Here is a 57,671-nt window from a genome sequence, read left to right on the forward strand (position 1 = left end):
CCGACCCTGAAGTCGACCGAGGCGCTCAGCACCCTCACCATCACCAGCAAGAACTACTCGTCGTGGTCCTTGCGGGGCTGGTTGCTGGCGCGCTTCTCGGGCCTGCCCTTTGCCGAACACGTGCTGCCACCCGACGACCCCTCGGCCCGCGCCGAGATCCTCCTGCTGTCGTCCTCCATCCTGGTGCCCAGCCTCGAGCACAACGGCATCCGCGTGTGGGACACACTGGCCATCGCCGAGTACCTGAACGAAGCCTGCCCCCAGGCCCAGATGCTGCCGGCCGACGCCAAGGCCCGCGCGCACTGCCGCGCCATCAGCGGCGAAATGCATTCGGGCTTTGCCGCCCTGCGCTCGGCCCTGCCCATGAACCTGCGCGGCCACTTCCCGAAGTTCAAGGTGTGGTCGCGCGCCCAGGCCGACATCGACCGCATCACCAGCATCTGGCGCGAGTGCCTCGAGACCTACGGCGGGCCCTTCCTGTTTGGCAGCCAGCGCACCATCGCCGACGCCATGTACGCCCCGGTCTGCACCCGTTTTGCCACCTACGACGTCAAGCTCGACCCCGTCTGCGCCGCCTACCGTGACCTGATGCTGTCACAGCCCGAGATGGTCGAATGGACCAAGGCCGCCAAGCTGGAACCGCTGGACATCGACGAGCTCGACGTGGAGTTCTGAGCCGCCGCAGCCCGACCGCGCACCCACAAAAAAGCCTGCGTCATCGCAGGCTTTTTTGTGGCGGCTGTGCGCAGCACAGAGGCGAGCGCTCACTCACTTCCAGGGAGTGGGGTCGGGGATGGCGCAGACGGGCTCGACGTCCACCGTCTTGAAGTCGGCCGGGCTGACGATCTCGAGGTACTCCATGTCGGGCGAGTAATCGAACAGGTAGTGGCGCACGCCCGGGCGCTGGTGGACGCAGTCGCCCGCCTTGACCAGGGTTTCCTTGTCCTCGTACATGAAGCGGGCCCAGCCCTTGGTCATGATGACGATCTGGAAATCGGCCTCATGACGGTGCCAGCCCGTGCCTTTTTCTGGGGCACTGTTGGCCTTCACAAGGTGCGCAATCACCTTGCCGTTCGTGGCTTCGGCCACGCCCAGGTCCTTGTAGAGGAAGAAATCGCGCAGGCCCTCACCGCGCCAGGCGGTGTCGTCGGGCTTGACGTGGGAGAACTTGGTGGTGACGGTGTCCAGCATGGTGCAACCCCTTTCTGCGCTTGGTGCGCGGTCAAAAGACGCTGGCGCTGTACGCATAAAGCATTCCCGGAGCCCCCAACCCGGCACAATAGAGGTTTGATGCGCCCTGATTGCCCGATATGACCAAAAAACCCGCCCTGAGTGACGCCGAGATCAACGAGATCGACCTGCTGTTGGGGGCCGTGCCCGCACCGTACGAGACCGTGGACGCCGTCATCCTCGACGGCTACCTCGCCGGCGTGCTGGTGCAGCCCGTGATGCTCGAACCCGAGCAGTGGCTGCCTCCCATCTTCGGCACCGAAGGCATGCCCGAGGGCGAGATCGAAGGCTGGACGCAGGCCCAGCACGACAAGCTGATCAGCCTGATCACGCGCCGCAAGGACGAGATCCTGCGCGGCATCCTGGAAGAAGGCTGGTTTGACCCCATCGTGCCGCTGATCGAAGACGACGACGGCAAGGTGCTCGAAGGCAAGGACGCCATGGAAGGCCTGGGCTACTGGTGCGCCGGCTTCGAATGGGCCCTGGCCAACTTCCCGCAACTGGAAGAAGCCGCCCTGGCCGGCGTGCCCGACCTGCTCGACTCCATCTGGCGCCATCTGCCCGAGCAGGACGAAACCCAGCAGGCCATGACCAAGGCCCTGGACGAAGAGCACCCGCTGCGCAACATCGACGAGGCCATCGAGGCCCTGGTGTTCGACGTGGTCGACCTGGCCCAGATCGGCATCGCCGAGCGCCACAAGGTGGAGACCGTGGTGCGCGACACGCCCAAGATCGGCCGCAACGACCCCTGCCACTGCGGCAGCGGCAAGAAGTACAAGAACTGCCACGGCGCCAACTGAGCCCCGGCTCGGTTAAGCACCCATGCGCCTGCACGACGCGCTTGCAGCTTGAACCCAGGCCGATGCGGATCCAGCTCGCCTCCGACCTGCACCTGGAGCGCCACCCCGACTTCACCCTGGCCCCCGCGCCAGAGGTGGACGTGCTGGTGCTGGCCGGCGACATCGGCTCCTACCAGGCCGGCTCGCGCCTGAAGGGCGACGACTTCGGCCTGGCGCGCTTTTCGCCGCGCCACGGTGCGCCCTGGCCGCGCGTGGTCTATGTGCCGGGCAACCACGAGTTCGATGGCCTCGAGTACACCGAGGCCCGCACCCGGCTGCAAGCCCAGTGCGCCGAACTCGGCATCACCTGGCTGGAGCGCGAGACCACCGTGATCGACGGCGTGCGCTTCGTGGGCACCACGCTGTGGAGCGACTTCGACGCCCTGGCGCGCGACGAGTCCAGCACCACGCGCCAGATGCAGGCCCATGACAAGGCCCTGCGCGCGGCCAACTTCTACCTGCGCAAGAACACCACGCTCGTGCAGGGCCAGCCTTTGTTGGCCGATGGCATGCGGGAGATGGGCCTGGCCTGCCAGGCCTGGTTGCGCGAGGCCCTGGCCCAGCCCTTCGACGGGCCCACCGTGGCCATCACCCACTTTGCTCCCACGCTGATGAGCGCCGACCCGCGCTACGGCCTCACGCCGGGCACCGCCGGCTTCTGCAACGCACTCGACGACCTGCTGCCCCTGGCCGACGTCTGGCTGCACGGCCACCTGCACTGCGCCAACGACTTCCTGGTGCGTGGCGAGCGCGAAGGCCGCGCCTTTGCCTGCCGGGTGGTGGCCAACCCGCTGGGCTATGTGAGCAAGGGCGAGCAGGAAGCCTTTCAGCCCCAGATGGTGGTGACGGTGCCAGCCCGCCCGGCGGCTTGACAGCCATCAAGCCCGAGGGCCACGATGGGGAGGACACTGAAAGCCGTCGTCCACCCTCTCAACGAAAGGCCCTCATGAAGATCCTCCTCGCCGTCGATGGCAGCCCCTACACCAAGCGCATGCTGGCCTGGCTGGCCACCCACGAAGAGTGGCTGTCGGGCTCCCACACGTACACGGTGCTGACGGTGGTGCCCAGCATCCCGCCCCACGCGGCCAGCATGTTCCCGACCGAGCAGCTCAAGGGCTATTACGAGGACACGGCCGAAGCCGTCTTCAAGCCCATCCGCAAGTTCACCGCCAAGCACGACCTGGCCACCGACTACGTGAGCAAGGTGGGCTTTGCGGCCGAGGTCATCGCCAAGGTGGCCGACAAGGGCAAGCACGACCTCCTGATCATGGGCTCGCACGGCCACGGCAACCTGATGAACCTGGTGACCGGCTCGGTGGCCACGCAGGTGCTGGCCCGCAGCAAGGTGCCGGTGCTGCTGGTGCGCTGATGCGCTGATGCGCCTCAGGGTGCAGAGGCGGCGGAGGCCGTGGCGTCGGCCTCTGCCGCGGGTTTGTGCACCACCACGCCGGGCGACAGAGAGATGTCGTCCACCACCTTCACGGCGGTCACGAAATAACGCGTTTCACCAAAGCAGCTGGTGGGCAGGCCCACTTTTTCATCGTAGTGCAGGGCCACGCGCTTGCCCATGTGGGTGTTGATGGCCTCGGCCACGGCATCGTCGTGCACGGTGAACAGGAACTTTTCGACCGGCGCGCCGGGCTGCGAAACGAGGGCCAGTTCACCCTCCCAGGTCTTGCAGACCCAGCCCTTGTGCGAGAGCTTTTGCACCCAGCCGGCGCGCTCGCCCGATGAGTAGCTCCAGTTGAGCACGGCCACGAGGTAGAGGGCCGGCAGGCCCAGCAGCACGAGCAGGGCGATGAGGATTCGTTTGGTGGTCATGGGGCGCATCGTAAGGTGGATGCCCCCGATGTTGCCATGATGTGCGAGGGCCCTGCCCCCCCCGCGCTCAAAGGTGGAAGCGTGACACCGCATCCTGCAGGCGGCGGGCCTGGTCACTGAGGCTGGACGCCGCGGCAGACGACTCCTCCACCAGGGCCGCGTTCTGTTGCGTGGTCTGGTCGAGCTGGGTCACGGCCTGGTTGACCTGTGCGATGCCCAGGCTTTGCTGTTCGCTCGACAGCGCGATCTCCGACATCAGCGCAGTGACCTTCTGCACCTGGCCCACCAGGCGCTCGATCGACTCGCCGCTGTCGCTGGCCAGGACATAGCCCTCTTCCACGCTCTCGACGCTGCTGTGGATCAGGCTCTTGATCTCCTTGGCCGCGTTGGCAGAACGCTGCGCGAGGGTGCGGACCTCGGAAGCCACGACCGCGAAGCCACGGCCCTGCTCACCGGCGCGAGCGGCTTCCACCGCCGCGTTCAGGGCCAGGATGTTGGTCTGGAAGGCGATGCCATCGATCACGGCGTTGATGTCGGCGATCTTGCTGCTGGTCTGCTTGATCTCGCCCATCTTGGCCACGACCTTGGCGAAGGCCTCGCCACCCTGGGCCGCCTCGGCGGAGGCCTGGTTGGCCAGGGTATGGGCCTGCTGGGCGGTGCCGGCGTTCTGGTTCACCGTGGCCGACATCTCTTCCATGGACGAGGCCGTCTGCTGCAGCGAGGAAGCCTGGCTTTCGGTGCGGGCACTCAGGTCGAGGTTGCCCTGCGCGATCTGGCTGGAGGCCGTGGCCACAGAGTCGCTGGCGGCCTTGATCTCGATGATGGTGTTCTGCAGGTGGCCAATGGCAGCGCCCATGGTATCGACCATGCGGCCGATCTCGTCGCGGCTGTGGCTGCGGATGCGCTGGGTCAGGTCGCCACGGGCCAGGGCCTCGGCCACGGCCACGGCCTCCGACACGGTGCGGGTGGTGCTGCGGGTGATGGTGATGGACAACCAGGCCCCCAGGGCTCCCATCAGCAGGATCACGGTGGCCGTCAGCCCCAGGGCACGGACCTCGGCAGCCTTGCGAGCGACGAAGCGCTCTTCCAGGCGGCGCAGGCTGCTCTGGTTCAATTCGAACTGGGCGGTGATCACCTCGGTCATGGCCTTGAAGTAATCGGCGCCCTTCATGTCGGGCAGGTTCTCGTTCAGGGCCAGGCTGCTCACCAGTTCGACGCCGCGTTGCACGGCCGCTTCGGCCTTGGCGACGGCCTCCTTCTGGTAGGCGACGTCATGGCTGCCCGCGTCCAGGGCACGATCGAGGTTGCGCTGGGCGTCCTGCGCGTGGGTCTTGGCGGCCGTGAGCAGGTTGCTCAGGGTCTGACGCTCTTCCGGCGTGCTGCTGTTCTTCACCAGCATGGCCGTGCCACGGGCCCGGGCAATGCCCAGCTTTTCGGTCAGGCGGGGCACGTCACGGATGGTGGACATGATGAGAAAGTAGCTCTCGGCATCGGCGTCCAGGGCCAGGCCGCTGACGGCGGCGATGTCCTCGAGCAGCAAGAGCGTGCGGGCGATGAGCTCGGTGTGGCGCTTGACGCTGACCGGCGGGGTCAGCACGCCGCTGCCCACGTCCTTGGACAGGGCCTCCCACTCCTGGGTCACGCCCTGGATGGTCTTGTTCGTGGGCTCGCTGTCCAGCCCCAGGATGGCCTGACGGGTGTCGGCCAAGGCCGTCTGGACCTTGGCTGCACGGTCCTTCATGTCGGCGAGCTTGCTGGCATCGCCGCTGAGGAAGGCGGTGGACAGGCCTCGGTGCTCCTGCATGAGCTTGATCAGGTGCAGCGAAGCCTCGGTGGGCGGCATGCCGCCGCGCTCTTCTTCGAGGCCGCGCAAGGACGTCACCTTCTCGCTGAGGACGATGAGGGCTGGCGCCCCAGCCATGACCAGGGCCACGGCGGTCAGCAGCAGGAACTTGAAGCGCAAAGGAAGGTTGGTGATCCAGGTTGACATCGCTGATCCCGGTGGAAAGTCAAACCGCGGGGGGTGAGCCCGCGGCCAAGAAAGATAGGAGCGCGCGTCAAAGCTTGTTCACCTGACGCCTGGTGAGGCAACCCAAGGGCCGCCGGGCATGGAGCCCACAGCCCCTTTACGGCCGTTGTGACGCAAACTTGAACGGGCAGGTGCAAGGCCTTGTGACAAGGTTTGGACACAGCCCTGTCATGGCCCGGCGACAGCCTGAGGACAAATGCGCAGATCGCGACATGCCGGGCCGTTCGGTCCCTACAATGTTTGCGCCCCTTGGTCAGGCATCCTTCTGAACACCGGGGCACCGCGATACCGCATCGCGTTCAGCGCAAGGTGACCCATGTCCGATATCCGCATCCGCGGCGCCCGCCAGCACAACCTCAAGAACCTCGACCTCGACATCCACACGGGTGAGCTGACGGTCGTGACCGGGCCCAGCGGTTCGGGCAAGTCTTCGCTGGTGTTCGACACCCTGTATGCGGAGGGCCAACGGCGCTATGTGGAGACCTTCAGCGCCTACGCACGACAGTTCCTCGACCGCATGGACCGCCCCGCCGTGGACCGCGTGGAGGGCGTGCCCCCGGCCATCGCCATCGACCAGAGCAACCCCGTGCGCACCTCGCGCTCGACCGTGGGCACGATGACGGAGCTGAACGACCACCTCAAGCTGCTCTTTGCCCGCGCCGGCCAGCTGTTCGACCAGGACACCGGCCAGCTGGTGCACGAGGACTCGCCGCAATCGGTGTTCGACGAGCTGCTGGCGCGCTGCGCCGCCCTGCCCGGTGGCCGACGCGTGGTGGTGACCTTCGGCGCCGAGCTGCCCGCCCACACCAGCCCGGAACAGATGGAAGAGTGGCTCTCGGCCAGCGGCTTCTCTCGCATCCAGGCGCAGCGCGTGGTCAAGGCCAGCCTGCTGCCCTCGGCCGCCTTGACGACGACGCAAGCCTCTCTGGGCGCCGCCGATGAGGGCGAGGCCGATGCCGCATCCCCGAAGAAGAAACCGGCCGCCAAGAAGGCCGCAGCCAAAAAGACCAGCAAGGCCACCGGCAAAAAGGGCGCCGATGCCGCCCACGTGGACCTGGCCTCGGACGAGCGCCTGGTGCTCGACGTGGTGGCCGACCGCTTCCGCATCGGGGCCGACCCGACGGGTGCCGACCTCGACCGCCCCCGCATCATGGAGGCACTGGAGGTGGCCTTCAAGCGTGGCAGCGGGCACATCACGGTCTACGTCTTGCCTGAGTCCGACGAGCTGGCAGCCGATGGCTCACCGGCTGAGCCACAGCTGTGGCGCTTCTCGGCCGGCCTGCACTGCCCCGAGAGCCACCGCCGCTACAGCGCGCCCACGCCGGGCATGTTCAGCTTCAACTCGGCCGCGGGGGCCTGCCCGGCCTGCCGGGGTTTTGGCCGCGTGATCGGGGTGGACTGGGGCCTGGTCATCCCCGATGGCAAGAAGACGCTGCGTGGCGGCGCCATCAAGACCATCCAGACGCCCGCCTGGGCCGATTGCCAGCGCGAGCTGATGAAGTACGCGGGCGACGCCGGCATCCCCCGAGACACCGCCTGGAGCCAGATGAGCCCGGAACACAAGGCCTGGGTGCTGGACGGTGACCCGGACTGGAAGGGCAACTGGCAGAAGCAGTGGTACGGCATCAAGCGCTTCTTCGAGTACCTGGAGAGCAAGGCGTACAAGATGCACATCCGCGTGCTCTTGTCGAAGTACCGCAGCTACACCACCTGCCCGAGTTGCGATGGCGCGCGCCTGCAACTCGAATCGCTGCTGTGGCGACTGGGCTCGCGCGAAGACGCCGAAGCCGTGCTGCCCGCGGCCAGGCGCACCATGCCGCGCGGCGCGCAGCTGCCCCGTGCCACCCTGGAGGCGCTGCCCGGCCTGAACCTGCACGACGTGATGCTGCTGCCGATCTCGCAGCTGCAGCGCTTTTTCTCATTCGTGACGCTGCCCAGCAAGGGGCATGACGACACGCTCAAGCTGCTGCTCGACGAAATCCGCACGCGCCTGAAATACCTGGTCGACGTGGGCCTGGGCTACCTCACGCTGGACCGGCAAAGCCGCACGTTGAGCGGCGGCGAGGTGCAGCGCATCAACCTGACCACGGCCCTGGGCACCTCGCTGGTGAACACCCTGTTCGTGCTGGACGAGCCCTCCATCGGCCTGCACCCGCGCGACATGGACCGCATCAACGTGGCCATGCAGCGCCTGGTCGACGCCGGCAACACCCTGGTGGTGGTGGAGCACGATCCCGCCGTGATGCTGGCCGCCGACCGCGTGATCGACATGGGCCCCGGCCCCGGCCACCAGGGCGGCCGCATCGTGTTCGATGGCACACCCGATGACCTCAAGCGCGCCGAGACCCTGACCGGCGCCTACCTGGGCGCGCGTCGCACCATCGGCATGGGCCTGCGTCGCCCGGTGGCCGACAAGACGCCCAAGCTCATCCTGCAGGGCGCCCGCCAGCACAACCTGAAGAACCTGGAAGTGAGCTTCCCGCTGCAGCGCCTGGTGGGCGTGACGGGCGTGAGTGGCTCGGGCAAGTCGACCCTGATCCAGGACATCCTGCACCCGGCCCTGCTGCGCCACTTTGGCCAGGCCACCGATTCGCCTGGCGAGCACGACGAGCTGCTCGGCGCAGACTGGCTGAGTGCGGTCAACTTCGTCGACCAGTCGCCCATCGGCAAGACGGCGCGCTCCAACCCGGCCAGCTATGTGGGCGCCTTCGATGCGGTGCGCACGATCTTCGCGGTCACGCCCCTGGCCAAGGAACGCGGCTACACGGCCGGCACCTTCAGCTTCAACGCCGGCACGGGGCGCTGCGCCACCTGCGGCGGCTCGGGCTTCGAGCACGTGGAGATGCAGTTCCTGAGCGACGTCTACCTGCGTTGCCCCGATTGCGATGGCACGCGCTTCCGCGCCGAGGTGCGCGAGGTGCAGATCGAGCGCCTGAACAAGAAGCTCAGCATCTCCGACGTGCTGGAGCTGACCGTGGCCGAGGCCGTGCGCCTCTTTGCGCAGGACGTGGACGTGGTGCGCGCCCTGCAGCCTCTGGCCGATGTGGGCCTGGACTACGTCAAGCTGGGCCAGCCTGTGCCCACGCTCTCGGGCGGTGAGGCGCAGCGCCTGAAGCTGGCCGGCCACCTGGTCGAGACGGCGCAGCAGGCCAGCAAGAGCGGCCAGCGCAACGCGCGCAAGGGCACGCTCTTCATGTTCGACGAGCCCACCACCGGCCTGCACTTCGACGACATCGCCAAGCTGATGCGCGCCTTTGGCAAGCTGCTGGACGCGGGCCACAGCATCATCCTGATCGAGCACAACCTGGATGTGATCCGCTCCTGCGACTGGCTGATCGAGCTGGGCCCCGAAGGCGGTGACGCGGGCGGCCAGCTGGTGTTCTGTGGCTCAACCGATGAGCTTCGCACCCGGCACACGCACACGGCCCTGGCCTTGCTGGACTATGAAAAATCACTGGGCCTGAGCGTGCCGGCCCCTGCCCTGCCCGCCCCCGAGGCGGACGAGGCTGCGCCGGTCGCCAAACCGAAGCGCAAGCTGAGCGTCAAGGCCCAAGCCCAGGCTCAGGCCGCAGCCCTGGCCGCCGAGGCCATCGGGGTGGCAGAACGCGGTGCCCGCTACGAGGTGAGCCCCGACTTCACCCCGGTGGCCCACAACGGCCCCTCGCAAGACGACGGCCCCAGCCTGCAGGCCCTGATCAAGGCCCGCCGCGACAAGCGCCGCGAGGCCGCCGCCCACGCGCCAGGCCACGACAGCATCGAGGTGCTCAACGCCCACGAAAACAACCTCCAGGGCCTCAGCGTGCACATCCCGCGGGGCAAGTTCAACGTGATCACCGGGGTGTCGGGCTCTGGCAAATCCACCCTGGCCTTCGACATCCTCTTCAACGAGGGCCAGCGCCGCTACCTCGAATCCCTCAATGCCTATGCGCGCTCGCTGGTGCAACCGGCGGGCCGGCCCGAGGTGGACGCGGTCTACGGCATCCCCCCTACCGTGGCGATCGAGCAGCGCCTGTCCCGTGGCGGCCGCAAATCGACCGTGGGCACCACCACCGAGGTGCACCACTTCCTGCGCCTGCTCTACGTCAAGCTGGGCACCCAGCACTGCACCCAGTGCCGCGATGCAGAAGGCCATCCCATCCCCGTGCTGCCGCAAACGCCCGAGGCCATCGCGGCGCAGTGGGTGCGCGATTACCGCGGCCAGCACATCGGCCTGATGGCGCCGCTGGTGGTGAACCGCAAGGGCATCTACACCGAGCTGGCCAAGTGGGCCTCCAGCAAGGGCTTCACCCACCTGCGGGTGGACGGGGAGTTCCTGCCCAGCGCCGGCTGGGGCACGGCCGGTGGCCCCAAGATCGACCGCTACCGCGAGCACACCATCGAACTGCCCGTGGGCGACGTGGTCGTCACGCCCGAGAACGAGCCGGAGCTGCGCCGCCTGCTGGCCAGCGCGCTGGAACATGGCAAGGGCGTGGTCCACCTCATCGCCGGGCTGGATGGCCTGGCCGAGGCCCTGGCCACGGGCAAATCGACCCTGCACATGGGCCGCGTCAAGGTGTTCAGCACCGAGCGCGCCTGCCCCCGTTGCGGCACCAGCTTCCCCGAGCTCGACCCGCGCCTCTTCAGCTACAACAGCAAGCACGGCTGGTGCAACGACTGCGTGGGCACGGGCCTGGCCCTCACGCGCGAGCAGCGCAAGGTGATGGACGATTCGGTCAGCGACGACAACAAGGGGCGCGAGCAAACGTTTGCCGAACCCGACGTGGAAGACGCCAGCGACGAGGCCTGCGGCAGCTGCCACGGCGCCCGCCTCAACCCCATTGCAAGGGCCGTGACGCTGCGCGGGCAGTCCATCGCGCAGCTCTCCGCGCTGTCGGTGAAAGAGGCGCGCAAGTGGGGCGAGAAGCTCAAGCTCGACGGCCGTGAGGCCACCATCGCCCGCGACATCGTCAGCGAGATCAAGTCCCGCCTGAGCTTCATGGAGCAGGTCGGCCTGGGCTACCTCAGCCTGGACCGCGCTGCGCCCACGCTCTCGGGGGGCGAGGCCCAGCGCATCCGGCTGGCGGCGCAACTTGGTAGCAACCTGCAGGGCGTGTGCTACATCCTCGACGAGCCCACCATCGGCCTGCACCCGCGCGACAACCAGATGCTGCTCGACGCCCTGCACACGCTGGGCAAGGAGGGCAACACCCTGGTGGTGGTGGAGCACGACGAGGACACCATCCGCCGCGCCGAACACGTCATCGACATCGGCCCAGGCGCCGGGGTGCGCGGCGGCACGGTGGTGGCCCAGGGCAGCGTGCAGGCCATCATGGATGCGCCGGATTCGGTCACGGGCCGCTGCCTGCGTTCGCCCATGCAGCACCCCATCGGCACACCGCGCGCCATCACGCCCGAGACGCCCCAGCTCACCGTCAAGAAGGCGCGCCTGCACAACCTGCAGGACGTGACCGTGAAGGTGCCACTGCAGCGCCTCGTGGCCGTGACCGGCGTGTCCGGCTCAGGCAAGTCCACGCTGGCGCGTGACGTGCTGCTGGCCAATGTGCAGACGGCCGTGAGCATCCCCCCGCGTGACCGCGCCGAGCAGTCGCCCCTGTGGGTGGGCTGCGATGGCGTCGAAGGCTGGGGCGTGATCGACCGCGTGCTGGAGGTCGACCAGACCCCGATCGGCAAGACGCCGCGCTCCTGCCCGGCCACCTACATCGGCTTCTGGGACACCATCCGCAAGCTCTTTGCCGACACCCTGGAAGCCCGCGCCCGCGGCTGGGGCGCCGGCCGCTTCAGCTTCAACACCGGCGAGGGCCGCTGCCCGGCCTGCGAAGGCCAGGGCATCCGCACCATCGAGATGGCTTTCCTGCCCGATGTGAAGGTGCACTGCGAGACCTGCAACGGCATGCGCTTCAACCCCGAGACGCTGGCCGCCACCTGGCGCGGCAAGCACATCGGCGACGTGTTGAAGATGGAGGTGGACGACGCCGTCGACTTCTTCGCCAGCATGCCCGCCATCGCCCACCCGCTGAAGCTGTTGCAGGACGTGGGCCTGGGCTACCTCACCCTGGGTCAGCCCTCGCCGACGCTGTCGGGCGGTGAGGCGCAGCGCATCAAGCTGGTCACCGAACTGAGCAAGGTGCGCGACGACATCACCCGCCGCGGCCAGAAAGCCCCGCACACGCTGTACGTGCTCGATGAGCCCACCGTGGGCCTGCACCTGGCCGACGTGGCCAAGCTCATCGGCGTGCTGCACCGCCTGGTCGATGGCGGGCACAGCGTGGTGGTGATCGAGCACGACCTCGATGTGATCGCCGAGGCCGACTGGGTGGTCGACATGGGCCCCGAGGGCGGCAGTGGCGGCGGCAGGGTCGCCGGCCAGGGCACGCCCGAGCAGATCGTGGCGCTCAAGACGCACACGGGCGTGGCGCTCAAGGGGGTGCTGCACCGGGAAACGCCCTGAGGCACGAGGGCGGGGCTGGTGGGCTGGTGGGCTGGTCGCATTTGTGTCGCCTCCGACACGAGCCTCCTGTCAAGCAGCAACATCTCTTGCGCACGATGGCGCCCGGTTCTCTGACATCAAGCAGAGCCAGCGCCCTCCACGCACGGAAAGACCTGCCCATGCCCTCTCCCCTTCGCCTTGGCGGGCGCCCACAGGCTCCTGCCCCGCACGACCACGACCAAGGTCTGCAACACGACCTGCAGGCGATCGAGGCGCAGCGCTCCCGTCGCCAGGCCGTGCTGTGGCTGGGTGCGCTGGCAGGCTATGGCGCCCTCCCTCTGGTGGGCTGCGGTGGTGGCGGCGATGCCGGCAGCAGCACCAGCAACAGCAGCAGCACGGTCTCCAGCGACAGCACGTCAACCTCCACAACGACCACCAACACGTCCACCAGCAGCTGTTCGGTCATCAACGAAGAAACCGCCGGGCCCTATCCCGGTGATGGCTCCAACACAGCCAATGGCAGCGTGGCCAACGCCTTGGCGCTCAGTGGCATTGTCCGCAGCGACATCCGCAGCAGCGTTGGCAGCGCCAGCGGCACGGCTGCCGGCCTGCCCTTGACCATCACGCTCAAGCTGGTCAACGTGAACAACAGCTGCGCCAGTCTGGCCGGCTACGCCGTCTACCTCTGGCACTGCACGCGAGATGGCAAGTACTCGCTGTACTCCAGCGGGGTGACGGGCGAAAACTACCTGCGAGGCGTGCAGGAAACCGACAGCAACGGAGAACTGAGCTTCACCACCATCTTCCCGGGTTGCTACAGCGGTCGCATGCCACACATGCACTTCGAGGTCTACCGCAGCCTGACCACCGCCACCAGCTACAGCAACAAGCTCAAGACCTCACAGATCGCCTTTGACCGCAGCATCTGTTCTGAGGTTTACAGCAGCGTCAGCGGCTACAGCGCCAGCGTCAGCAACCTGGCGGCCATCACCTTCGCCACCGACAACGTGTTCAGCGATGGCTACACGCTGGAACTGGCCAGCTTGAGTGGCAACACCACCGATGGCTACACCGCCACCCTCACCGTGGGCATCTCGGTCTGAACCGCCCGCCTCAGTGCACCGATCCTGGCGGCGTGATGTAGCCCACACCGTGACGCAGCAGCGCCGGGATCTTTTCGGCCGGCAGGGCCGAGCCAAACAGGTAGCCCTGCCCCTGTGCACAACCCCAGGCCTTGAGCATGTCGTGCTGCTGCGGGGTCTCGATGCCTTCGGCGGTCACGGCCACGCCCAGGCCCTGGGCCAGGTCGACCATGGCCTTGACGATCTGGCTGGCAGCCGGGTCGTCGGGGGCCTCGCGCACGAGCGAGCCATCGATCTTGATGCGGTGAAAGGCCAGTTGCTTGAGCATCGAGATGGAGGACATGCCCGTGCCCAGGTCGTCGATGACCAGGTGCACGCCCAGCTCCTGCAGGTCGGTCAGCACCTCGCGGTGGTCGCGCACGATCAGCATGGCGGATTCGTGGAACTCCAGCTCCAGCTGATCGGCCGGGAAGCCGCACTCGCTGAGCACGGTGTCGACCAGGGTCGCGAACTGCGGTGACTGCAGCTGCGAGCCCGAGACGTTGACGCTGATCACCAGCTGGGTGTGACCCATGTCGTGCAGGGTGCGGCCCATGCGGCAGGCGCTGCGCAGGATCCAGGCATCGAGCACATCGAGCAGGCCGATGTCGTCGGCCATGCGGACCAGGGCCCGCGGGTGGGTGTGGCCAAACTCGGGGTGGTTCCAGCGCAGCAGGGCCTCCAGGGCCACGACCTCGCGGCCATCGAGCCTCACGACGGGCTGGTAGTGCAGGGCCAGATGACGCGGGTTGCGCAGCTCGGCACGCAGCTGATCGGAGAGCTCATGGCGCTCGCGCTCGCGCTCGGCCAGTGCCGAGGAATACACCGAGCACCGCCCCCGGCCCAGGGCCTTGGCGTCGTAGAGGGCGCTCTGGGCCAGCTGGATCAGGCGCTCCGCGCGCTCGGCGTGCTCAGGGTAGAGGGCCAGCCCCGCGCAGGCCGACAGGCGCACGCTGTGGTGCCCCGGCAGGGTCATGGGCACCTGCAGCTCGGCGATCACGGTCTGGATCAGGCGCAGCGCCTGGGCCGCATCGTCAAGGTCGGGCATCAGCACCGCAAAGTCTTCGTGGCCGATGCGCATGGCCATGTCCTGCGGACGCAGGTGGCGGCGCAGGTGGTGGGCCACGGCCTTGAGCAGCAGCGTGCTGCGGTCGGGTCCGAAGGCCTCCTTGACCTGGCGGAAGCGGTCGATGTGCAGCACGGCCACCGCCAGCACCGGCCCGGCTTCGAGGTTGTGGGCGCGCTGCAGCGCCTTGCGCAGCTCCTGCTGCAGCTGCAGCTGGTTGCCCAGGCCGGTGAGCTCGTCGTGGCGGCTGAGGTAATCGAGCTGGTTCTGCGCCGCCTTCATGGGAGACAGGTCGCTGTAGGCCATCACGTAGTGGCTGATCTGGCCGCGGGCATCGCGCACCACGCTGACCTGCTGCCAGGTGAGCAGGGCGCGGCCATCGCGGTGGCGGCAGGCCACCTCGCCGTGCCAGCGGCCTTCGGCGTTGCGGGCCAGGCTCTGGTAGAAGGTGGCGCTGCGCGGGTGCTGGTGCAGGAAATCCTCCACATGGCGCCCCTGCACATCGCCCTGGGTGTGGCCCATGAGCACGTGGAAGGCCGGGTTGACCGCCACGATGGCCAGCTGGGCGTCCAGCACCACCAGGGCCTCCTGCGCGGTGTCGAACACGGCACTGGCCTGGCGCAAGGCCACGAGGTGCTGCTCGCGCTCGGTCACGTCGCGGATCACGCCCACCACGCGGCGCGCGGGCGGCTCGTCGGGATAGGCGCGGGCCTGCACATCGGCCCAACCCCAGCGGCGCGGCGGCATGCGCAGGCGCACCGTGCGGTTGAGGCGCCCCTCTTCGCGCAGATCGCGCTGCACCAGGGCCTGGTCCTCGGCGTGCATGCGCGAGACCAGACCGGGCCAGCCTTCCTGGATCAGGGCCTCGGTGGCCCCGAAGATGGCCTCCAGGTGACCTTCGGTGTGGGTGAAGCCGGAAGCGTCCGCACCGCTGCCCCCCTCCTGCCACTCCAGCACGCCCAGGCCGGCCGTGTCCATGGCCAGCTGCAGGCGCTGGGCCGATTGCTCGGTGGCCAGCTCGGCCTGGCGTCGGGCCAGGGCCATGCGCAGGGTTGCCTCCAGGGCGCGAGCCTCGAAAGGTTTGAGCAGGTAGCCATAAGGGCGGGTGGTCTCGGCGCGGGCCAGGGTGCCGGCCTCGGCATAGGCCGTGAGGTAGACCACCGGCGTGCGAAAGCGCGACTGGATCTCGCGGGCGGCCTCGATGCCATCGACCTCGCCTTCCAGGTGAATGTCCATCAGGACCAGGTCCGGGCGGTGGGTGTCGACCAGGGCCAGGGCCTCGTCGGCCCGTGCGGCCATGCCTTTGACGCGGTAGCCCAGGTGGCGCAGGCTGCTGGAGAGGTCCAGCGCGACCACGCCTTCATCTTCCACGATGACGATCGATGCACTCATGACGGTTCACTTTCCCTGGCCAGCGGCGGCGTGGGCCTCTGGCTCGAATGACAATTCAAAGGTGGTGCCCTCGGCCTGCTGCAGCCGCAGGGTGGCCCCCATCTGCTGGGCCAGCACGGGGATGAGCTGAAAGCCCAGCGAATCGCTCTCGCCCAGCACCACCGTGGGCGGCAGGCCCACCCCCTGGTCGGACACGGTGATCAGGGCCCGCTCTCGCCCCACCAGGGTGAGGCTGACCTGGACCACACCCTGGCGTGGCGCCGGGTAGGCGTGCTTGAGCGCATTGGTCACCAGCTCGTTGACCAGCAGGCCACAGGGCACGGCGCGCTGCAGGCCCAGGGCCACGGCGTCGGCATCGGGGCTCAGGGCCAGCACCAACTCGACGCGGGCCGAGGCGGCACTGTCGCGCAGCAGGGCCACCAGCTTGCGCAGGTACACGGCCATGGGCACGCGGGAGAGGTCACCCTGCTCGTAGAGCAGCTGGTGGATCAGGGCCATGACCTTGACCCGGTGCTGGCTTTCGGTGAGCGCTTCGCGGGCGGCCTCTCCGGCCGAGCGCAGCTGCAGGTTGAGCAGGCTGGAGATGACCTGCAGGTTGTTCTTCACCCGGTGGTGCACCTCCTGCAGCAGGGCCGTCTTCTCGGCCAGGGCCTGGGCCAGGGCGGCGTGGTCGGCCTTGCGCTGGGTGATGTCGACCACGGTGGCGAGCACCCGCAGTTCGCCTTCGGCCTGCATGGCATTGATGCCGACCTCGACCGGAAACTGGCTGCCGTCCAGGCGCTGGCCGAAGAGGTCGCGGCGCAGGCCCATCTCGCGGTGCCGAGCGGCATCGATGAACCCATCGCGCAAGGCCACGTGACCGTGGCGCACCGCCGCAGGCAGCAGCACCTCGATGCGCTGCCCCAGCAGGTCTTCGCGCTGCCAGCCGAACATTTGCTCCAGCGCCCGGTTGACCATGACGATGCGCCCTTCGGGGTCGACCATCACCAGGCCATCGGGCACGTTCTCCACCACGCCGCGGAACAGGGCCTCGCTCTGGCGAGCGGCCTGGGCCTGGCGCAGGCGCTCGCTGATGTCGGTGGCCGACGGGATGAGGTGGGTGACCACCCCGCGCTCGTCGCGCATGGGCGAGAGCGTGAAGTCGATGGTCATGCGCGTGTCGCCGGCCATGCGCACGGTCACGTCGCTGCGCACGGACTGCCCGGCGGCGGCCTGGGCCACGGCGTCTTTCAACCATTGCTGCACGGCCGGATCGTGGTTCCACCAGGGGGTGTCCCAGAAGGCATGGCCTCGCACGTCTTCGATGGTCAGGCCGCCGGCTTCCAGCGGGGCGCGGTTGGCCTCGATCAGGGTGCCGTCGGGCAGCAGCACGCCCACGAAGGTGAAAAGGGTGTCGAGCACCCGGCGCACCAGGGTCTCGCTGTCGCGCGGGCTGCGGACGCCATGGGCCGATTCGGTCACGTCTTCGGCCACGATGACCACGCCACTGGTCGGGCCGCCCGGTTGCTCGCGCAGCGGGTGGTAGCTGCACTGCCAATGGCGCAAGCGGGGCGGCTGTTCGTTGTTCCAGCCGGTCAGGCGCACGGCCTCGACCGCCAGGCCCGTCTGCAGCACGCCCTGCACGATGGGCAGCACCACCTCGGTCAGGCTGCCACTGACCTCGGCCAGCGGGCGCCCCAGGTGCTCGGCCACGCTCAGCCCGTTGCTGGCCGCCACCTGTTCGCTGACGTGGGTGATGCGCAGGCCGGCGTCCACCACCACCAGACCCGAGGGCAAGGTGGCCATGAGGCTGGCCAGGAAGGGCCCCTCTGGCGAGGCGCCGTCAGCGGGCCGCGTGGGCATCGTTCAACTGCCGTGGCCGATGAGACGCCGGGCCTGCAGCAGCTCGCAGGCCAGCATGGCCAGGTCTTTCAGGGCCGCGCGCTGCTCGGGATCGAGCAGGCAGGGCTCGTGGTCCACCACGCAGATCGTGCCCACAGGCTGGCCATCGACCCGCAAGGGGGCCCCGGCGTAAAAACGCACATACGGTGGCCCCTGCACCAGCGGATTGCCCGCAAAACGCGGATCGCGGTGGGCGTCGGGCACCTCGAAAACGTCGTCGGAGGCGATGGCCCGGGCGCAGAAGGAGTAGTCGTTGCTGGACTCGCCCAGGGACATGCCCACGGCCGACTTGAACCAGGTCCGACCCGTGTCGACCAGGCCGATCAGGCCGATGGGGCGGCCCGTGAGCGTGGTCGCCAGGCGGGTGAGCGCGTCAAAGACGGCCTCGGGCGGGGTGTCGAGCACGGCCAGCGAACGCAGCACTGCGAGCCGGTCCTCGTCTCGCACCAAAGGTGGAGCGCAGTGAACGAGCTGGGCGTCGGGGTCAAGCGATAGAGGGAGGGCGCTCATGGGGCGGTGAAGCCAAAACCCTGATCATAAAAAGGACTCGGCCGATCAACCAGCACCCGCCTGGGATCAGGGGCATTGCTCAATGCGCAAGAACCGGCCGCACGCCCAGTGTGGCCGACCACAGCAGCAAGGACCCCAGCGAGCCCACCGTGGTCCACAGGATGATGCGGGCCACCAGACCGGTGTCGGCGCCCTCGCGTTCGGCCAGCATGAGCACGTTGCCGGCGGAGGGCAGGGCCGCGGCCAGACACAAGGCCAGCAGGCCCGGCCAGGGCAGCACCCAGCCGGCGGCCTTCAGGCCGGTCGCCACGCCCCAGACCAGCGCCGGGTGCACCGCCAGCTTCAGCAAGGTGGGCCACCAAAGCGGGGCCTGGGCGCCCTGCCCGCCTCCCTGCGTGGCGCTGCGGGCCGACGCCTGCATGCCCGTGCGCGCCAGCACCGCCCCCAGGGTGAACAAGGCTGCAGGCGTGGCCGCCTGGGCCAGCAGGCGCAGCACCTCGTCGAGCGCGTGGGGCAGGTGCAGGCCGGTGAACGAGGCGACCAGGCCCAGGGCGAGGGCCCACAGCATGGGGTTGCGCGCCGCGCCCTGCAGGGCGTGCTGCACACCATGGGCATTGGCCAGGGCCAGGCACAGGGAACTCAGGCCCAGCACGTCGACCAGCATGGTGGCCACCACCGGCCCGGCCGCCTGGTTGCCCAGCAGGCCCGTGAGCAGCGGCAAGCCCAGGAAACCCGAGTTCGGGAAAACCGTGACCAGGGCGACCAGGCCGATGTCGCGCTGGGCCAGCCCCCGGGCACGCGCCCAGAGACAGGCCAGCCCGACCACCACCAGACCGGCCAGGCCGTAGGCCAGCAACAGGCCGCTCAAGCCCGGCTGGGCCAGTGCGCCCGAGGCCGCCAGGCGAAAGACCAAAGGCGGCAGCGCAAAGTACAGCACGAAGGTGTTGATGGCGCCGATGCCCGCCAGCGGCAGCAAGCCGCCACGCGTCGCGCTCCAACCCAGCAGCACCAGGGTGAAGAAGGGCAGGAAAAGCAGCAGGAGGTCGACCATGGCGCCCATTGTCGCAGCGCCCTGCCTGGTGGCTCAGCGCACCCGCAACATGGCCAGCACTCCGCCCTTGCGCATCACGCGCCAGCCCAGCAGCATGGCCAGGATCACGGCGTAGACCGCCACCTCGCCCAGGTCGTTCTTGGCCGACTTCTTCCAGTAGAAGTGCAGCAGCCCCAGCAGCGCCACGCCATAGACCAGCTTGTGCAGCATCTGCCAGCGGCGCCCCCCCAGGGCACGGATCGCGCGGTTGAAGGAGGTCAGTGCCAGCGGCGTCATCAGCAACAGGGCCAGCATGCCGACCAGGATGAAGTTGCGCTTGAACACATCGCGCACGATGTCGTCCAGCAGCAGGCCTTTGTCCAGCCAGGCATAGGCCAGGAAGTGCAGCAGGGCGTAGACAAAGGTGGTCACGCCCAGGGCGCGGCGCAGGCGCAGCAGGGCATGCAGCGATGCCAGGTCACGCAGGGGCGAAATGGCCAGCGTCAGCCACAGCCAACGCAAGGCCCACTCGCCCGACTCACGGATGAGCGTCTCCGCCGGGTTGGCACCCAGCTGCCCCATAAGGGCCCCCACGAACAGCGCCACGGCCGGCAGGGCACACAGCAGCCACAGCAGGGGCTTGATCCAGGGCTGGAGCAGGAAGCGGTTCAGCGCCCCCAAAACAGGGCGGGCGGTGTTCGCGGTTGGGTTCATCGGCCAGGGGTCTCGTCAGTAGAGCTTTTTCAGGTCCATGCCGGCGTAGAGCTGGCCCACCTGGGCCTCGTAGCCGTTGAACATCAGCGTGGGTTTGCGTGGTGCGAAAAGGCCACCCCCATCGCCGATGCGGCGCTCGGTGGCCTGGCTCCAGCGCGGGTGGTCGACCTTGGGGTTCACGTTCGAGTAAAAGCCGTATTCCGACTCGTTGGCCTTGACCCAGGAGGGCCGGGGGGGCTTCTCCACCAGGCGAATCCTGACGATGGACTTCGCGCTCTTGAAGCCGTACTTCCAGGGCACGACCAGGCGCAGCGGCGCACCGTTCTGGTTGGGCAGCACCTCGCCATACAGGCCAAAGGCCATCAGGGTCAGCGGGTGCATGGCCTCGTCGATGCGCAGACCTTCCACGTAGGGCCAGTCCAGCACGGCGCCCCGCACACCGCGCATCTGCTGCGGGTCGGCCAGGCTGACGAACTCGACAAACCTGGCGCGGCTGGTGGGCTCGGCCCGGGCGATGAGGGTCGAGAGCGAATAGCCCACCCAGGGGATCACCATCGACCAGCCCTCCACACAGCGCAGTCGGTAGATGCGCTCTTCCATGGCGCCCAGCTTGAGCAGGTCGTCCAGGCCCAGCTTGAGCGGCTTGCCCACCTCGCCCTCGATGCTCAGCGACCAGGGACGGGGCTTGAGCGTGTGGGCGTACGCCGCCGGATCGGCCTTGTCGGTGCCGAACTCGTAGAAGTTGTTATAGCTGGTGACGTCTTCGTAGGGCGTGAGCTTGTCCGGCACGTAGGCCCCGGCCACCGCACTGCGCCCACCCGGCAGCGCCGCCAGCTTGCCTGGGCGCTTCACGGCCGCCGGCGCGCCCTGGGCCATCGCCCCCAGCGGCAAGGCCTGGGCCAGGGCGCCCACCGCCAGCCCGCCCATGGCCTCTTTCAGCCAGGCGCGGCGGCCTTCGTAGAGGGCACGGGGGGTGATGTCGCTGGGCGTGGCGTGCACCATGCCGCTGGCAGGGTGCAGGGCATGGCGCGAGGTGCGGATCAGGGACATGGGGGCGACTCCGGTGGGGGCCTCGGGCCCACTGCGGGCCCGCTGGCCAGGTTCAGTCGGTCAGGGCCGCCGAACCTTACACCCATGTACGCAGGGCCATCAGGGCTGGATGTACTTGGGCACGTCGCCAAGGGGGCCATGGATCTGCGTGAGCCGCCCACTGAGCTTGGCCTGCACGCGCTGCGGCAAGGGCGCAAAGCCTGTGCCCTTGAGCAGTTCGTCACCGTGCATGAAGCACCAGTAGACGAAATGGGCCGTCCAGTCGGCCTGGGTCTGGTCCTTCGGGCGGGCGTCCAGCAGCAGGTAGCTGGTCATGGTCAGGGGCCAGGCGTCGGGGCGGGGACGCTGGAGCAGCGTGGCCGTGTCCTCGCCCTGGCGGTAGACGTCGGAATCCAGGATGGCCGCACGGAAGCCCTCTTCCGAGGCGCTCAGGTCGCGCCCAGCGGCACCACGCAGGCGCACCGCGGCCAACTGGTCCGACACCACCCGGTCGTAAGCCACGTAGGCGATGCCACCTGGCGCCGCCTTGAGGGCGGCCAGCATGCCGTCCATGCCCTTGCCCGACAGCACCTGGCCGGGCCAGTTCGGCGCCGGGGAGGCCGGCACGCGTGCGGCGAACTCGGCAGAGGCCATCCCCAGGTAGCGCGTCAGCGCCTCGGACGTGCCCGAAGCATCGGCCCGCACCACGCGCCGGATGGGCAGGTGCGGCAGGTTCAGGCCCGGGTTCAGGCGCGCGATCGGCGCCTCGTCCCAGTGGACCAGCTTGCCCAGCATGATGTCGGCCAGCACCTCGCCCGTCAGCAGCAGCTTGTGGGCGCCCACGCCCTGCAGGTTGACCACCGGCACCAAGCCGCCCACCAGCATGGGCACCTGCACCAACCCCTTGTCGGCCAGGGCCTGGGGGCCCAGCGGGCTGTCGGTGCCGGCGAACTGCGCCGTGCGGGCCGCCGCCTGCTTCACGCCATCGCCCGATCCGGTGGGCGCGTAGGCGATGCGCACCTGCGGGTAGGTCTGCTGGAAGCGGCTCACCCAGCGGGCGTAGACCTTGGCCGGGAAGGTCGCCCCCGCACCCTGGATCGACACCGTGGCCACGCCCTGGGCTGCATTCACCCAGCCCGCGCACAACAAGCCCATGCCACCGAGCACCACCTGGCGCCGCCACATCGCTGCGCAGGGCTTGCGCATCCACCACCCGTTCATCCGTACCACCTGAACACAGAGCCTAGAGAGAAAGGGCAGCAATCTACCCCAGACGATCAGGCTGCCGTCTTCTTCGCGGCCTTCTTGGCGGGGGCACGCGGGGCGCGGGGCTCGAACTCGAAACCCACCTTGCCCGCCTTGGCGTCCCAACTCAGGAAGGCCTTGAACTTGCGGCGCGTCTTGTTGGAGACGAAGTTCTCCAGCAGATCGGTCTTGCCCGTCTCCAGCAGCTTGGTGACCTGCTCAGGGGTGACGGGCTGCTGCAGGATGATCTTGCCGCTCTTGAAGTCGCAGGTGGCCGGGCCCACGGCGTGCTCGCACACGTAGTTGGCGCCGTGTTCGAACACCCCGCTGCCGCACTTGGGGCACTTGCCCAGGCTGGTCTGGCCGCTGAAGTCGACGGCCTCGCCGGCTTCCTCGTCCTTCTTGGCGTCTTCACCGAAATCGAACTCCATCTTCCAGTTGTTCGACTCCGCGTCCATCACCAGCTTGAGCTCGGCCGTGAAGGGCCAGCCCGCCTTGGAGCGGAAGCCTTCCAGCGGGCCAATCTTGTGCTCGCGCATCAGCTGCTCCACCTCGGGCAACTCGAAGCTGCGGCCGGCCGGGATCTTGGTCATGCTGAAGCCACAGCCGCTCTGGCCCTCGGCGTCACCGCCGTGCTTGCCCGTGCAGGTGAAGCGGCGGTAGTTCTCCTTGACCACACCGCCACAGTTCGGGCAGGGCGCGCTCAAGGTGGCGTAATCACCCGGGATGGTGTCGCGGTCGTATTCCTTGGCCTTTTGCACCACGCGCTGCGTCATGGCGGCGATTTCGGCCATGAAGGCCTCACGGCTCAAGAGGCCCTTTTCCATCTGCGAGAGCTGGAACTCCCAGTTGCCGGTCAGCTCCGGCTTGGTGAGGTCTTCCACCCCCAGGCCGCGCAGCAGCGTCATCAGCTGGAAGGCCTTGGCCGTCGGGATCAGCTCACGGCCTTCGCGGTAGATGTACTTCTCGAGGATCAGGCCTTCGATCACCTGCGCCCGCGTGGCTGGCGTGCCCAGGCCCTTCTCCTGCATCGCAGCCTTCAGCTCTTCGTCGTCGATCAGCTTGCCCGCGCCTTCCATGGCGCTGAGCAGCGTCGCTTCCGAATAGCGGGCGGGCGGCTTGGTCTTGAGCGCGCTCACGGCCACGTCCTCGTTGCGCACGGCCTCGCCCGGCTGCACCGCGACCAGGGTGGTGTCGTCGCCCTCTTCGGCCGCTTCCTTGCCGTACACAGCCTGCCAGCCTGGCTTGACCAGCACCTTGCCGTTGGTCTGGAAGTGGTGGGTCTGCCCCGCCGCCGGCACCTTGGTGATGCGGGTGGTGACCATGAACTCGGCCGAGGGGTAGAACACCGCGATGAACCGCTTGACCACCATGTCGTAGAGCTTGGCCTCGATCTCGGTCAGGCTCTTGGGGGCCTGCAGCGTCGGGATGATGGCAAAGTGGTCCGAGACCTTGGCGTTGTCGAACACCCGCTTGTTGGGCTTGATGTAGCCATCGTTGACGGCCTTGCGGGCGTGCTTGCTCAGCTCGCGCAGCGGGCCCGGCATGTCCTCGTCGGCGATCATCTCCATGGTCTGCTTGACCACGGCCACGTAATCCTCCGGCAGTGCGCGCGAATCGGTACGCGGGTACGTCAGAACCTTGTGCTTCTCGTAGAGGGCCTGGGCCAGGCCCAGCGTGGTCTTGGCACTGAAGCCGAAACGCGAGTTCGCCTCGCGCTGCAGCGTGGTCAGGTCGTAGAGCAGCGGGCTCGCCTGGCTGGAGGGCTTGGCCTCTTCCGTCACCGTCGCGGGCTGGCCCTTCACGGCCTCGGCAATCGCCTTGGCCTCGGCCTCGCTCCAGACGCGGTCGGCCTTCAGCTCGGCTTCCTGCGAGCCATCGATCGCGTTCTTCGCCTTCTTGAAATCGGGGTCGAACCACTTGCCGTCGTACTGGCCGGCCTGCGCATCGAAGGTGCCGCGGATCTCCCAGTAATCGCGGAAGACGTGCTTGCGGATCTTCTCTTCGCGCTCCACCACGATGGAGAGCGTGGGCGTCTGCACCCGGCCCACCGTGGTCAGGAAGAAGCCACCATCGCGGCTGTTGAAGGCCGTCATGGCGCGCGTGCCATTGATGCCCACCAGCCAGTCGGCCTCGGAGCGGCAGCGCGCGGCACTCGCCAGGGGCTGCATCTGTTCGTCGGAGCGCAGCTGTGCGAAGCCGTCGCGGATGGCCTGCGGCGTCATCGACTGCAGCCACAGCCGGCTCACGCTCTTGCCCAGGCCCTTGGCGCGGGTGGTGGCCGTGCTGTCCTGCGCGTACTGCGCGATCAGGCGGAAGATCAGCTCCCCTTCGCGCCCCGCGTCACAGGCGTTGATCAGCGAGGTGACGTCCTTGCGCTTGATCAGCTTGACCAGGGCATTGAGGCGCCCCTTGCTCTTGTCGATCGGGTTCAGATCGAAATGCGGCGGGATGACCGGCAGGTTGGCGAAGCTCCACTTGCCGCGCTTGACGTCGAACTCGTCGGGCGCCTTGATCTCCACCAGGTGACCGACCGCCGAGCTCACCACATAGTGTTCGCTCTCGAAGTACTCATCGTGTTTCTCGAACTTGCCATCGACCGGCGTGAGGGCACGCACGATGTCTTGGGCAACCGAAGGCTTTTCTGCAATGACCAGGGCTTTGCTCATGGGCGTGTTTATATATTCAGACGGCCTCTTCTGAAGAGGCGTCAAAGCATTCTTACAATCGGGCCTCGCGCGCACGCATGCACACGTGTGCACACGCAGGCGCGCACGCCCACCAATTCAATGTAACCAAAACGGCCGATGACGCAAGCTGCCTCCAAACCCCAGCCCGCCGCCCGCACCGCGGCCGCCAGCAGCAAGACGCCCACCAGTGGCCGCTACACCCAGGTGCGCGACTCGGGCATTCACGGCAAGGGCGTCTACGCCGTGCGGCCCATCTCGGCCGGCCAGCGGGTGCTGGAATACAAGGGCGAGATCATCACCTGGGAAGAAGCGCTCGAGCGCCACCCCCACGACCCGGACCAGCCCAACCACACCTTCTACTTCCACCTCGACGACGGCCACGTCATCGACGGCAAGTACCAGGGCAACAGCGCCAAGTGGATCAACCACGCCTGCGAGCCCAACCTCGAGGCCGAACAGGTGGGCAACCGCGTCTTCCTGCATGCGCTGCGCGACATCGAACCCGGCGAAGAACTCTTCTTCGACTACGGCCTGGTCATCGACGCCCGCATGACGGCCAAGCTCAAGAAGGAATACGCCTGCTGGTGTGGCACGCCCAGCTGCCGCGGCACCATGCTGGCCCCCAAGCGCCGCCGCTGAGCACGGCTGCCGCCGCCTGCACCACCCACCGCCCATGCCCCTCGCTCTCGCGGAGCCCATCCCGCCGGCCCTGGCCGCCCTGCAAGGCGCCGCCGAGGCCATCTGGCTCGCCAGCCACACCGACTGGCCCACGCTGACGCTCGACGTGCTGCCCGAAATCGGCTCCACCAACACCGAGCTGATGCAACGCGGCCGCCAGGGCGACACCGCCCCCACGCTGGTCACCGCCTTGCGTCAGACCGCCGGGCGCGGTCGCCTGGGCCGCGTCTGGACGGCCGAGCCCGGGGCCACCCTCACCTTCTCGCTGGGCCTGCCCCTGAGGCTGGAGGCCGTGCCCGGAGGCGGCGGCGCGCTGTCGCTGGCGGTGGGCCTGGCCGTCGCAGAGGCGCTCGATCAGGGCCTGAGCCAGTGGCTGGTCACCGAAGGCGGCGCATCGGCCGGCACCGCCCTGCCCGCCCTGGGCCTCAAGTGGCCCAACGACCTCTGGCTGGGCGAACGCAAGCTCGGCGGCATCCTCATCGAAGCCACGGCCGCCCCCGGGCTGGACGCCGGCCAGCGCTGGGTGGTGATCGGCATCGGCCTGAACGTGCGCGCCGCGCCGGAAGGCGCCGCCTGCCTGGCCGACGCCCTGCGGCCTCTGGGCCTGTCCTGCCCCGACATCGGCACCGTCTGGGCCTGGATCGCCCCCACCCTGCTGCAAGCCATCGCGGCCTTCGAAACCCAGGGCTTCGCGCCGCGGCAAGCCGCTTTCGCCGCCCGCGACGTGCTGGCCGGCCGCCCCGTGGCCCTGTGGACCACCCCTGGCCTGGGCCCGGCCGACGGCGCCCCGCCCAACGAACAGGGCCTGGCCATCGGGGTCGACGCCCAGGGCACCTTGCAGGTGCAGACCGATGTCGGCCTGCGGTGCTGGTCCACCGGCGAGGTCAGCGTGCGGCCCCAAGCCAGCTGAGTGGCCCTGGCCACCCGCGCTTCTCGCGTACGATCCCGCCATCGCCGCCCTTCTGCCCGCCACCTGCCCCATGCTGCGCTCCCTGGTGCTCATCCTCCTGCTGGTCAACGCCGGTTTCTTCGCCTGGAGCCAGGGTTGGCTCAACCGCGTCGTCGGCGTGCAACCTGGCTCGCAGCACGAGCCCCAGCGCCTGTCTCAGCAAGTGGCCCCGGACAAACTGGCCCTGGTGAACGCACCCCGCCCCCAGGCCGACCGCGCCGCCAGCGAAGCCACCGACCCCGCGTCAGCCACGGCTGCGGCCTCGTCGGCCAGCGCCGCCATCGCATCCCGCGAGAACACCCTGTGCCTGGAAGCCGGCCCCTTCAACGCCGCCGAACTGCCCCTGGCCGAAGGCATGGTCCGCCCCCTGGTGCCTGCGGGCGGCTGGCAGGCCGACACCGTGGCCGTGCAGGGCCTGTGGATGGTCTACATGGGCCCTTATGCCGACGCCGAGATGCTCGCGCGCAAACAGGCCGAACTCAAGCGCCTCAAAGGCCTGAACTTCGAAGAGGTCAAGACCCCGACCGCCTACGCCCTGGGCTTCTCGCTGGGGCGCCACAGCACCCAGGCCGAGGCCGAATCCGCCCTGGCCACCTTCCGCCTGCGCGGCATCCGCACCGCGCGCGTGGTGACGCTGCGCGCCCCCATGGAACTGCAGGTGCTGCGCGTGCCCCAGGCCAACGAACGCGTCCAGGTGGCCCTGGCCGGGGCCAAGCTGCCCCAGGGCAAGGCCTTCACCGCCTGCCGCAACTGAGCAGCAACCGAGCCGCAAGCGCCCATGAAAAAAGGCCCCGAAGGGCCTTTTCAATGGTCGAACAGCCAGATCACTTGGCGATCACGCGGGCCATTTCCAGGCACTTGTTCGAATAGCCCCACTCGTTGTCGTACCAGGACACGACCTTCACGAAGGTCTTGTCCAGGGCGATGCCGGCTTCGGCATCGAACACCGAAGTGCACGACTCACCACGGAAGTCGGTGGCCACCACCTTGTCTTCGGTGTAGCCGAGCACGCCCTTCATGGCGCCTTCGGAGGCAGCCTTCATGGCCTTGCAGATGTCTTCGTACGACGCTTCCGTGTTCAGTTCGACCGTCAGGTCCACCACCGACACGTCAGAGGTCGGCACGCGGAAGGCCATGCCGGTCAGCTTCTTGTTCAGCTCGGGGATCACCACGCCCACGGCCTTGGCAGCGCCAGTGCTCGAGGGGATGATGTTCTCGAGGATGCCACGGCCGCCGCGCCAGTCCTTGTTCGACGGGCCGTCCACGGTCTTCTGCGTGGCGGTGGCAGCGTGCACGGTGGTCATCAGACCGCGCTTGATGCCGAAGGTGTCGTTCAGCACCTTGGCCACGGGGGCCAGGCAGTTGGTGGTGCACGAAGCGTTCGAGATGATGGCCTGGCCGGCGTAGGTGCCGTGGTTCACGCCGTACACGAACATCGGGGTGTCGTCCTTCGACGGGGCCGACAGGATCACCTTCTTGGCGCCAGCCTTCAGGTGGGCTTCGGCGGTCTCCTTGGTCAGGAACAGGCCGGTCGATTCGATCACCACATCGGCGCCGACTTCGTCCCACTTCAGCTCGGCCGGGTTCTTCACCGCGGTCAGGCGGATCTTCTTGCCGTTGACGATCAGGTTCGTGCCTTCGACGGCGACTTCACCCTTGAAGCGGCCATGCACGCTGTCGTACTTCAGCATGTAAGCCAGGTAATCGGGCTCCAGCAGGTCGTTGATGCCGACGATTTCGACGTCGTTGGAGAAGTTTTGCACCGCAGCGCGGAACACCATGCGGCCGATGCGGCCAAAACCGTTGATACCAATCTTGATCGTCATGATCGTCTTGCCTCAATCTCAGTAGTTGAAAAACGGGGAACAGGCGTGCCCACGGGGCCGCGACCGCAGCCCCGCATCCAGGCCGCTTCTTACTTCTTCTTCGACAGCACCTTCAGCACGGTCGCCACGACGTTCTCGGGCGTGAAACCGAAGTGCTTGAACAGCACGCCAGCCGGGGCCGACTCGCCGTAGGTGTCCAGGCCGATGACGGCGTCCACGCCGTACTTCCACCAGCCATCCGTCACACCGGCTTCGATGGCGATGCGCGGCAGCTTGGCCGGCAGCACCGACTTCTTGTACTCCACCGACTGGCGATCGAACACCGTGTTCGACGGCATCGACACCACACGCACCGGCACCTTGCGCTTGGCCAGTTCGGCCTGCGCGTGCAGGGCCAGCTGCACTTCCGAGCCCGTGGCGATGATCACGGCCACCGGCTTCTTCTTCAGGCCCACTTCGGCGGGCTCGGCCAGCACGTAAGCACCCTGGGTGATCACGTCGGCATCGGTCTTGGGCGCGTAGGGCAGGTTCTGGCGCGACAGCAACAGCGCCGAGGGGCGGTTCTTGTTGGCCAGAGCGATGGTCCAGGCCACGGCCGTTTCAGCCGTGTCGGCCGGACGCCAGACGTCCAGACCGGGGATCAGGCGCAGGCTGGCCGCGTGCTCCACCGACTGGTGGGTCGGGCCGTCTTCGCCCAGGCCGATCGAATCGTGCGTGAACACGTGGATCACGCGCTGCTTCATCAGCGCGGCCATGCGGATGGCGTTGCGGCTGTAGTCCGAGAAGGTCAGGAAGGTGCCAGCGTAAGGGATGTAGCCACCGTGCAGGGCCACGCCGTTCATGATCGCGGCCATGCCGAACTCGCGCACACCGTAGTTGATGTGGCGGCCAGGCTTGCCGTCGGTCAGGGCCACGGCGCCTTCGTCGTCCACGCGGAAAGCGGGCGTGCTCTTCGTGTTGGTCAGGTTCGAGCCAGTCAGGTCGGCCGAGCCGCCCAGCATTTCAGGCAGGGCGGCGGTGAAGAACTCCAGCGCGATCTGGCTGGCCTTGCGGCTGGCCACGGTCTCGGTCTTGTCGTGGGCCGAAGCCACGGCCTGCACAGCGATCTCTGCGAAGTTGGCGGGCAACTCACCGGCCATGCGGCGGGTGAACTCCGAAGCCAGTTCGGGGAAGGCGGCCTGGTACGCGGCAAAGCGCTTGTTCCAGTCGGCTTCCAGCACTTCGCCGTCGGCCTTGGCGTTCCAGTCGGCGTAGACCTCTTCGGGAATCACGAAGGCGTCGTGCGACCAGCCAATGGCCTCGCGGGTCAGCTTGATCTCGTCGCCACCCAGGGGCTCGCCGTGGGCCTTGGAGGTGTTGGCGCGGTTGGGCGAACCCTTGCCGATGGCGGTCTTGCAGACGATCAGCGTGGGCTTGTCGGTCGACAGCTTGGCCTTCTCGATGGCGCCGTCCACGGCGTCGACGTCATGGCCGTCCACCGGACCGACCACGTTCCAGCCGTAGGCTTCGAAACGCTTCGGGGTGTCGTCCACGAACCAGGGCGCGACCTGACCGTCGATGGAGATGCCGTTGTCGTCGTACAGGGCGACCAGCTTGTTCAGCTTCCAGGCGCCAGCCAGGGCGGCGGCTTCGTGGCTGATGCCTTCCATCAGACAGCCATCGCCCAGGAAAGCGTAGGTGTGGTGGTTCACGATGGCGTGGCCATCGCGGTTGAACTCGGCTGCCAGCAGCTTCTCGGCCAGGGCAAAACCCACGGCGTTGGTGATGCCCTGCCCCAGCGGACCGGTCGTGGTCTCGACGCCCGGGGTGATGCCCACTTCGGGATGGCCCGGCGTCTTGCTGTGCATCTGGCGGAAGGCCTTCAGGTCGTCGATCGACAGCTCGTAGCCACTCAGGTGCAGCACCGCGTAGATCAGCATCGACGCGTGGCCGTTCGACAGCACGAAGCGGTCACGGTCGGCCCACTGAGGGTTGGCCGGGCTGTGACGCAGATGACGGCTCCACAGCGCCACCGCCATGTCGGCCATGCCCATCGGGGCGCCCGGGTGACCGGAGTTGGCTTGCTGGACGGCGTCCATGGCCAGCGCGCGGACGGCGTTGGCCATGGCGGTGATGTTCTTGGTGGAGTTGGTCATGTGGGAAGGCGGTGTGACGGACAAACTTGGATTTTAGCCCGTGCAGAGCACGCCCGTGACGCGCAAAGAGATGCTGGGGCAAACGGCGAGGTGTCAGCAAGAATGATCCGGCAGATGCTCACACGAGCATCCGATCCTCAAGCAGATACGCACAAGGAAATCGAGGCTTCACACACAGTGCGCACAGATGCCCCATCAAATGACAACATCAAGATAAACGCAACCTGCGTCACAGCACCCCACAATACGCAGCATGCGAAACATCGTTCTATTGTCCGCATTCAACGGGCGCGACCACATCGAAGAGCAATTGACCTCGATCCTGAATCAACTGCCCAGCGACGGATTGCTTTTGATAAGAGATGACGGATCATCCGATGGAACGCCGGAATTGATTGAAACAATCAAAGATGCGCGGATTGTTCTTGTTCGAGGAGCAAACATCGGCTTTTGCCAAAGCTTCTTCGCACTTGTGGACGCAGCACCAGACGAAAACGCTGCGTACTTTTTTGCGGATCAGGACGATATTTGGTTGCCAGACAAGCTTGCTCGCGCCTCACAACACCTCGCCATGTACCAACAGCAGATGTTCCTGTATTGCAGTCGAGCACACCTTGTCGATGAAGCCCTGAGGCCTCTTGGCATGACCCCACTGTTCCAAAAAGCCAAAACGTTGCGACACGCCTTGACCGAGAACATTGCCACAGGCTGCACCGTCGCTTTCAACCAACCGCTTCTGCAAGCACTGAAGCAAACGGAAGCACGTGACTTCATTGCCTTTCACGACTGGTGGGCCTATGTGATGGCGACCACATTTGGCTCCGTACATTTCGACCCTACGCCCACCGTCCTCTACAGGCAACATGCGAAAAACGCGATCGGCATGAAGAGTGGAATAGGCCGCTACATCAGCATCGTGCGCTACCTTCGCCGCAACAATTGGCTCAGAATCATGAACCGTCAGATCTGGGCCTTGCGGCAGAACCATTGGCACCAACTGGCATCCATACATCAGCAAGAAATGTCAGCACTGCAAAGCAGATCTGGGAGAGTTCGGCGAATGGCAATCATCACCTCTGTCAAATCGATGCGAACCGGGGTGCTGAGCGATATTTTATTGCGCGCCCTGACTTTGCTCGATCTCAGACCCACGAAGATTGAACGAGACCGATAACACGGCTTCGCTGCAGAAACGACGAAACATGAGCCTCTCGCGTCACACACTCATCAACTTCGCAGGCGCGGCTGCACCAATTGCATTGACTGTGGCGACGATACCTTTGTACCTGCGGACCATTGGGAGCGACCGCTACGGGGCCTTGGTAGCCATATGGCTAATTATCGGCTATTTCAGCCTTTTTGATTTAGGCCTAGGCAAAAGCATCACTCAAGCGCTGTCGCCAGCAACTCGGCCACAGCCCGAGCGACTGAATATCATCAGGCTAGGCTTAGTTGCCACACTCATCATGGGCTGCATCGGTGCAACCCTCAGCGCACCGGTACTCCGTTGGTACTTCAACCACGGGATAGATGGGACGGATAGCTTGAGGAGCGAGTTACTCGAAGGGTTACCCTGGATGACACTCTGCATCCCCATCTCTGCAATGAGCAGCCTTTGTATCGGCATTCTCGAATCTCGTCGACGATTTGATGTCATCGTGACAGCATCACTGATCGGCTCAGCCCTGTCGCAAATCGCTCCGCTGGCTGTCGCACTCACCATGACAAAGACACTCGATGCACTGGTGCCGTTCGTAGCGATGGGACGAGCACTGACGCTAACAATCATGCTGGCAAAAATCGCAAACGCAGAGAAAAAGCTCGAAGCCCCCCCCTCCCCAGCGAAAGATGCCATTCAGTTCAGGAACCTTTTTCGATTTGGAGGCTGGGTCACATTAAGCAACATCACTACACCAATCTTGGTCAATGCGGACAAATTGATGCTTCCCAGCGCAGCGTCCCTACAGGCTACCGGACGGTACAACATATCCTTTAGCATGGCTTCGATGATCGCGCTGATCCCAAACAGCCTGTCGACCGCGCTGTTTCCCCACCTCACAGCCTGCGTGGACCCGCAAAGCAGCAGGGCCATGACCGCGCGAGCGCTGGGCAGCCTGTCTATCATCGTAACGCCGCTGGTCATCATTGGCATGGGATTCAGCCCACTGGTGCTCCACATTTGGCTCGGAAGCGACTTTGCCGAATCAATACGTGCATGCACCCAATTGCTGATGTTGGCAATGTGGCCTCATGCCCTGGCGTATGTCCCTTACGTGCGCCTGCATGCCAATGGTCAACCCCGCACCGTCGCTTTGATTCATGTGACACAGGTACTGCCTTACTTGGCAGCCTTGGCGGCAGTCCTGCCTGACTATGGCTTGTCCGGTGCCGCTGCATGTTGGGCAGGAAGGTCATTCGTCGATGCTCTCATGCTGTTTGCTGCAGCCAAGGCACTGGTCTTGCCCACAAAGCTATTGATGTGGGATGCCCTATGGGTATCCTCTTTCTTTCTGCTGACAGCAGGAAATCCAGACATGTTGGTCGCGGCAACCACCAGCGCGATGACCGCCATCGCATACTTGGCGACCAAATGGCGCACGATCCGGACATACATGCGAAATGATTGACCCCCCCAACTTCAGCATCATCATCCCTTGCCACAACGATCTTACTCGGGTGGGAGATGCCATCGATTCATGCCTGAACCAATCTGGCGAGCATACGACTGAGGTCATTGTGGTCGACGATGGATCGACAGATGGGACCCAGGAATGGCTAAAAGACCAATACGGGAACCACAAGATCGTCCGTTTGATTTTCACACCAAACCGTGGGCCGGCACACGCAAGAAACACCGGACTCGGAATCAGCAACGGGCAATATATTGTCTTTCTCGATTCGGACGATTTTTTGGGCCAAACTCAAATACAGTCATTCTCCGACACAATCACCAGAAATGGCAAATTGCCGAACAAATGCTCAATCGCCATCTCCCCATTCGTGTACATCACCGAACACCAAGACCAGCTATCTTACCGATTGATGCGCCATTTCGAACCGCCACGACTGACAGCCAACCACGCGACTCTCAACAAAGGAATTCTGCTAACAGGCAATTGCTTCCCTATCAGCTCATGCGCCATATCAAGGCACTTGATCAATCGATGCGGAGCTTTTGATGAAACCCTTCGCTGGCATGAGGACTGGGACTTCTGGATCAGGGCAGTCGCAGCAGCCGACACCGTAGCCTACACCGCGGTCAGCGCGGAAACCGCAACAAAGATCAGATGCAGAGAAGGCCTCATGTCAAATCGCGAACGCATGCTTGAATCAAAGCGGGAGGTGCTGTTTCGACACACTGAATCGATGCCATGGCGACTATTGCGCTTCCGTGGCGCCTGGCTGTGCGCACAAGCTTGGCGCCTTATCATATCCAAGGCTCAAGTATGGCAGAAGGGAGCGATCAATCTGACGCCACGCCCACACACCCCATGAAAATAGCTAGTCAAGCCAAGACCACGGCGAACCGCGCCCATTCAATTTTAGCGAACACCCAGCCTGCTTCATTTTTTTCAACTCGTAATCGCGACCAATTCTCTGCGGATTTAGGGCGCGCTGGTATTTGACATACAAAGTTTGGCTCCCCCTCTCGAAGATCACTACAGAATCAGATACGGCATAGATTCGTGCAAGCCCAGCTGAATGAGGCCTGAGCCCGACCTGCCCTGGCGGAAAAAGCCTCGGGCAAGCAGCCTCAAGATCTGCGAACATCTTCGTCACCGACTCGGCCTCAGCCGTCTCGGGGAGGGCAGAACCCAAAACCCCATCGTAATTCACGGCGCAAACCCAAAAACCAGCCTTCTGCATTAATGCCTCAGACTCCCCCGCCGCTTTTGTTGAGGAAAGCAAAGTCATCCGAGCCATGGTTTCAGACCGAAGGAACTCGCATTCTTCAAGCCCCCGAAGACTCAAGCCGTAATATCTCAGAGCCACATTCAACTCCTTCGCAGCTCTCCCCGACGGCCGCCCCAACGCATCAGACTCGCTGGGCTGCGTGCGTTGAATCAAATAAATATTTCGGGCCTTCTTGAAAATCTCATCCGCCCTCCCAAAACGCGACGAAGCCTGACGCAAATCAGACCCCTCAAAAACTGATGTATTAATCCAGCGCACTCCAGAAGGAAACAATGGCGCCATGGCCGCAAAGCTTTGCGGCTGCAAAGTCACCATCACCGCACCGTCATACCTACGCAAGTCACCCCCTTCGATTCGAAAGTATGAGTGATCACGCCACTCAACCCACTCATAGGAGTCGAATCGCCTCCAGGGACTATTCTGAGAAACCGCTAGGAACTGCAAGCCAAAAGCAAGAAAAAGAAAAAGAAACTTCCAATCAAAGCGAACGGGCAGATGGTAGATTGCCGCAACCAGCAAAACACCCACAAGGACCATGCCGGACATGAAGTAACGACCATTCCCGGTCGTCACGAGCCAAGCGCAAAAACTCAGCAGGAAAAACACAACCAGACCCGAGCACGCATTCCGCACAGCCGCACGCCGCCGCCCATGCCACCCGACCCAAAACACGGCCCCGACACTCAACAAAAACATCAACATGGCGAACCTGAAATCAGGCGCCAGCAACTCAACATATACCCAAGCACTCGACGCCATCATGGAGACCGGCCTGAGCACCCCCTCCAAAAAAGAATCTGGTTGAAATCTAATCATATCCGACTCAATTTCACCCACCCCAAAATGGGAACAAGGGGGAACCAAACTCCTGAAACAGTCGATAGCCCCAGTAACCATAGGCACCAACAAAGCCAATTAGCATCAATACATAACAGGCAATGCTGCAACGAACACGCTCACGCAGCGGCGAGTCGTTTGCCGCCATGAGAAACAGAACAGGCAAGAAGATAGCCGAATAAGCATTGCTCAACTTAAACGCCACCGATACACCTGCCCAAAACCCGGCGTATCCCGCTGAACGTAAGCTCGTTCGACGCGCCCCATCCAAAAATTTGGAGCAAGCGGGCAGCGCGATCGCCAACGCGAACAGCAACGGTGCTGCAGCCAGCAAATCGTTTCCCGGCACTTCGAAGGATTTGAGCACCAGAATGCTCATGAAAGACATGAGAACTCCCGACACGCGAAACACGGTCTGGCGCCAGCCTGCCCCTGGGATTAAAGTGCGGGCTATCAACCACACAGGCGGAATCACAACAAGGTGCAACAGCGCCAAAACCACGCCGGCAACACGCCCCGAAACACCTAGTGCCGTCAAGGCATAAAGCGGCCAATAAAGATAGGGGTATTGATAGGACTGCAATGAAGCTGCCATGTAGTCCTCATCAAAGCGCGACGCTTGCGCTTGCCAGCCCAAGTAAACCTGATGATTAAGTGAGTCCCAACTCATCCCGAGTCGCCCAAGGAACACAGGGACGGACACAAACACCCCGCCCACAACAAGCATCAGAAACACCAACTCCCAGCCCCCAGAGAAGCCCCCCCTCTTATCCATGATGCTTTGAACTCTGCCAAGCCAAACGAATTGCTCCGGCAAGTAAAACGCTTGCGCACGCCTGAAAACCCAAAAGCATCAGGGTCAAAGCAGGAATCGTCGACCGCATTACAACCTCTGGATCCAACATGGAATAACCATTTTGTGCCCAAGCCTGGTAAACACTCAAAGTCCACCACACGCCACCCACCAACATCGAAGCACCCGCGATCAGGTTCGCTTCGATGCTCAGCTTGGACCTGATTTTCTTTAGCGTGCTGGAGTCCGGCAAGACCCCGAAATGAACAGCAATCCACCGAACCAAAACCGAAAACTGAATCAACTGACAACCCAAAACCACCGCACCACAAGCGTACAGCATGCTGTGAATACTTAACCCCACACCATGCATGAAAACGGGGCCACTGAACAGAAGCATTGAAAGCACGCCGCCGGCCAGCACCATGAAAACTCCCGGCCACAGAAAAAGCCACTTCGGCGAAAACAGCAACATAAACAGAAGATGACGCCAACCATCACGCCAAGTGCGTAGATGGGGAGGCCTGTCACGCCCGTCAGGCCGGAGTGTGGTCGGTACCTCGTCAATGATCAGGCCACGCAACGCAGCCTTGGCCACCATTTCAGTCGCGAACTCCATACCAGGACTAACCAGCGTCAGCTTCTGGATGTCCGCACGAGAAAAGCCCCGGAGGCCACAGTGAAAATCACCAATGGGGACACCAAACAGCAATCGACCCAACCAACTCAGCACAGGATTCCCCAAGTAGCGATGCATCAAAGGCATGGCACCAGGAGCAATTCCACCTTTAAATCGATTGCCCATCACGAGTTGAGCCCCGGCAGATAGTTTTGCGACAAAGGGCTCAAGGTGCTCAAAATCGTAGCTGTCATCGGCATCGCCCATGATCACGAAGCTACCTCGCGCCTCAGAGATGCCGGCCATCAAGGCCGCGCCATATCCACGCTGTGTAGCATGAATAACCCGCGCGCCACTGGCCTCAGCCAAAGCGCAAGACCGATCAGTCGATCCATTGTCGCTAATCAGCACCTCACCGATTAGGCCGCTTCTCTCAAGGAACGATCGGGCCTTCTTGACGCAAACACCAACCGTTCGCTCTTCATTCAAGCAAGGCATCAGAATGGTCAACTGCACAGCAATCTCCTTGAGCAGAAAAAAGAAAAGCGGCCAAAGCCGCTTTTCATGCCACCAATCTTAATCAACCGCGGCAAGAGCCTGGCATCAGCTTGACTGGTGTTCCCGTGCATGTCCACTTGGAGATTGCGTTCGTGGAAATGGTCGGGGTCAGCGTGACGGTAACGGCCTCACCCACCTTCGTCGTGTTACCCGTGGCAAGAATGACGCCGGTGGTTGCATTCACCGTCACGGAGTCGACATATTGAGTCGAAGCAAAAGAAGCGGCGCATGTGTCGAGGTTGCTCGCACCGGTGGACTGGACAATCTCAGTGACGCAAGTGCGCATGCCACTGGCCGCCAACACGATTTCAGAGACCTTCGCCTTCTTGGTGTAGTCTTGGTACGCCGGCAACGCCACCGCCGCCAAAATGCCGATGATCGCCACAACGATCATCAGTTCGATCAGGGTAAAACCTTGTTGAACGCGCTTCATGTTCACACTCCTCGAAGCCTGGGCTTCATCTAAGACGCTGGATCGGCAGAGCACCTTGCTCGGCCACCTTGTCTATTAGGCAGCCTCCATGCCAAGCCAAAGGGCTGAACAAAGCGTGTGGTTTGCCGCATTTTCAGCCCGCCACCTGACAGATCCTGTCAGTCTTTGGCTCACACCTCCACCTTAGGTCTAGCCAATGGCGTCACAGGGGCAATGTGGTGACAAATTTCGTCACCCGCTGCGTACGCCGGCGCGCAAACCGTCGTCCCGCACCACCACCCCAAACCTCTGCCCCTCTCGCAGAGGTTCGATCAGGTGCCGGCTGTCGAGCGCCCGGATCTGCGAGATCACGGCGGGCACCTCGCCCGGCTTCGGGTGGGTGATGTAGACATTGACCTCACCGTCCAGCTGGGTCAATTCCGAGGCCAGGCTTTGGGGCGAGAGGTGGCCACTGATGTAGGCCAGGTGCGCCTCTTCGTCACCGAACGCGGTTTCGATCACCAGCTGGGCGATGCGCTGCCCGGCCAGGGCGCGCCACAGCTCAGGATTGGGGCCTGTGTCGCCAGTGAAGACCCACCACCCCTGGGGCGTTTCCACGCTGTAGCCCACAGCCGGCACCGTGTGGGCGGCCGGCAGCACCCGCACACGGCGATCCGCCTGCCCCCCCCTTGCAGGGAACAGCAATTCCTGCCCCACCGCCAACTCGTGGAAAACCAGGATGGGCCGCGTTGCACTGGGCAAGCGGGTGAAATCGGGCCAGATCACGCCGTTGAACACGTGTTGCCGCAAGGCCTGCAAGGTCTCGGGCAGCGCGTGCACGTGGATGGGCCGCAAGCCAGCCAGCCCCTGGGCACCCATGCGCAGCTTCAGCACGCTGTCGGCCATCAGCGGGATGCCGAGGATGTGATCGAGGTGACTGTGCGTGAGCAGCACGTGGTCGATGCGGGCCAGCTCGTCCAGCCGCAACTCGCCCACGCCACTGCCGGCGTCGATCAGGATGTCGTCGTCAAGCAGGAACGCGGTGGTGTGGCAGCGCGCCGCGATCGACCCCGAGCAACCCAGTACGCGGATCATGGCCTGCCGACTGCCTGGCCTGTGCGGGCACTCAGGCCTGCACGAACTGCATTTGCGTGCCGGCCAGCTCGATCACGTCGCCGCTCTTGAGGTGCACCGGTTCTCCGACGACGGGGCTGCCGTTCACGGTCGGGCGAGCCGCACCTTCCACGTGTGCAAACACATACCCGCCAGGGCGCTTGGTGATGGAAGCCACCTGCACGCCCGGCTTGCCCACGGTGGTGACCACCTTGGTCAGGGCCACCTCGCGTCCGGCTGCCGCGCCATTGAGCACCTTGATCGAAGCAGGAGACTGAGGGCCAAGGCCACCAAAACCCGTACCCAGACCACCCCCCAGGGTGTGCCCAAATCCTGCAGAGGCCGAAGGCGTCACAGGCGCACCCAGTGCACCCGGCCCGGTGTGATGCGCGGTAGCTGCGGCGGGCAAAGGCGTGCCCGGGCGCAGGATCATGGTCTTTTCGTAATCCTGGCCATCTTCGACCAGGTACTTGATCTTGTATTTGCCGATTTCGACCGTGTCGTTGTGCTGCAGCAGCTGTTTCTTGACTGCCTTGCCGTTGATGTAGGTGCCGTTGGTGCTGTTGAGGTCTTCGATGAAGACATCGGTGCCTACCAGTTGCAGCACCGCGTGCTCACCGCTCACAGCCAGGTTGTCGATGACGATGTCGTTGTAGGGACGGCGGCCAAGGGAGGTCTTGTCTTTCGTGACCTGCACTTCCTTGATGACCACGCCATCGAGCGAGACAACCAGTTTTCCCATTCGGAACCTCTCGGGTATTGATCTTATTGGCGGTCAGCTGGCGCCGCCCAAGCGTTTGAAAGGCCACCAGGAACGCGTGGCTGCGGGCTCGACCCCACCCTGCGCACGGACCAGTACCACCGCAATGTTATCCCGACCGCCGGCATCGTTGGCGGCAGACACGAGCGCCGCCCCCATGCTGGCGAGGTCGCTGTGCGCCGCCATGACCTCGGCAATCTGAGGATCGCGCAGCATGTCGGACAGCCCATCGGAGCACATCATGATGACGTCACCCGCCTGCAACTCGTGCTGGTGGGTTTCGAGCAAGACCAGGTCCTCCACCCCCAGGGCGCGGGTGACCAGGTTTTTGTTGGCAGCGTACTGAGCCTGTTCAGGCGTCAGGATGCCAGCATCAATTTGTTCCTGCAGTAACGAATGGTCTTTCGTGATCTGCTGCAACACCCCGTCTCGCCAGCGGTAGGCGCGGGAATCGCCAATGTGCCCCATGAGCAGTCGCCCATGGCGGAACACGCCCAGAACCAGGGTCGTGCCCATCCCGGCGTAGGTCGGGTTGGAGTTGGCGGCGCTGAAAATGGCGCGGTTGGCGTTGTCGACGCAGATGTCCATGGCGCGTCGGACGTCGTTGTCGCTGGCGTTCTCGGCGGCCTCTCGCAACCAGCGGCCCAATTCGGCCTTGATGAAGTCGCAGGCCATGCCACTGGCGACCTCGCCGGCGGCGTAACCACCCATGCCATCGGCCAGCACGGCCACGGCACAGCTTTCATCCAGGGCGATGGAATCTTCGTTGTTGGTGCGAACCCGCCCGGTATCGGTCTGACTGTAGAACTCAAAGTCCATGGGCAGATTGTCGCCTCGTTTTCAGGTTTGAACAGGGAGCCTGTCTGGCGAACTGGGGTGCCGCACCCACCCTTTTGCAAGGGCTGGCACGCACTCAACCCAATTCGAGGTCCAGGTGCTGCAAGGCCAGGGCCACGGCGCGCAGGTCTTCTGCCAGATCGTGGCCGTTGGCGTAACGCGTGGTCGGGTGCTTTTCCAGGGCCAGCGCCACGATGTCGCCCAGGGCCACAGGCAGATCCGCCCGGATGCTGCACACATTGGGCACAGGCTCCTGACCGATGGCCCGCATCAAGGTGGCCATGGAATCGTTGCGGTAAGGCAGGTGACCGGTGAGCAGCTGAAAGAGGCTGACGCCAAGGGAGTAGAGGTCGCTGCGCCCGTCGATCGCTTGACCCGAGAGTTGCTCGGGCGACATGAAGGTGGGGGTGCCGAGCACCACGCCCGTGCGGGTTCGGGTGGCATCGGCCACGCGGGCCACGCCAAAGTCCATGACCTTGACCCCACCTCGCACCAGGTCCACCATGATGTTGGCCGGTTTGACGTCGCGGTGCGTGACACCACGCGTGTGGGCGTAGGCCAAGGCATCGGCCACGCGGGCCATGATGGGCAGCAACTGGTGCACAGGCAGCAGGCGAGCGGGGTGCGCGTGGTGGCTCAGGTCCACGCCCTCGATCAACTCCATCGCGATGTAGGCCAGGCCATCCTGCTCACCGGCGTCGATGATGCTGACGATGTCGGGATGGTGCAGGCGCCCGGCCATCTCGGCCTCCCGCAGGAAGCGGGCGCGGGCATCGGCCAGTTCCTCGCCCTGAAACTCCGAGGCCAGGGCCATGGTCTTGAGGGCCACGTGGCGGTCCGTGGCCGGGTCATAACCCAGGTAGACCGCGCCCATGGCGCCCTTGCCAATCTGCTTTTCCAACAGGTATTTGCCCAGCTCGCGCTGGTTGACCTTGGGCATGGGCCTCGGTGGCACCGTGCCCCAGGTGTTGGCCGTGGCCGATTGGGCGAGGCCGCGCGCGCGCATCAGGCGGATCTTGACCTGACGCCACTGCGGGTCGATGTCGGCCATGTGCTCGTAGACATCGCGGGCGCAGTCGTAACGGCTGTCGCGCTCGAAGGCCAGGGCAATGCGCTCGAAGGTCTCCAGCGCCGCCTCGCGGTGACCTGCCTCCGGGAAGAAGCCGCGCAGGGTCTCCCAGGCCTGGTCGATGGGCCCCTCGCCCAGAACCTGCAAGGCGCGCTGGATCCGAGCCAGGCTTTGCGGATCGGCGCCAGGCCAGATATGCCCGGACTGCATGTCGGCCAGTGGCTGCGGCAGGGTGCTCGGCGCAAAGTCATCGTCAAACTGGGACGAAACCCGGAAGCCGGAAGATGCGCCACGCCCCAGGTTGTCGGGCACGTCGAGGTAGGACAGGACCGTCTCCGGCCCTTCGTCGACCTCAAAGCCATGAGAGGATCGCTCGCGGCGGCGGCGCCCCTCACCAGGCTGGGTATCGGGCGCATCGGTGGACGACGCCCATACCGCCCCTGACGCCACAGCCCCCCGCCGGAAGGGCCGGTTCCGCAGCAACCACAGCAGCAGGCCACCGGCAACCAACAACAACAGGGCGATGACCAACAGCGTCAGGATCAGGGACATGGGAATTCAAGTCTCGGCGGCCGCCCGCTTTGCCAGCATCGTACCCATGGCCAGCACAAACAAGGCGCCCAGCCCCCCCGCAATGAGGTGGACCTTGTCGCTTTCCGGCACATAGGCCTGGATGGCAGGGTCCCCCACGGCGAGCGAGCCAGCGATCCAGCCCAGCAACATGCCACCCGCTGTGATGATGATCGGGAACCGGTCCATCAGTTTGAGCACCAGGGTGCTGCCCCACACGATGATGGGGATGCTGACCAGCAGGCCGAAGATCACCAGTGGCATCTCGTGGCCCGGGTGCCCCGAGCCCTGGGCCGCACCAGCAATGCCGATGACGTTGTCCACGCTCATGACGAAGTCGGCCACGATGATGGTCTTGATGGCGCCCAGCAGGCGATCACTGGCCTGAACGTCGTGCTCTTCGTCTTCCGGCACCAGCAGCTTGATGCCGATCCAGATCAGCAGCACTGCCCCCACCAGCTTGAGGAAGGGCAGTTTCAGCAGCGACATCGCGAAGAAAATCAGGATGACGCGCAGGACGATGGCGCCAACCGTGCCCCAGATGATGCCCTTGTTGCGCAATGCAGGGGGCAGGTTGCGGCAGGCGAGTGCGATGACCACGGCGTTGTCGCCGCCCAGGAGGATGTCGATCATCACGATCTGGCCCACTGCGAGCCAGAATTCGGGGGTCAGGAAGGCTTCCATCTTGTCTCTTCAATGAAAACAGCCCCTGAGGCAGGGGCTGGGTGGGTGAGAGGGCCTCACCAGGGGGCGGGCAGTTCGACCGCACAACCAAACCAGGGCTGGCATCGCCCTCCCTGGTTGATCACGAGGATCAGAGCAGGCCCTTGAGCAGGCGGCCCATTTCCGACGGGTTGCGGGTGATGGTGAAGCCGCACTCTTCCATGATGGCGAGCTTGGCATCGGCCGTGTCGGCGCCACCGGAGATCAGCGCGCCGGCGTGGCCCATGCGCTTGCCCGGAGGGGCGGTCACACCAGCGATGAAGCCGACGACCGGCTTCTTCATGTTGGCCTTGCACCAGAGGGCGGCTTCGGCTTCGTCCGGACCACCGATTTCACCGATCATGATGACGGCGTCGGTGTCGGGGTCGTCGTTGAAGGCCTTCATGACGTCGATGTGCTTCAGGCCGTTGATGGGGTCACCACCAATGCCCACGGCGCTCGATTGACCCAGACCGATTTCGGTCAACTGGGCAACGGCTTCGTACGTCAGGGTGCCCGAGCGGGACACCACACCGATGCGACCCTTGCGGTGGATGTGACCGGGCATGATGCCGATCTTGATCTCTTCCGGGGTGATCAGACCAGGGCAGTTGGGGCCCAGCAGCAGGGTCTTCTTGCCACCGGCGGCTTCCTTGGCCTTCATGCGGTTGCGCACTTCCAGCATGTCCTTGACAGGGATGCCTTCGGTGATGGCGATCACCAGGTCCAGATCGGCCTCAACGGCTTCCCAGATGGCGGCGGCAGCGCCGGCGGGCGGCACGTAGATGACCGACACGGTGGCGCCGGTCTGGCCAGCAGCTTCCTTGACGGAGGCGTAGATGGGGATGTCCGAGAACTTCTCGCCCGCCTTCTTCGGGTTCACGCCTGCGACGAAAGCGTTTTTGCCGTTGGCGTAGGCCTGGCAGCCCAGGGTATGGAATTGACCGGTCTTGCCCGTGATGCCTTGGGTGATGACCTTGGTGTCTTTGTTGATGAAAATGCTCATGGCGAAGTCTTTCTGGTCAAGTTCGTTCAGGCAACGGCGGCGACGATCTTGGTCGCGGCTTCGGCCATGGAATCGGCGGCGATGATGGGCAGACCGGAGTCGGCCAGCATCTTCTTGCCCAGTTCTTCGTTGGTGCCCTTCATGCGGACCACCAGCGGCACGGTCAGGTTCACGGCCTTGCAGGCGGTGATGACGCCGTCGGCGATGGTGTCGCACTTCATGATGCCGCCGAAGATGTTGACCAGGATGCCCTTGACTTCAGGGTTCTTGAGCATGATCTTGAAGGCTTCGGTGACCTTCTCGGCCGTGGCGCCACCGCCGACGTCCAGGAAGTTGGCCGGCTCGCCGCCGAACAGCTTGATGGTGTCCATGGTGGCCATGGCCAGACCGGCGCCGTTCACCAGGCAGCCGATGTTGCCGTCGAGCTGGATGTAGGCCAGATCGAACTTCGAGGCCTCGACTTCGGCCGGATCTTCTTCGTCCAGGTCGCGGTAGGCCACGATCTCGGGGTGACGGAACAGGGCGTTGGAGTCGAAGTTGAACTTGGCGTCCAGGGCAATCAGGTTGCCCTTGGAGTCACGGTTCAGGGGGTTGATTTCAACCAGGGCGGCATCCGTCTCCATGTAGCACTGGTAGAGCTTCTTGAAGATGTCGATGGCTTGCGCGGTGGAATCGGCAGGCAGGCCGATGCCGTCTGCGATTTCCTTGGCTTGGGCGTCGGTCAGACCCAGGATCGGGTCGGCGAAGACCTTGATGATCTTTTCGGGGGTGGCGTGGGCCACTTCCTCGATGTCCATGCCGCCTTCGCTCGAAGCGATGAAGGCCACCTTCTGCGTGGCGCGATCGGTCACGGCAGAGACGTAGTATTCCTTCTGGATGTCGGCGCCGTCTTCGATGTAGAGGCGGTTGACCTTCTGGCCTTCAGGACCGGTCTGGTGGGTCTTGAGCTGCATGCCCAGGATCTCGCCAGCCAGACGGCGCACGTCGTCGATGGACTTGGCCACCTTCACGCCACCGCCCTTGCCGCGGCCACCCGCGTGAATCTGGGCCTTCACCACCCAGACTGGGCCGCCCAGCTTCTCGGCTGCCGCAACAGCCTCCTCAACGGAAAATGCCGGAATGCCTCTTGGGACCGGCACGCCAAAGCGGCTCAGGATCTCTTTGCCTTGGTACTCATGGATCTTCATGGGTGTCTCGCAGTCTGGTGTTGCGTTCTTGTCGAACATGACAAAGCCGCACTCGGCCGATCAGGCTGGTGCGGCGCCACGCTGTCAAGGGGATGTCTTGTTGCGTTGCAGCGCGCAAGGATAGCACCGTCGGCCTCCTCGACGGGTGTTCCACCCTGCCACGGAGAGGCCAAAGCTCGGGATTGATCAAGGGTTTACCCTTGATTTACTCACCAAAGCGCGGCGTTGCAATCAAGCTTCGTCGCCCTCCGCATCGCTCAGGCCCTCGCCCTTCACGACGCGGCGCACCACATCGCCGGCGAAGCCACGGCCAGCCAGGAAGCGCATTTGCTTGGCGCGTTCGGCCAGGTCTTGCGGAGGGCTGCCAAAACGGCGCAGCCACAGCGCGTGGGCGCGCTCGAACTCGGTGGCCTTGAGGGACTGGATCGCCTCACGGGCGATGTCGGGCGGCAGTTGGTGCTGGGCCAGTTCGGCCTGCACGCGGGCCGCACCGTGACGGGCTGCCTTGCGGTGCAGCACCGAATCGGCAAAGCGCTGGGCGGAGAGCAGGCCTTTGGCCTCGAGTTCGTCAAGCACCCGCTCAAGCTGCTCGGGCGACTCGGCATGGGGGGCGAGTTTGCGCACCAACTCGACCCGCGAGTGCTCTCGGGCAGCCAGGTACTTCAGCGCCCGGCCCTTGAGCGAGAGGCCGGGCATGCCCCGGCGCCTGCCCTGGGCCGCCGCCTCGCCAGCGACCAAGCCCTCCACCGGCTTCATGCCGGCGTCACTCGTCGGCCGCAGCCGGGGCCGACTTCACGGCCGGCGGCAGCAGGGCCACGTCGAGCGACTGGCGGATCTTGTTTTCGATCTCGCGGGCCAAGTCCGGGTTCTCGCGCAGGAATTCGCGGGCGTTGTCTTTGCCCTGACCGATCTTCTCGCCGTTGTAGGCATACCAGGAGCCGGACTTCTCTACGACCTTGGCGGTGACGCCCAGGTCGATGACCTCGCCTTCGCGGCTGATGCCTTCCCCGTAGAGGATGTCGAACTCGGCGGTCTTGAAGGGGGGCGAGACCTTGTTCTTGACGACCTTGACCTTGGTTTCGTTGCCGATGACGTCGTCGCCCTTCTTGATCGAGCCGATGCGGCGGATGTCGAGGCGGACCGATGCGTAGAACTTCAGGGCGTTGCCGCCGGTGGTGGTTTCGGGCGAACCGAACATCACGCCGATCTTCATGCGGATCTGGTTGATGAAGATGACCATGCAGTTGGTCTTCTTGATCGTGGCGGTCAGTTTGCGGAGGGCCTGGCTCATCAGGCGGGCCTGCAAACCGGGCAGGGCATCGCCCATCTCGCCTTCGAGTTCGGCCTTCGGGGTCAGGGCGGCCACCGAGTCGACGACGATCAGGTCGACCGAACCGGAACGCACCAGGGCATCGACGATTTCCAGGGCCTGCTCGCCGGTGTCGGGCTGGGAGATCAGCAGGTCCTGCAGGTTGACGCCGAGTTTCTGGGCGTATTGGGCGTCGAGGGCGTGCTCGGCGTCGATGAAGGCACAAACGCCGGCCTGCTTCTGCATTTCGGCAATGACCTGGAGGGTCAGCGTGGTCTTGCCCGAGGATTCCGGGCCGTAGATTTCGACCACCCGGCCGCGGGGCAGGCCACCCACGCCCAGGGCGATGTCCAGCCCAAGAGAGCCGGTGGACACGACCTGGATGTCCTCCACCACCTCGCCCTCACCCAGGCGCATGATGGAGCCCTTGCCGAACTGCTTTTCAATCTGGGCCAGCGCCACTTGCAGGGCTTTGGCTTTTTCGGCGCTGAGGGCGGACTTGGCGGTGGCTTCCATGGGTTTCTCCGATGAGGCGGCGACGGGGCGGCGCAGGGCAAACAGGGGGGCAACGAAGGCTCGGCGGATGACGCCGGGCCGTGCAATCTGGTCGCCATTATGGCAAAAGCTGGATGTTTGTACAGTACCCCTTCGCAATAAATTCTCCCCTCTGAAGTGGGTTCCCGCGCTCATTTGCTGCGCCGCAGCAATTCCGCGTAGACTGGGGCGCATGAGCCGACCCACGCCGCGCAAGTCCCCATCCCCTCGCACCACCGGCACCGCCGCCCGCAAGGCCACCAAAGCAGCCCCCCAGCGACAGCGACCTGTCGTCGACCTGGCCTTGCAGGGGGGTGGCTCTCACGGGGCCTTCACCTGGGGCGTGCTCGACCGCCTGCTGGACGACGACGGCCTGGACTTCTCCGGGCTCTCGGGCACCAGCGCCGGGGCGCTCAATGGCGCGGTGCTGCTGAGCGGCTACGTGCAGGGCTTCGAGGGCCACGCCACGGCCGCCTTTGCCGAGCGTGACGCCCTCGCCCGCCGCAGCGCCCAGAAGTCGCTGCACGATTTCTGGCGGGACGTCAGCCAGCACGGCCCCCTGTTTTCGCCACTGAGCATCCAGTCCAACGGCATCTTCAAGAACCAGTTCAACTTCGACCAGTTCCCGGCCTACCAGTGGCTGAATGTGTTCATGCGCTCGTTCAGCCCGTATGAGTTCAACCCGCTCAACCTCAACCCCTTGAAAGACGTGCTGGTGCGCCATGTCGACGTCGAGGCCCTGCACAAAGGCTGCGCCCACTGCGGGATCCCGCTGTTCGTGACGGCCACCTCGGTGCGCACGGGGCAGGCGCGCGTGTTCACCGCCGAAGAGCTCACGGTGGACGCGCTCATGGCCTCGGCCTGTCTGCCCTTTGTCTTTCAGGCCGTGGAGATCGATGGCGAGGGCTACTGGGACGGCGGCTACACCGGCAACCCCGCCATCTACCCCCTGGTCTACAACACCCCGGTCAACGACATCCTGCTGGTGCGCCTGACCCCGCTGCAGCGCGACGACCATCCCACGCGCAGCATTGACATCATCGACCGGCTGAGCGAAATCACCTTCAACGCCAGCCTGATCGCCGAGATGCGCGCCATCAGCTTCGTGAAGCGCCTGCTGAAGGAAGACAAGGTCGACCCGGGACGCTACAAGAACCTGCACCTGCACATGGTGGCCGACGACGAGGGCCTCGCGCCCTTCAATGCCTCGAGCAAGTTCAACACCGACTGGGCCTTCCTGCAGGAGTTGCACCGCCTGGGCCACAAGGCCGCCGACGCCTGGCTGGCCGCGCACCGCGATGACATCGGGACGCGCAGCAGCTTTGACATCGAATCGGTCTTCCTCAAGCAACCGCCCGCTTGATCTCCGACAAGGACGGCCCCGAACCCAAAGGGCACCATGGTCTCAACGATTCCCTCACCCGCTGAGACCACAAAGAGGAGCCCTCATGGTTCAAGACCACCACCCCCTGATCAAGGACTTCCCCGAGTTCAAGGACCGCATCCACGCGCTCAAGACCTCCAGCAGCCACTTTGCCAAGCTGGAACGCGAGTACGAAGAGGTCGACAAGGCCGTGATCCGGCTGGAAACCGGCGTCGAGCATGGCTCCAGCGCCGAACTCGAGCAGAAGAAGCTGCAGCGCGTGAGCCTGAAGGACGAGCTCTACGCCTTGCTGAAGGCCTGATCCCCACCGTTTTCAAGGCATCGCCGGATGCCGCCTGACCGGGCGGTGACGGCGCCTATGGGCTCGGCGTCACAAGCGCCGCGCCCTTTCCCATTGGCCCGATGGGCGGCCCCCGCTTTCCGGGCCCAGTCGGTGGTATTTCCGATGCAGCCGTTTCTCCGCGGGGATTCGTCAGGCCGCGCCTCGTAAAATGGCGGGCTATGACCGACGCTGTCCGCCCCACCTCGACCACCGCCTCTGGCGCCCCTTCGTCCCCTGCCGTGTCGCCGATGCGCCTGTCAGGCCTGGAGCCGGTGCTGATCGACGCGGGCACGCTGTTCGTCAACGTGGGCGAGCGGACCAACGTGACGGGCTCCAAGGCCTTCGCACGCATGATCCTGGAGGGGCGTTTTGAGGACGCGCTCTCGGTGGCCCGCCAGCAGGTGGAGAACGGCGCCCAGGTCATCGACATCAACATGGACGAGGCCATGCTGGACAGCAAGGCCGCCATGGTGCGCTTCCTGAACCTGATCGCCGGCGAGCCCGAAATCGCGCGCGTGCCGATCATGATCGACTCGTCCAAATGGGACGTGATCGAAGCGGGCCTCAAGTGCATCCAGGGCAAGGGCATCGTCAACTCGATCTCGCTGAAGGAAGGCGTCGAGAACTTCGTGCAGCAGGCCAAGCTGGTCAAGCGCTATGGCGCGGCGGCCGTGGTCATGGCCTTTGACGAGCAGGGCCAGGCCGACACCTATGCCCGCAAGATCGAGATCTGCGAACGCGCCTACCGCATCCTCGTGGACCAGGTGGGCTTCCCGCCGGAAGACATCGTCTTCGACCCGAACATCTTCGCCATCGCCACCGGCATCGAGGAGCACGACAACTACGCGGTCGACTTCATCGAAGCCACGCGCTGGATCAAGCAAAACCTGCCGGGCGCCAAGGTCTCGGGCGGCGTGTCGAACGTGTCCTTCAGCTTCCGTGGCAACGAACCGGTGCGCGAGGCCATCCATACCGTTTTCCTGTACCACGCCATCCAGGCGGGCATGGACATGGGCATCGTCAACGCCGGCATGGTGGGCGTGTACGACGACATCCCGGCCGACCTGCGCGAGCTGGTGGAAGACATCGTGCTGAACCGCCAGCCGGTGTTCAAGGAGGGTGAAGACACCTCGCTCACACCCACCGAGCGCCTGCTGGCGATTGCCGAACAGGTCAAGGGCGCCGCCAAGGACGACACGGCCAAGCTGGCCTGGCGTGGCAACGAGGAACACCCTGTCTCGGTCGAAACCCGCCTGAGCCACGCCCTGGTCCACGGCATCACCGACTTCATCACGGCCGACACCGAAGAGGCCTGGCAGAAGATCAAGGCCGATGGGGGCCGCCCGCTGCACGTCATCGAAGGCCCACTGATGGCCGGCATGAACACCGTGGGCGACCTCTTTGGCGCCGGCAAGATGTTCCTGCCGCAGGTGGTCAAGAGCGCCCGCGTGATGAAGCAGGCCGTGGCCCACCTGCTGCCCTACATCGAAGAAGAAAAGCGCCTGCTGATCGAAGGCGGCGGCGATGCGAAGGCCAAGGGCAAGATCGTGATCGCCACCGTGAAGGGCGATGTGCACGACATCGGCAAGAACATCGTGACCGTGGTCCTGCAGTGCAACAACTTCGAAGTGGTCAACATGGGCGTGATGGTCCCGTGCAAGGACATCCTCGACAAAGCCAAGGAAGTGGGCGCCGACATCATCGGCCTGTCCGGCCTGATCACGCCCTCGCTGGAAGAAATGCAGTACGTGGCCGCCGAAATGGAGCGCGACCCTTACTTCCGCGAACGCCAGATCCCGCTGCTGATCGGGGGCGCCACCTGCAGCCGCGTGCACACCGCCGTGAAGATCGCGCCCAACTACAGCGGCCCCGTGGTCTATGTGCCCGATGCCTCGCGCGCCGTGGGCGTGTGCTCGGAGCTGCTGAGCCCCGAGCGCCAGCAGGCCTACATCGCCGAGCTGAACGCCGATTACGAACGCGTGCGCCAGCAGCACGCCAACAAGAAGGCCACCCCCATGGTGTCGCTGGCCGAGGCCCGTGCCAACAAGGCCCAGGTGGACTTCGCGACCTACACGCCCGAGGTGCCGAAGTTCATCGGCCGCCGCGTGTTCAAGAACTACGACCTGGGCGAACTGGCACCCTGCATCGACTGGGCCCCGTTCTTCCAGACCTGGGACCTGGCTGGCCCCTTCCCCGCGATCCTCGATGACGAGGTGGTGGGCGTGGAGGCCCGCAAGGTCTACGCCGACGCCCAGGCCATGCTCAAGAAGATCGTGGAGGGCCGCTGGCTCACGGCCCACGCCGTGATCGGCCTCTACCCGGCCAACACGGTGCAGGACGACACCATCGAGGTCTACCGCGACGAGGGCCGCAGCGAGGTGCTGATGACCTGGAACCCGCTGCGCATGCAGACGGAGCGTCCGGTGGTCGATGGCGTGCGCCGCCCCAACCGCTCGCTGGCCGATTTCATCGCGCCGCGCGAGGCCAAACCCGACTACATCGGCCTGTTCGCGGTGACGGCCGGCCTGAACATCGAGAAGAAGGAAGCCGAGTTCCTGGCCCAGCACGACGACTACTCGGCCATCATGCTCAAGGCCCTGGCCGATCGCCTGGCCGAGGCCTTTGCCGAACGCATGCACCAACGCGTGCGCACCGAGTTCTGGGGCTATGCGCCCGACGAGTCGCTCGACAACGCCGCGCTCATCAAGGAACAGTACCGCGGCATCCGCCCTGCACCGGGCTACCCGGCCTGCCCGGACCACACGGTCAAGCGCGCGATGTTCGAGGTGCTCGACGCCCACGAGGTCCACATGCACCTGACCGAGAGCCTGGCGATGATGCCGGCCGCCAGCGTCAGCGGCTTCTACCTGGCCCACCCTGAGGCGGCCTACTTCAATGTGGGCAAGATCAGCGGCGACCAGCTGGAAGACTGGGCCCTGCGCACCGGCCTGGGCATGGCCGACGCCGAGCGGGCCCTGGCGCCCCTGCTGTGACGGTTCGCACAATGCCCCGCGATTGAGGGGCCTGCCGTTTCGGGTGCTTACAGAAGAGCCCCTTTGCAGCATTTGCCCCCTGGGCGGCCGTGGCACAGTCGCCCCACGGCCAGGCCCTTGGAGAACCGGACAGCGCGCACCGCGATGCCCCGTGACCTGACCGCCCCTCGTCAGGTTCTGTGGTTTGCCCATGTCGCGCTTGCTCCCCTCCTCTCCGCGCCGATGGCTTGTGCCGCTGTGCACGGCCCTCCTGCTGACCGCCTGCGGCGGAGGTGACTCGGCCTCCTCTGGCAGCAGCGATCCGGACAGCCGCCTGAGCATCTCGGCCTCCATGCTGCCGGGCGACGACGAAGACGCCCATCGCTTCCTGACACAGGCCACCTTTGGCGCCACGCCCAGCGAGGTCGCGCGGGTCCGGAAAATCGGCTACGACAACTGGATCGACGAGCAACTCGCCTTGCCGCTGCAAAGCAGCCACCTGAGCATGGCCGAAGCCTCGGCACGCCACCGCGGCCACACCACGGTCGACGCCTACGACGTGGTCAACACCTGGTGGACCCACGCGGTGCACGACCCGGCCCAGCTGCGCCAGCGCCTGGCCTTTGCCCTGTCGGAAATCTTCGTGGTCTCGACCGTGAGCGTGGGCAATGGACGCACGGTGGCCAGCTACCTGGACATGCTCACAGAAGGCAGCAACCAGACCTACCGCCAGTTGCTGGAATCGGTGGCACTGCACCCGGCCATGGGTCAGTACCTTTCTCATCTCACGAACCGCAAGGAAGACCCGACCTCAGGCCGCGTGCCCGACGAGAACTTTGGTCGGGAGGTGATGCAGCTGTTCTCGATCGGCCTCTACCAGCTCGACAGCCAGGGCCAGCAGGTCAAGGTGGGCAACAAGCCTGTGGAGACCTACAACGCCGACGACGTGAAGGGCATGGCCAAGGTGTTCACGGGCTGGAGCTGGTTTTCGCCGCAGGCCATCCTGGCCACGGGCATCGAGACCTGGCGCTGCTTCTGGCGCGTGAACCCCTGCAAGGAAGACAGCCAGGACGTGACCGCGATGTCGCCCTATGCCAGCGAGCACTCGACCAGCGCCCGCACGGTGCTGGGCACGGCCATCGCCGCCCAAAGCGCGCCCAACCCCAAAGCCGACCTGAGCGATGCCCTGGACCGCCTGGCTCAGCACCCCAACACCGCCCCCTTCATCAGCCGCCAGCTGATCCAGCGCCTGGTGACCAGCAACCCGAGTCCTCAGTATGTGGGCGATGTGGCCGCGGTGTTCCGCAGCTCGGGCGGCAACTTCAAGGCGGTGGTGAAGGCCATCCTGCTGCACGCCGAAGCGCGCCACCCCGAGACCGTGCTGACCGACCTGAGCACCTACGGCAAGCTGCGCGAACCCGTGATCCGCCTGGCCCACCTGCTGCGCACCCTGCCGCACACCAGCAAGGCCTACACCGACAGCCAGGCCGCCGGCACCCTGCCCTTCCTCATGACGACCGACACCGACAGCAGCAGCAGCGCCCTGGGCCAAAGCCCGATGCGCTCACCCTCGGTGTTCAACTTTTTCCGCCCCGGCTACTCGCCTCCGCAAACCCGCATGGGCAATGCCAAGCTGGTGGCGCCCGAGATGCAGATCACCAACGAGACCTCGGTGGTGGCCTACGCCAACTTCGTCAGCGCCATCCTGCGCGATGGCTGGGGACAATGGCGCAGCGAGTCCAACCAGCTCGACATCCAGTTCGACACCAGCGCCTTCAACACCCAGGTCTCATCGGGCAGCAGCCTGATCGACGCGGTCGCGCAGGCCCTGCTGGGCGCCCCCCTTCCCGCCGACACCCGCGCCCTGGCCACCACCGCCCTGGACGCGATGCCCGCCAGCACCGACGGCCAAAAAAAACAGCGCATCCGCGCGGCCATCCTGTTGACCGCGGTCTCGCCCGGCTTCACGGTCCAACAATGAAGAAGGGCCTCGACACCATGCCTTCGCCCAGCCGCCGCGCGCTCCTGAAACAGATCGGCGCCTTCTCGGCCATGGGGGCGGCCGCGCCGCTGGGCATCAGCCTGAGCGCCATCACCCAGGCTGCGGCGCAGTCGGCCAGTGGCGACTACCGGGCGCTGGTCTGCGTCTTCCTCTATGGCGGCAACGACGCCTACAACACGGTGCTGGCCACGGACGCCACCTCCTGGGGGCACTACCTCAACCACCGCAACCCGCGCACCCGCGTGCCGACGGACACCGGCGCCTCGATCGCGCTGATGGCGGCCGGGACTGCGGCAGACCCCAGCGCGTCGGCGAACACGCCCGAGCGCCTGGGTGGGGTCCTGCCCATCAGCCATGTGAGCCGCCTGGCCCATGCGGGCCGCAGCTTTGCCTTCCACCCGGCCCTGGGCGACCTGCGCAACCTGCAACAAGGCGGGCGGCTCGCGGTGCTGGCCAATGTGGGACCGCTGGTCAAGCCCACGCTGAAGACCGACCTGCAGACGGCAGGCTTCCCGCAACCGGCCAAGCTCTATTCGCACAACGACCAGCAGTCGACCTGGATGTCGCTGGGGGTCGAGGGCACGGAGACGGGCTGGGCAGGCCTGATGGGCGATGTGCTGAAGTCGCGCAACGGGGTCTCGGCCGGGGCCAACATGGCGCTAATACAGCGGGCCTTCACCGGCATGTCGCCCACGGGTGCGGCGGTGTGGATGAACGGGCGCACGGTGCTGCCTTTCCAGACGGGCGCCACCAGCCTGTCGGGCCTGGGCAGCAACGGCCGGATCTACGGCAGCGCTGCCCTGCAGAGCGCGGTGGTGAACATCATGTCCTCCGCGGCCAGCACCAGCCACCTCACCCTGGATCACCAGGCCCTGGTGCAACGCGCCACCCAGGCCAATGCCCTGATTGGCAGCCAGTTGCCCCAACCGGGCGTGGCACCCTGGGGCACCGCCGGCGAGCACAACCCCTACAACGACGCCCTGCTGAAGTACACCAGCACGCAGGACGGCAGCCAGAAGACCAACCCGCTGGCCCTGCAGTTGCAGATGGTGGCCCGCCTGATCGCCACCAACGGGGCGGCCAACCTGGGCATCCAGCGGCAGTTCTTCCTCGTGGGACTGGGTGGCTTCGACAACCACGACAACCTCATCGCCAACCACGGCGAAGGCATGGCCCAGCTGAACCATGGCCTGGCCTATTTCGATCGCGTGATGCAGGCCAGCGGCCTGGGCTCGCAGGTCACGGCCTTCACGGCCTCCGACTTTGGGCGCACCTTCACCAACAACGGCGATGGCACCGACCACGGCTGGGGCGCCCACCACCTGATCATGGGCGGGGCGGTCAAGGGGGCCGATGTCTACGGCGTGTTCCCGACCTACAGCACGGCCAACAGCCAGGGTGTGTTCAGCAGCCCGCACCAGTTGCAGAACGGCGTGATGCTGCCGGGGACCTCGGTGGAACAGTACGCCTACACGCTGGGCAAGTGGATGGGGGTGTCGGCCAGCGATCTGCTGGGCATCCTGCCCAATCTGCAGAACTTCGATGTCGACACCCACGATCTGGGTTTCATGAACGCCTGAGGCCGCGCCAGGCCCCGGCGCACCGCGTCAGGCCTCGTCCAGCAGCAGCTTGAGGTAGCGGCCGGTGTGGCTGCCCGGGTGGGCGGCGATCACTTCGGGCGTGCCGGCCACCAGCATCTGGCCACCGCCGGAGCCGCCTTCGGGGCCCATGTCGATCAACCAGTCGGCGGTCTTGATGACGTCGAGGTTGTGCTCGATGACGACGATGGTGTTGCCAGCGTCGCGCAGCTGGTGCAGCACCTTGAGCAGCAGGGCGATGTCATGGAAATGCAGGCCGGTGGTGGGCTCGTCAAGGATGTAGAGCGTGCGGCCGGTGTCGCGCTTGCTGAGCTCCAGCGCCAGCTTGACGCGCTGCGCCTCGCCACCCGACAAGGTGGTCGCGCTCTGCCCCAGGCGGATGTAGCCCAGGCCCACGTCCATCAGGGTCTGCAGCTTGCGCGCGATGCTGGGCACCGCGCTGAAGTAGTCGAGCGCGGCCTCCACGGTCAGATCGAGGATCTGGTGGATGTTCTTGCCCTTGTACTGGATGTCGAGCGTCTCGCGGTTGTAGCGCTTGCCCTGGCAGACGTCGCAGGGCACGTAGACGTCAGGCAGGAAGTGCATCTCGACCTTGAGCACGCCATCGCCCTGGCAGGCCTCGCAGCGGCCACCGGCCACGTTGAAGGAAAAGCGCCCGGCCGTGTAGCCGCGCTCGCGGGCCATGGGCACATCGGCCAGCAGTTCGCGGATCGGTGTGAACAGGCCGGTGTAGGTAGCGGGGTTGCTGCGCGGCGTGCGGCCAATGGGCGACTGGTCGACGTTGATGACCTTGTCGAACAGCTCCAGGCCCTCGATCTCGTCGTGGGCCTCGGGCTCGGCGTGGCTCTGGTAAAGCTTCTTGGCCACGGCCGCGTACAGGGTGTCGTTGACCAGGGTGGATTTGCCCGAGCCGGACACGCCGGTCACGCAGGTCAGCAGGCCCACGGGGAACTCGGCGGTGACGCCCTTGAGGTTGTGGCCGCGGGCGTTGACCACGCGCAGGCGCGGGGTCTCGTCGGTGAAGGCATGGCGCTGCGCTGGCACGGCGATGCGCAGGGCACGCGCCAGGTAGCGGCCGGTGATGCTGTCGGGGTTGGCGAGGATGTCCTGCGGCGTGCCTTGCGCCAGCACGCGGCCACCATGCACACCCGCACCCGGGCCCATGTCGACCACGTGGTCCGCGGCCCGGATCATGTCCTCGTCGTGCTCGACCACGATGACGCTGTTGCCGATGTCGCGCAGGTGCTGCAGGGTGCCGATGAGGCGGTCGTTGTCGCGCTGGTGCAGGCCGATGCTGGGCTCGTCCAGCACGTACATCACGCCGGTGAGGCCCGAGCCGATCTGCGAGGCCAGGCGGATGCGCTGGGCTTCGCCGCCCGAGAGCGTGTCGGCGCTGCGGTCCAGGCTGAGGTAGTTCAGGCCCACGTCGTTCAGGAAGCGCAGGCGAGAGCGGATCTCGTTGACCACCTTGGCCGCGATCTCGGCCTTGGCGCCAATCAGGTGAAGCTGATCGAAGTAAGCCTGGGCCTCGGCCAGCGTGGCGTGGGCGATCTCGAAGATGGCCTTGGTGTCGCCCGTGTTGGCATCGAGCAGCTTGACGTGGCGGGCCTCGGTGCGCAGGCGGGTGCCATGACAGGACGGACAGGCCTTGGGTTGCTGATAGCGGGCCAGTTCTTCGCGCACGGCCGAGGAATCGGTCTCCTTGAAGCGGCGCTCGAAGTTGGGGATGATGCCTTCGAAGGGGTGGCTGCGCTTGACGCGGCGCTTCTTGCCCGAAGGGCCGTCGGCCTCGTAGATGAACTCGATGGCCTCTTCGCCCGAACCGTACAGGATGACCTGCTGGACGTGCGCGGGCAGCTCCTCAAAGGGCTGGTCGATGTCGAAATCGTAGTGCTTGCCCAGGCACTCGATCAGGCTGTAGGTGTAGGGGTTGCGGCGATCCCAGCCCTTGACGGCGCCACTGCCCAGGCTCAGCGAAGGGAAGGCGACCACGCGCAGCGGATCGAAGGCGATGACGTGGCCCAGGCCATCGCAGCTGGGGCAGGCGCCCACCGGCGAGTTGAAGGAGAACAGGCGCGGCTCGAGTTCGGCCAGCGAGTAGCTGCACACCGGACAGGCGAACTTGGCCGAGCACAGGTGCTCGGTGCCGCTGTCCATCTCGACGGCCAGGGCGCGGCCATCGGCCAGGCGCAGGGCGGCCTCGAAACTCTCGGCCAGGCGCTGGCGCAGGCCAGGGTTGCTGGCCGTGACCTCGCCGGGCAGGTCCGCGCGCACCTTGACGCGGTCGACCACCACGTCGATGTCGTGCTTCTCGTTCTTGGCCAGGGCCGGCAGCTCGTGCGCCTCAACCACCTCGCCATTGATGCGAAAGCGCACATAGCCCTGGGCCTGCATGCTGGCAAACAGGTCGGCGAACTCGCCCTTTCGGTCGCGCACCACGGGGGCCACGACCATGAGCTTGGTGTCTTCCGGCAGGGCCATGACCATGTCGACCATCTGGCTCACGCTCTGGGCCTGCAGGGGCAGCTGGTGCTCAGGGCAGAACGGCGTGCCGGCGCGG

44 protein-coding genes (1 of these 44 running past the window's edge) are annotated in these 57,671 nt (G+C 65.5%); 17 read left to right on the forward strand and 27 right to left on the reverse strand.

From position 1 onward, the window contains the following. Nucleotides 1–6: 6 nt before the first annotated feature. The gene (locus QZ994_RS01275) at nt 7–675 is read left to right on the forward strand and encodes a glutathione S-transferase family protein (RefSeq protein ID WP_290867281.1); all 669 of its coding nucleotides are present in this window, start codon (nt 7–9) and stop codon (nt 673–675) included. Between the two features lie 93 nt (nt 676–768). Here QZ994_RS01275 and QZ994_RS01280 read toward each other — a convergent pair whose 3' ends face one another. Continuing rightward, nucleotides 769–1,191, reverse strand: coding sequence for a cupin domain-containing protein (locus QZ994_RS01280; protein WP_290867205.1), 423 nt, complete (start codon nt 1,189–1,191; stop codon nt 769–771). A 119-nt stretch (nt 1,192–1,310) separates the two neighbouring features. Between QZ994_RS01280 and QZ994_RS01285 the strand changes: the two genes are divergently transcribed. The 3 genes from QZ994_RS01285 to QZ994_RS01295 all read left to right on the forward strand — a co-directional run bounded on the left by QZ994_RS01285 (nt 1,311) and on the right by QZ994_RS01295 (nt 3,438). Next, nucleotides 1,311–2,030, forward strand: coding sequence for a UPF0149 family protein (locus QZ994_RS01285; protein WP_290867207.1), 720 nt, complete (start codon nt 1,311–1,313; stop codon nt 2,028–2,030). A gap of 62 nt (nt 2,031–2,092) precedes the next feature. After that, the gene (locus QZ994_RS01290; RefSeq protein WP_290867209.1) at nt 2,093–2,941 is read left to right on the forward strand and encodes a metallophosphoesterase; all 849 of its coding nucleotides are present in this window, start codon (nt 2,093–2,095) and stop codon (nt 2,939–2,941) included. A 74-nt stretch (nt 2,942–3,015) separates the two neighbouring features. Next, the gene (locus QZ994_RS01295; protein ID WP_290867211.1) at nt 3,016–3,438 is read left to right on the forward strand and encodes a universal stress protein; all 423 of its coding nucleotides are present in this window, start codon (nt 3,016–3,018) and stop codon (nt 3,436–3,438) included. A gap of 14 nt (nt 3,439–3,452) precedes the next feature. Here the strand turns inward: QZ994_RS01295 and QZ994_RS01300 are convergent, their stop codons facing one another. Then, a complete protein-coding gene (locus QZ994_RS01300) occupies nt 3,453–3,890 on the reverse strand; it encodes a hypothetical protein (protein ID WP_290867213.1) in 438 nt (145 codons plus the stop codon). Between the two features lie 67 nt (nt 3,891–3,957). Further along, complete coding sequence (locus tag QZ994_RS01305; RefSeq protein ID WP_290867215.1) at nt 3,958–5,880, reverse strand: methyl-accepting chemotaxis protein; 1,923 nt, start codon at nt 5,878–5,880, stop codon at nt 3,958–3,960. Between the two features lie 355 nt (nt 5,881–6,235). On the opposite strand from QZ994_RS01305, the gene QZ994_RS01310 reads away from it, so the two are divergent. Together QZ994_RS01310 and QZ994_RS01315 are read left to right on the forward strand one after the other, a co-directional pair. Further along, entirely contained in the window at nt 6,236–12,367 is a 6,132-nt protein-coding gene (locus tag QZ994_RS01310) for an excinuclease ABC subunit UvrA (RefSeq protein ID WP_290867217.1), read from the forward strand. A 158-nt stretch (nt 12,368–12,525) separates the two neighbouring features. Further along, the gene (locus tag QZ994_RS01315; RefSeq protein WP_290867219.1) at nt 12,526–13,449 is read left to right on the forward strand and encodes an intradiol ring-cleavage dioxygenase; all 924 of its coding nucleotides are present in this window, start codon (nt 12,526–12,528) and stop codon (nt 13,447–13,449) included. A 10-nt stretch (nt 13,450–13,459) separates the two neighbouring features. Here the strand turns inward: QZ994_RS01315 and QZ994_RS01320 are convergent, their stop codons facing one another. The 8 genes from QZ994_RS01320 to QZ994_RS01355 form a co-directional block, all read right to left on the reverse strand. Further along, nucleotides 13,460–15,925, reverse strand: coding sequence for an EAL domain-containing protein (locus tag QZ994_RS01320; protein ID WP_290867221.1), 2,466 nt, complete (start codon nt 15,923–15,925; stop codon nt 13,460–13,462). A gap of 6 nt (nt 15,926–15,931) precedes the next feature. Further along, complete coding sequence (locus tag QZ994_RS01325; RefSeq protein ID WP_290867223.1) at nt 15,932–17,767, reverse strand: PAS domain S-box protein; 1,836 nt, start codon at nt 17,765–17,767, stop codon at nt 15,932–15,934. Nucleotides 17,768–17,770: 3 nt separating this feature from the next. Beyond that, complete coding sequence (locus QZ994_RS01330) at nt 17,771–18,229, reverse strand: GAF domain-containing protein (RefSeq protein WP_290867225.1); 459 nt, start codon at nt 18,227–18,229, stop codon at nt 17,771–17,773. A gap of 166 nt (nt 18,230–18,395) precedes the next feature. Further along, the gene (locus QZ994_RS01335) at nt 18,396–19,367 is read right to left on the reverse strand and encodes an AEC family transporter (RefSeq protein WP_290867226.1); all 972 of its coding nucleotides are present in this window, start codon (nt 19,365–19,367) and stop codon (nt 18,396–18,398) included. A gap of 33 nt (nt 19,368–19,400) precedes the next feature. Beyond that, a complete protein-coding gene (locus QZ994_RS01340; protein WP_290867228.1) occupies nt 19,401–20,060 on the reverse strand; it encodes a sulfite oxidase heme-binding subunit YedZ in 660 nt (219 codons plus the stop codon). Nucleotides 20,061–20,075: 15 nt separating this feature from the next. Further along, nucleotides 20,076–21,062: a protein-methionine-sulfoxide reductase catalytic subunit MsrP gene (gene msrP, locus QZ994_RS01345; protein WP_290867282.1), complete on the reverse strand. Its 987-nt coding sequence runs from the start codon at nt 21,060–21,062 to the stop codon at nt 20,076–20,078. 147 nt (nt 21,063–21,209) lie between these two features. Beyond that, nucleotides 21,210–22,310, reverse strand: a complete 1,101-nt coding sequence (gene pstS, locus QZ994_RS01350; protein ID WP_290867230.1) for a phosphate ABC transporter substrate-binding protein PstS — start codon at nt 22,308–22,310, stop codon at nt 21,210–21,212. Between the two features lie 56 nt (nt 22,311–22,366). Continuing rightward, nucleotides 22,367–25,003, reverse strand: coding sequence for a DNA topoisomerase III (locus QZ994_RS01355; RefSeq protein WP_290867232.1), 2,637 nt, complete (start codon nt 25,001–25,003; stop codon nt 22,367–22,369). Between the two features lie 138 nt (nt 25,004–25,141). On the opposite strand from QZ994_RS01355, the gene QZ994_RS01360 reads away from it, so the two are divergent. From QZ994_RS01360 to QZ994_RS01370, 3 genes are all read left to right on the forward strand, one after another. Beyond that, the gene (locus QZ994_RS01360; protein ID WP_290867234.1) at nt 25,142–25,663 is read left to right on the forward strand and encodes an SET domain-containing protein; all 522 of its coding nucleotides are present in this window, start codon (nt 25,142–25,144) and stop codon (nt 25,661–25,663) included. A 34-nt stretch (nt 25,664–25,697) separates the two neighbouring features. After that, nucleotides 25,698–26,612 carry a biotin--[acetyl-CoA-carboxylase] ligase gene (locus QZ994_RS01365; protein WP_290867236.1) on the forward strand — a complete coding sequence of 305 codons (915 nt, stop codon included), beginning with the start codon at nt 25,698–25,700 and terminating at the stop codon, nt 26,610–26,612. Nucleotides 26,613–26,682: 70 nt separating this feature from the next. Beyond that, nucleotides 26,683–27,405 carry an SPOR domain-containing protein gene (locus QZ994_RS01370; RefSeq protein ID WP_290867237.1) on the forward strand — a complete coding sequence of 241 codons (723 nt, stop codon included), beginning with the start codon at nt 26,683–26,685 and terminating at the stop codon, nt 27,403–27,405. A gap of 70 nt (nt 27,406–27,475) precedes the next feature. Here the strand turns inward: QZ994_RS01370 and gap are convergent, their stop codons facing one another. Beyond that, nucleotides 27,476–28,477: a type I glyceraldehyde-3-phosphate dehydrogenase gene (gene gap, locus QZ994_RS01375; RefSeq protein WP_290867239.1), complete on the reverse strand. Its 1,002-nt coding sequence runs from the start codon at nt 28,475–28,477 to the stop codon at nt 27,476–27,478. Nucleotides 28,478–28,566: 89 nt separating this feature from the next. Further along, nucleotides 28,567–30,612 carry a transketolase gene (tkt, locus tag QZ994_RS01380; protein WP_290867241.1) on the reverse strand — a complete coding sequence of 682 codons (2,046 nt, stop codon included), beginning with the start codon at nt 30,610–30,612 and terminating at the stop codon, nt 28,567–28,569. 253 nt (nt 30,613–30,865) lie between these two features. Here tkt and QZ994_RS01385 point away from each other — a divergent pair, with 253 nt between their 5' ends. Genes QZ994_RS01385 through QZ994_RS01395 form a run of 3 tightly spaced genes read left to right on the forward strand, consistent with a single transcriptional unit; the run spans nt 30,866 to nt 34,107 of the window. Continuing rightward, nucleotides 30,866–31,786: a glycosyltransferase gene (locus tag QZ994_RS01385; RefSeq protein WP_290867243.1), complete on the forward strand. Its 921-nt coding sequence runs from the start codon at nt 30,866–30,868 to the stop codon at nt 31,784–31,786. A gap of 28 nt (nt 31,787–31,814) precedes the next feature. After that, complete coding sequence (locus QZ994_RS01390; RefSeq protein WP_290867245.1) at nt 31,815–33,239, forward strand: oligosaccharide flippase family protein; 1,425 nt, start codon at nt 31,815–31,817, stop codon at nt 33,237–33,239. Next, nucleotides 33,232–34,107, forward strand: coding sequence for a glycosyltransferase (locus QZ994_RS01395; RefSeq protein WP_290867246.1), 876 nt, complete (start codon nt 33,232–33,234; stop codon nt 34,105–34,107). Before QZ994_RS01390 ends, QZ994_RS01395 begins: the two co-directional genes overlap by 8 nt. A 6-nt stretch (nt 34,108–34,113) precedes the next feature. Here QZ994_RS01395 and QZ994_RS01400 read toward each other — a convergent pair whose 3' ends face one another. From QZ994_RS01400 to recA, 13 genes are all read right to left on the reverse strand, one after another. Further along, nucleotides 34,114–35,289, reverse strand: a complete 1,176-nt coding sequence (locus QZ994_RS01400) for a hypothetical protein (RefSeq protein WP_290867248.1) — start codon at nt 35,287–35,289, stop codon at nt 34,114–34,116. 67 nt (nt 35,290–35,356) lie between these two features. Next, on the reverse strand, nt 35,357–36,091 hold the full coding sequence (locus QZ994_RS01405) for a hypothetical protein (protein ID WP_290867250.1): 735 nt from the start codon (nt 36,089–36,091) through the stop codon (nt 35,357–35,359). Nucleotides 36,092–36,131: 40 nt separating this feature from the next. Next, nucleotides 36,132–37,292, reverse strand: coding sequence for a glycosyltransferase family 2 protein (locus QZ994_RS01410; RefSeq protein WP_290867252.1), 1,161 nt, complete (start codon nt 37,290–37,292; stop codon nt 36,132–36,134). A 64-nt stretch (nt 37,293–37,356) separates the two neighbouring features. After that, nucleotides 37,357–37,767 carry a pilin gene (locus QZ994_RS01415; RefSeq protein ID WP_290867254.1) on the reverse strand — a complete coding sequence of 137 codons (411 nt, stop codon included), beginning with the start codon at nt 37,765–37,767 and terminating at the stop codon, nt 37,357–37,359. A 231-nt stretch (nt 37,768–37,998) separates the two neighbouring features. Next, on the reverse strand, nt 37,999–38,841 hold the full coding sequence (locus QZ994_RS01420; protein ID WP_290867256.1) for a 3',5'-cyclic-nucleotide phosphodiesterase: 843 nt from the start codon (nt 38,839–38,841) through the stop codon (nt 37,999–38,001). A gap of 31 nt (nt 38,842–38,872) precedes the next feature. Beyond that, nucleotides 38,873–39,601, reverse strand: a complete 729-nt coding sequence (locus QZ994_RS01425) for an FHA domain-containing protein (protein WP_290867258.1) — start codon at nt 39,599–39,601, stop codon at nt 38,873–38,875. Nucleotides 39,602–39,634: 33 nt separating this feature from the next. Next, nucleotides 39,635–40,438, reverse strand: coding sequence for a Stp1/IreP family PP2C-type Ser/Thr phosphatase (locus QZ994_RS01430; RefSeq protein ID WP_290867260.1), 804 nt, complete (start codon nt 40,436–40,438; stop codon nt 39,635–39,637). A 94-nt stretch (nt 40,439–40,532) separates the two neighbouring features. Beyond that, a complete protein-coding gene (locus QZ994_RS01435; RefSeq protein ID WP_290867262.1) occupies nt 40,533–42,077 on the reverse strand; it encodes a serine/threonine-protein kinase in 1,545 nt (514 codons plus the stop codon). 6 nt (nt 42,078–42,083) lie between these two features. Next, nucleotides 42,084–42,779, reverse strand: coding sequence for a TerC family protein (locus tag QZ994_RS01440; protein ID WP_290867264.1), 696 nt, complete (start codon nt 42,777–42,779; stop codon nt 42,084–42,086). 130 nt (nt 42,780–42,909) lie between these two features. Next, nucleotides 42,910–43,803 carry a succinate--CoA ligase subunit alpha gene (gene sucD / locus QZ994_RS01445; RefSeq protein ID WP_290867266.1) on the reverse strand — a complete coding sequence of 298 codons (894 nt, stop codon included), beginning with the start codon at nt 43,801–43,803 and terminating at the stop codon, nt 42,910–42,912. A gap of 26 nt (nt 43,804–43,829) precedes the next feature. After that, nucleotides 43,830–44,990 (reverse strand): ADP-forming succinate--CoA ligase subunit beta, encoded by a 1,161-nt coding sequence (gene sucC, locus QZ994_RS01450; protein ID WP_290867268.1) that lies wholly within the window; start codon nt 44,988–44,990, stop codon nt 43,830–43,832. Between the two features lie 231 nt (nt 44,991–45,221). Further along, nucleotides 45,222–45,686 (reverse strand): recombination regulator RecX, encoded by a 465-nt coding sequence (gene recX, locus QZ994_RS01455; RefSeq protein ID WP_290867284.1) that lies wholly within the window; start codon nt 45,684–45,686, stop codon nt 45,222–45,224. Nucleotides 45,687–45,753: 67 nt separating this feature from the next. Continuing rightward, complete coding sequence (gene recA / locus QZ994_RS01460; RefSeq protein ID WP_290867270.1) at nt 45,754–46,815, reverse strand: recombinase RecA; 1,062 nt, start codon at nt 46,813–46,815, stop codon at nt 45,754–45,756. A gap of 211 nt (nt 46,816–47,026) precedes the next feature. Between recA and QZ994_RS01465 the strand changes: the two genes are divergently transcribed. From QZ994_RS01465 to QZ994_RS01485, 5 genes are all read left to right on the forward strand, one after another. Further along, nucleotides 47,027–48,196, forward strand: a complete 1,170-nt coding sequence (locus QZ994_RS01465; protein WP_290867272.1) for a patatin-like phospholipase family protein — start codon at nt 47,027–47,029, stop codon at nt 48,194–48,196. An 85-nt stretch (nt 48,197–48,281) separates the two neighbouring features. After that, nucleotides 48,282–48,518, forward strand: coding sequence for a DUF465 domain-containing protein (locus QZ994_RS01470; protein WP_290867274.1), 237 nt, complete (start codon nt 48,282–48,284; stop codon nt 48,516–48,518). A 269-nt stretch (nt 48,519–48,787) separates the two neighbouring features. Further along, the gene (gene metH, locus QZ994_RS01475; protein WP_290867286.1) at nt 48,788–51,532 is read left to right on the forward strand and encodes a methionine synthase; all 2,745 of its coding nucleotides are present in this window, start codon (nt 48,788–48,790) and stop codon (nt 51,530–51,532) included. A 190-nt stretch (nt 51,533–51,722) separates the two neighbouring features. Then, nucleotides 51,723–53,492: a DUF1800 domain-containing protein gene (locus QZ994_RS01480; protein WP_290867276.1), complete on the forward strand. Its 1,770-nt coding sequence runs from the start codon at nt 51,723–51,725 to the stop codon at nt 53,490–53,492. A 17-nt stretch (nt 53,493–53,509) separates the two neighbouring features. Further along, nucleotides 53,510–55,093 (forward strand): DUF1501 domain-containing protein, encoded by a 1,584-nt coding sequence (locus tag QZ994_RS01485; protein ID WP_290867278.1) that lies wholly within the window; start codon nt 53,510–53,512, stop codon nt 55,091–55,093. Between the two features lie 27 nt (nt 55,094–55,120). On the opposite strand, the gene uvrA is transcribed toward QZ994_RS01485, so the two are convergent. Then, nucleotides 55,121–57,671: the 3' portion of an excinuclease ABC subunit UvrA gene (gene uvrA / locus QZ994_RS01490; protein ID WP_290867280.1), read on the reverse strand. The gene runs 449 nt beyond the window's last position; only the last 2,551 of its 3,000 coding nucleotides appear in the window; its start codon lies beyond the right edge, outside the window — the gene reads right to left on this strand; it ends in the stop codon at nt 55,121–55,123.

This window comes from Aquabacterium sp. (genome assembly GCF_021768455.1).
Lineage (GTDB): Bacteria > Pseudomonadota > Gammaproteobacteria > Burkholderiales > Burkholderiaceae_C > Aquabacterium.

Coding starts and splice junctions, on each gene's coding strand:
- QZ994_RS01355 (WP_290867232.1), bottom strand. CDS start 25,003: ATGAGCAAAGCCCTGGTCATTGCAGAAAAGCCTTCGGTTGCCCAAGAC.
- QZ994_RS01370 (WP_290867237.1), top strand. CDS start 26,683: ATGCTGCGCTCCCTGGTGCTCATCCTCCTGCTGGTCAACGCCGGTTTC.
- metH (WP_290867286.1), top strand. CDS start 48,788: ATGCGCCTGTCAGGCCTGGAGCCGGTGCTGATCGACGCGGGCACGCTG.
- QZ994_RS01415 (WP_290867254.1), bottom strand. CDS start 37,767: ATGAAGCGCGTTCAACAAGGTTTTACCCTGATCGAACTGATGATCGTT.
- tkt (WP_290867241.1), bottom strand. CDS start 30,612: ATGACCAACTCCACCAAGAACATCACCGCCATGGCCAACGCCGTCCGC.
- recA (WP_290867270.1), bottom strand. CDS start 46,815: ATGGAAGCCACCGCCAAGTCCGCCCTCAGCGCCGAAAAAGCCAAAGCC.
- QZ994_RS01315 (WP_290867219.1), top strand. CDS start 12,526: ATGCCCTCTCCCCTTCGCCTTGGCGGGCGCCCACAGGCTCCTGCCCCG.
- QZ994_RS01465 (WP_290867272.1), top strand. CDS start 47,027: ATGAGCCGACCCACGCCGCGCAAGTCCCCATCCCCTCGCACCACCGGC.
- QZ994_RS01325 (WP_290867223.1), bottom strand. CDS start 17,767: ATGCCCACGCGGCCCGCTGACGGCGCCTCGCCAGAGGGGCCCTTCCTG.
- QZ994_RS01335 (WP_290867226.1), bottom strand. CDS start 19,367: ATGGTCGACCTCCTGCTGCTTTTCCTGCCCTTCTTCACCCTGGTGCTG.
- QZ994_RS01395 (WP_290867246.1), top strand. CDS start 33,232: ATGATTGACCCCCCCAACTTCAGCATCATCATCCCTTGCCACAACGAT.
- QZ994_RS01340 (WP_290867228.1), bottom strand. CDS start 20,060: ATGAACCCAACCGCGAACACCGCCCGCCCTGTTTTGGGGGCGCTGAAC.
- pstS (WP_290867230.1), bottom strand. CDS start 22,310: ATGAACGGGTGGTGGATGCGCAAGCCCTGCGCAGCGATGTGGCGGCGC.
- QZ994_RS01360 (WP_290867234.1), top strand. CDS start 25,142: ATGACGCAAGCTGCCTCCAAACCCCAGCCCGCCGCCCGCACCGCGGCC.
- QZ994_RS01440 (WP_290867264.1), bottom strand. CDS start 42,779: ATGGAAGCCTTCCTGACCCCCGAATTCTGGCTCGCAGTGGGCCAGATC.
- QZ994_RS01305 (WP_290867215.1), bottom strand. CDS start 5,880: ATGTCAACCTGGATCACCAACCTTCCTTTGCGCTTCAAGTTCCTGCTG.
- QZ994_RS01385 (WP_290867243.1), top strand. CDS start 30,866: ATGCGAAACATCGTTCTATTGTCCGCATTCAACGGGCGCGACCACATC.
- QZ994_RS01430 (WP_290867260.1), bottom strand. CDS start 40,438: ATGGACTTTGAGTTCTACAGTCAGACCGATACCGGGCGGGTTCGCACC.
- sucD (WP_290867266.1), bottom strand. CDS start 43,803: ATGAGCATTTTCATCAACAAAGACACCAAGGTCATCACCCAAGGCATC.
- QZ994_RS01290 (WP_290867209.1), top strand. CDS start 2,093: ATGCGGATCCAGCTCGCCTCCGACCTGCACCTGGAGCGCCACCCCGAC.
- QZ994_RS01435 (WP_290867262.1), bottom strand. CDS start 42,077: ATGTCCCTGATCCTGACGCTGTTGGTCATCGCCCTGTTGTTGTTGGTT.
- QZ994_RS01285 (WP_290867207.1), top strand. CDS start 1,311: ATGACCAAAAAACCCGCCCTGAGTGACGCCGAGATCAACGAGATCGAC.
- QZ994_RS01300 (WP_290867213.1), bottom strand. CDS start 3,890: ATGACCACCAAACGAATCCTCATCGCCCTGCTCGTGCTGCTGGGCCTG.
- QZ994_RS01400 (WP_290867248.1), bottom strand. CDS start 35,289: ATGATGGCGTCGAGTGCTTGGGTATATGTTGAGTTGCTGGCGCCTGAT.
- QZ994_RS01280 (WP_290867205.1), bottom strand. CDS start 1,191: ATGCTGGACACCGTCACCACCAAGTTCTCCCACGTCAAGCCCGACGAC.
- QZ994_RS01405 (WP_290867250.1), bottom strand. CDS start 36,091: ATGCTTGTTGTGGGCGGGGTGTTTGTGTCCGTCCCTGTGTTCCTTGGG.
- QZ994_RS01310 (WP_290867217.1), top strand. CDS start 6,236: ATGTCCGATATCCGCATCCGCGGCGCCCGCCAGCACAACCTCAAGAAC.
- QZ994_RS01480 (WP_290867276.1), top strand. CDS start 51,723: ATGTCGCGCTTGCTCCCCTCCTCTCCGCGCCGATGGCTTGTGCCGCTG.
- QZ994_RS01470 (WP_290867274.1), top strand. CDS start 48,282: ATGGTTCAAGACCACCACCCCCTGATCAAGGACTTCCCCGAGTTCAAG.
- QZ994_RS01420 (WP_290867256.1), bottom strand. CDS start 38,841: ATGATCCGCGTACTGGGTTGCTCGGGGTCGATCGCGGCGCGCTGCCAC.
- gap (WP_290867239.1), bottom strand. CDS start 28,477: ATGACGATCAAGATTGGTATCAACGGTTTTGGCCGCATCGGCCGCATG.
- QZ994_RS01390 (WP_290867245.1), top strand. CDS start 31,815: ATGAGCCTCTCGCGTCACACACTCATCAACTTCGCAGGCGCGGCTGCA.
- QZ994_RS01485 (WP_290867278.1), top strand. CDS start 53,510: ATGCCTTCGCCCAGCCGCCGCGCGCTCCTGAAACAGATCGGCGCCTTC.
- QZ994_RS01295 (WP_290867211.1), top strand. CDS start 3,016: ATGAAGATCCTCCTCGCCGTCGATGGCAGCCCCTACACCAAGCGCATG.
- recX (WP_290867284.1), bottom strand. CDS start 45,686: ATGCCCGGCCTCTCGCTCAAGGGCCGGGCGCTGAAGTACCTGGCTGCC.
- msrP (WP_290867282.1), bottom strand. CDS start 21,062: ATGGTGCACGCCACGCCCAGCGACATCACCCCCCGTGCCCTCTACGAA.
- QZ994_RS01425 (WP_290867258.1), bottom strand. CDS start 39,601: ATGGGAAAACTGGTTGTCTCGCTCGATGGCGTGGTCATCAAGGAAGTG.
- sucC (WP_290867268.1), bottom strand. CDS start 44,990: ATGAAGATCCATGAGTACCAAGGCAAAGAGATCCTGAGCCGCTTTGGC.
- QZ994_RS01320 (WP_290867221.1), bottom strand. CDS start 15,925: ATGAGTGCATCGATCGTCATCGTGGAAGATGAAGGCGTGGTCGCGCTG.
- QZ994_RS01365 (WP_290867236.1), top strand. CDS start 25,698: ATGCCCCTCGCTCTCGCGGAGCCCATCCCGCCGGCCCTGGCCGCCCTG.